Origin of the sequence: Streptomyces sp. NPDC018019 (assembly GCF_044327805.1) — a bacterium.
Lineage (GTDB): Bacteria > Actinomycetota > Actinomycetes > Streptomycetales > Streptomycetaceae > Streptomyces.
In genome coordinates this window covers 1-57,671 of record NZ_JBIRGD010000036.1, presented here as the reverse complement: position 1 = coordinate 57,671, position 57,671 = coordinate 1, and the positions used below count along the sequence as shown (strand labels likewise).

Below are 57,671 nucleotides of genomic sequence, written 5' to 3'. Positions count from 1 at the left end.
TGGTGGACATCCGCGTCGGCGTCGGCCGCACCGGCCGCGTCACGCCGTACGCCGTGGTCGAGCCGGTCACGGTCGCCGGCTCCGAGGTCGAGTTCGCCACGCTGCACAACCAGGACGTGGTCAAGGCCAAGGGCGTCTACATCGGCGACACGGTCGTGCTGCGCAAGGCGGGCGACGTGATCCCGGAGATCCTGGGCCCGGTGGTGGACCTGCGCGACGGCAGCGAACGGGAGTTCGTGATGCCCGCCGAGTGCCCCGAGTGCGGGACGAAGCTCCAGCCCGCCAAGGAGGGCGACGTCGATCTGCGCTGCCCCAACGCCCGCTCCTGCCCCGCCCAGATCCGCGAGCGGCTCTTCTACCTGGCCGGCCGCAAGTCCCTGGACATCGAGAACTTCGGCTACGTGGCCGCCACGGCCCTCAGCCAGCCGCTGGAGCCCGCCGAGCCGCCGCTGAAGGACGAGGGCGACCTCTTCGACCTGTCCATCGAGCAGCTGCTGCCTATCAAGTCCTACGTCCTGGACCCGGACAGCGGCCTGCCCAAGCGCGACCCGAAGACGGGCGAGGAGAAGGTCGTCACCTTCTTCGCCAACCAGAAGGGCGAGCCGAAGAAGAACGCCCTGGCGATGCTGGAGAACATCCAGGCGGCCAAGGAGCGTCCGCTGGCCCGCGTTCTGACCGGTCTGTCGATCCGTCATGTCGGCCCGGTGGCGGCCCAGGCGCTGGCCCGCGAGTTCCGTTCGCTGGACCGGATCAGGGACGCGAGCGAGGAGGAGCTGGCCGCCGTCGAGGGCGTCGGCGCGACCATCGCGGCCTCGCTCAAGCAGTGGTTCGCGGAGGACTGGCACCGCGAGATCGTGGAGAAGTGGCGGGCCGCCGGGGTCCGGATGGAAGAGCAATCTGCCGAAGATGAAGGCCCGCGTCCGCTGGAAGGCGTCACCGTCGTTGTAACGGGCACACTTCAGTCACACACCAGAGATGGCGCGAAAGAAGCCCTGCAGCGTCTCGGAGCGAAGGTGACCGGTTCCGTTTCGAAGAAGACCGGTTTCGTGGTGGTGGGAGACAATCCTGGTTCGAAGTACGACAAGGCCATGCAGTTGAAGGTGCCTGTGCTGGACGATGACGGCTTCGCGGTGCTGCTGGAGCAGGGTCCCGATGAAGCACGAGCGGTAGCTGTCACTCCGCCTGAAGGCGAGTGAGGAGTCACCTCATCGGCGCATAGCAGATGGTTCCGGATGGCCGGGTCGCATTCGGGCAACCGCTGCCGATCGCTGCCCGCGGCGGCCTTCTGCGGCCTACTGTTGAGGTGTGCGCCTGCCGTGGCGCGGGCACAGCCGGCTGTGAGAGGTATCGGAATGAAACCGACCGACAGCGCCGCTCCGGCGTCGCGGCTTGGCCGGCTCGTCGTGCCCGCGCTGCCCGCGGCCGTCGTGCTGGTGGCGGGCGGCGCGCTCGCGGCGGGAGTGATCCGGACGCTCGGCGCCGGCCGGGCGCTCTTCCCGGAAGGCGCCGTCGGCTGGGCCCTGGCGATCCTCACCGGCGTGATCGTGGGCCATCTGGTCGCGCTCGGCCGCGACCGCTGGTGGGGCGGCACCGGCTCGGGCGCGGCCCTGGCCCTCGCCGTCCTGCTGCTGTACGGCTGGGTGCCCGCCGTCCTGGTGAGCGTGGCCGTCGTGCTGCTGGTCGGCGCGGCCCGCCGGCACCGCTGGCGACAGGCCCTGCTGCACGGCGCGGTGGACGTCCTCGGGATCGGTGCCGCGGCCCTGGGCCTGGCCGCCTTCCACGTCGTCCCGACCATCGAGCACCCTTGGCAGCCCGCGGCCTGGGACCTGTCCGTGCTGCCCGACATCCTGGTCGCGGCCCTCGCGTACCTGTTCGTCACCCGCTCCCTGCTGTGGTTCACGATGGCGCCGCGCAGTGGCGGCCTGCCCTCCATCGCCCGGACGGCGCTGGCCCGGCAGGCGCTGGTCGGCGTGGCGCTGCTGGGCATCTCGCCGCTGATCGTGGTGGCCGCCGTGCACGCGCCGTTCCTGCTGCCGATGTTCGCCGTCCCGCTGATCGCGCTGGACTCCACCCTGTGGATCGCCCGGGCCCGCGCCGAGGAGCAGCTGCGCGACCCGCTGACCGGGCTGCCCAACCGGCAGTGGCTGCTGGAGCGCACCTGGACCGCGCTGGACGACGCCGAGCGCATCGGCGCCCGTTCCGCCCTGGTCCTGATCGACCTGGACCGTTTCCGCTCGGTGAACGACACCCTCGGCCACCTGGCCGGCGACCGGCTGCTGCTCCAGATAGCCGACCGGCTGCGGCACGCGCTGCCGCGCGGCGCGGAGGCCGCCCGCCTCGGCGGCGACGAGTTCGCGGTCCTGCTGCCCACCGCCGACTCCCTCACCAGCGCCCAGCGGGTGGCCCGCAACCTGGTCGCGGCGCTCGGCTCGCCGCTGGACCTGGACGGCCTCACCCTCGTGCTCGAAGCCAGCGCGGGGGTCGCCGTCTTCCCCGACCACGCGCTGGACGCGGAGGGCCTGCTGCGCCGGGCCGACGTCGCCATGTACCAGGCCAAGCGCGACCGCAGCGGCGTCGAGGTCTACGAGGCCAAGCGGGACGGCAACACCCCCGACCGGCTGGGCCTGTTGGGTGATCTGCGCCGCGCGCTGGACGCCGGCGACGTGGAGCTGCACTACCAGCCCAAGGTCGGTTTCGACGGCCACGTGGCCGGGCTGGAGGCACTGGTCCGGTGGGTCCATCCGGAGCGCGGCAGGGTCCCGCCGGACGAGTTCATCGCGATCGCCGAGTCGTCCGGGCTGATGCCGCGTCTGACCGAGTACGTCCTGGAGACCGCGCTCGCCCAGGTGGCCCGGTGGCGCGCGTCCGGCCTGGAGGTACCGGTCGCGGTCAACGTGTCGCCGCGCGACGTGCACACCCCCGGCTTCGCCGGCGCGGTGGCCGCCCGGCTGGCCCGCCACCAAGTGCCGCCCGGTTCGCTCCAGTTGGAGATAACCGAGCATGTGCTGCTGGAGGACCCGCAGCGGGCCGCCGACACCCTGGCCGGGCTGACCGGGCACGGCGTCAAGATGTCCCTCGACGACTTCGGCACCGGCTATTCGTCCCTCGTCCACCTGCGCCGCCTCCCGGTCAGCGAGCTGAAGATCGACCGCTCCTTCGTCGCCCGGCTGGCGGTGGACAACGAGGACGCCGAGATCGTCCGCTGCACCCTCGACCTGGCCCACTCGCTGGGCCTGCTGGTGGTCGCCGAGGGCGTCGAGGACGACGAGACCTGGGAGCGGCTGCGCGACCTGGGCTGCGACGCCGTACAGGGCTGGCTGGTCGCCGCCGCGATGCCGCCGGACGAGACCACCGCCTGGCTGCGGGCCCGCGGCGAGCGCGGCTGGCAGCGCGAGGCGGAGCGGACCGCCGCGGAGCCCCGGCACGAGCGCGCCGCGGCGGTCGAGGAAGCCGACCAGCGCGTCACCTGACCGGCCCGGCCCCGGCCCCCCGGCCAGGAAGCCCGGCCCCGGCCCTGCCACACCGCCCGCCGGGCCCCGGCGGGCTCCGGCGCCCCTCTGCCCCGGCACGGTCCGTAGCCCCCGCCCGCGCCCGCCGGGCACCCCCGGCTCCGCGCCCGTCCCTCCCCGGGAATCCGCTCCCCGGCGAGCCCCGCCGGGAATGCGTTTCGACCCTCTATTGCGTACGCCATAGGATTGGCCCGGACATCTGGAAGAACAGCCAAGACACTCACCCTGAGGATCGCTGCATGCCTGGCATCACGCGCGAGGAGGTCGCCCACCTCGCCCGGCTGGCGCGCTTGGAGCTGAAGGACGAAGAGCTCGATCACTTCGCCGGACAGCTCGACGACATCATTGGCGCGGTCGCCCGCGTCTCCGAGGTCGCCGACCAAGACGTACCGCCGACCTCCCACCCGCTGCCCCTGACCAACGTCATGCGCCCGGACGTGGTCCGGCCGTCGCTGACGCCCGAGCAGGCGCTGTCCGGCGCCCCGGCCCAGGAGCAGCAGCGTTTCAAGGTGCCGCAGATCCTGGGGGAGGAGTGACCGACATGGCAGATCTGATCAAGCTCACCGCCGCCGAGATCGCGGCGAAGATCGCCGCCGGCGAGGTCACGGCCGTCGAGGTCACCGAGGCGCACCTGGCCCGTATCGACGCCGTCGACGAGAAGGTGCACGCCTTCCTGCACGTGGACCGCGAGGGCGCGCTCGCCCAGGCCCGGGCCGTGGACGCCAAGCGGGAGCGCGGCGAGAAGCTCGGCCCGCTGGCCGGCGTGCCGCTCGCGCTGAAGGACATCTTCACCACCGAGGGCATCCCCACCACCGTCGGTTCCAAGATCCTCGAAGGCTGGCTCCCGCCGTACGACGCGACGCTGACCAAGCGGCTCAAGGCCGCCGACGTCGTCATCCTCGGCAAGACCAACATGGACGAGTTCGCCATGGGGTCCTCGACGGAGAACAGCGCCTACGGCCCGACCGGCAACCCCTGGGACCTCACCCGCATCCCCGGCGGCTCCGGCGGCGGCTCCTCCGCCGCCCTCGCCTCCTACGAGGCCCCGCTGGCCATCGGCACGGACACCGGCGGCTCCATCCGCCAGCCCGCCGCCGTCACCGGCACCGTCGGCGTCAAGCCCACCTACGGCGCGGTCTCCCGCTACGGCATGGTGGCCTTCTCCTCGTCCCTCGACCAGGGCGGGCCGTGCGCCCGTACGGTCCTGGACGCGGCCCTGCTGCACGAGGTCATCGCCGGCCACGACGAGCTGGACTCGACCTCCATCGACGCGCCGGTCCCGCCGGTCGTCGAGGCGGCCCGCAACGGCGACGTCAAGGGCATGCGGATCGGCGTCGTCAAGGAGTTCTCCGGCGAGGGCTACCAGGCCGGCGTCATGCAGCGCTTCGAGGAGTCGGTGGAGCTGCTGCGCGAGCTGGGCGCGGAGATCGTGGAGATCTCCTGCCCGTCCTTCGACATGGCCCTGGCCGCGTACTACCTCATCGCGCCCTCCGAGTGCTCCTCCAACCTGGCCCGCTTCGACGCCATGCGCTATGGCCTGCGGGTCGGCGACGACGGCACCCGGTCGGCCGAGGACGTCACCGCGCTGACCCGCGAGGCCGGCTTCGGGCCCGAGGTCAAGCGCCGTGTGATGCTCGGCACGTACGCCCTCAGCTCCGGCTACTACGACGCGTACTACGGCTCCGCCCAGAAGGTGCGCACCCTGATCACCCGGGACTTCGAGAAGGCGTTCGAGCAGGTCGACGTGCTGATCTCGCCGACCACGCCCACCACCGCCTTCCCGATCGGCGAGCGCGCCGACGACCCGATGGCGATGTACCTCGCCGACCTGTGCACGATCCCGACGAACCTGGCAGGCAACGCGGCGATGTCGCTGCCCTGCGGCCTGGCTCCCGAGGACGGGCTGCCGGTGGGGCTGCAGATCATCGCTCCTGCCATGGCCGACGACCGGCTCTACAAGGTCGGTGCCGCGGTCGAGGCCGCGTTCACCGCCCGTTGGGGGCACCCGCTGCTTGAGGAGGCACCGTCCCTGTGAGTGGAAAGCTCGCGAAGGCCAAGGGCTTCAAGAAGTCCAAGGCCGGTACGTATCTGTCCATCGGCACCACGCTGTTCGGTGCGGTGAGCGTCGTCAAGCAGGCGAAGCAGGCGAAGGGCGAGCAGGACAAGCTCCAGCTCGTCGACGCCGTCGTCTCCGCCGCCGCCATCGTCACCGGAGTCGCGCTGCTGGTCCGCGACCTTCGCCGTCTTCGCGACGACGATGTGCTCGCGGGCTGAGCGGGACTGAGAGGTTAGTTTTCCGTGACCGTCACTGAACTGGTGTCGTACGAGGACGCGCTGGCCACCTACGACCCCGTGATGGGTCTTGAGGTGCACGTCGAACTCGGCACCAAGACCAAGATGTTCTGCGGGTGCTCGACCACCCTGGGCGCCGAGCCCAACGCGCAGACCTGCCCCACCTGCCTCGGCATGCCCGGCTCGCTGCCGGTCGTCAACGCGGTCGGCGTCGAGTCCGCGATCAAGATCGGCCTGGCGCTGAACTGCTCCATCGCCGAATGGTGCCGTTTCGCCCGGAAGAACTACTTCTATCCGGACATGCCGAAGAACTTCCAGACGTCGCAGTACGACGAGCCCATCGCCTTCGACGGGTACCTGGACGTCCAGCTGGAGGACGGCGAGATCTTCCGCGTGGAGATCGAGCGCGCCCACATGGAGGAGGACACCGGCAAGTCGACGCACGTCGGCGGCGCCACCGGCCGTATCCACGGCGCGTCCCACTCCCTGCTCGACTACAACCGGGCCGGCATCCCGCTCATCGAGATCGTCACCAAGCCCATCCAGGGCGCGGGCGAGCGGGCCCCCGAGGTCGCCAAGGCGTACGTCGCCGAGCTGCGCGAGCTGATCAAGGCGCTGGGCGTCTCCGAGGCCCGCATGGAGATGGGCCAGATGCGCTGCGACGTCAACCTGTCGCTGCGCCCGAAGGGCACCGAGAAGTTCGGCACCCGCTCGGAGACGAAGAACGTCAACTCGCTGCGGTCGGTCGAGCGGGCCTGCCGCTTCGAGATCCAGCGGCACGCGGCCGTGCTGTCCGCGGGCGGCACGATCGTCCAGGAGACCCGCCACTTCCACGAGGACGACGGCTCCACCACCCCCGGCCGGGTCAAGGAGGAGGCGGAGGACTACCGCTACTTCCCCGAGCCCGACCTGGTCCCGGTGGCCCCGTCCCGCGAGTGGGTCGAGGAGCTGCGCAAGGGCCTGCCCGAGCTGCCGCGCGTACGCCGTAACCGGCTGCGCGAGGAGTGGGGCGTCTCCGAGCACGACATGCAGTCGATCCTGAACGCGGGCGCCGTGGACCTGATCGTCGCCACCATCGAGGCCGGCGCGGACTCCGCCGCCGCCCGCAAGTGGTGGATGGGCGAGCTGGCCCGCCGCGCCAACGAGGACGGCGTCGAACTGGCCGCCCTGCCCATCACCCCGCAGCAGGTCGCGCGGGTGGCGGAGCTGGTCGCCGAGGGCTCCCTCAACGACAAGCTGGCCCGCCAGACGATCGAGGGCGTCCTCGCGGGCGAGGGCGACCCGGACACCGTCGTGGAGAAGCGCGGCCTGAAGGTCGTCTCGGACGAGGGCGCGCTGGGCAAGGCCGTCGACGAGGCGATCGAGTCCAACGCCGCCATCGCCGACAAGATCCGCGGTGGCAAGGTCGCCGCGGCCGGTGCCCTGGTCGGCGCGGTCATGAAGGCCACCCGCGGCCAGGCCGACGCGGCCCGGGTCCGCGAGCTGATCCTGGAGAAGCTGGGCGTCGAGGGCTGACACCCGGTTCCGGTACGCGAGGGGCGGCACACCACCGGTGTGCCGCCCTTCTCCATGCCGAGCTACGGCAGGTTGTGCACGTGCGGGCCCACCGCGTTGGACCAGGCGTTGCCGGTCGCCGCGTCCCAGTTGGTGGACCAGGTCATGGCCCCGCGCAGGGACGGGTAGGTCCGGGCGGGCTTGAAGGAGCCGCAGCCGGTGCCCTTGGTGAGGCAGTCCAGCGCGCTGTTGACGACGCTGGGGGACACGTAGCCGCCGCCGGCGGCGCGCGTCGAAGCAGGCACACCGATGCCCACCTGGGACGGGTCGAGGCCGCCTTCGAGCTGGATGCAGGCGAGGGCGGTGAGGAAGTCCACCGTGCCCTGCGAGTAGACCTTGCCGTCACAGCCCAGCATCGAACCGCTGTTGTAGTACTGCATGTTGACGACGGTGAGGATGTCCTTGATGTTCAGCGCCGTCTTGAAGTAGCCGCCCTGGGTGGACTGCATGTCGATGGTCTGCGGGGCCATGGTGATGACCAGCTTGCTGCCCGCCTTCTGGGACAGCGAGCGCAGGGCCTGCGTCATGTAGGTCGGGTTGAGGCCGTTCTCCAGGTCGATGTCGACGCCGTTGAAGCCGTACTCCTGCATGAGGGCGTAGGCGCTGGTGGCGAAGTTGTTCGCGGAGGCGGAGTCGTTGACGGAGATGGTGCCCTTCTCGCCGCCGACGGACAGGATGACGTTCTTGCCGGCCGCCTGCTTCGCCTTGATGTCGGCCTTGAACTGGGCGACGGTGTAGCCGCCCAGGCCCGCCGAGTCGAGGTTGAAGGTGATGGCACCGGGCGTGGTGGTGGCGTCGGCGAAGGAGACCGCGATGATGTCGTACTGGTCCGGCACGTCGCTGATCTTCTGTACGGTCGCGCCGTTGTTGAAGTTCTGCCAGTAGCCGGTCACCGCGTGCTTGGGTACGGCGGGCCCGTCGCCGCCGCCCTGGGACGTGGTGGCGGTGACCGCGGCGGACTTGGCGGACTCGCCCGCCGCGTTGGTCGCGGTGATCTGGAACCGGTAGGCGGTGGCGGGGCTCAGGCCGGTCACGGTGGCCGAGGTGCCGGTGACCGCCTGGACCTTGGTGCCGTCGCGGTAGACGTGGTAGCCGGTGGCGTACGTGGCCGGGTTCCAGGACAGCGCCACGGAGGACGAGGTGACCGCGCCCGCGGTCAGCCCGGTGGGCGCGTCGGGGACCGGGTCGCCCGGGTCGCCGTTCCCGCCGTCCGGCCCGAAGACGCTGATGTCGTCGGCGAAGTAGGCGGACTGCCCGTACCAGCCGTGGGTGTAGACGGTGACGGAGGTGGTGGAGGGTCCGGTGGTGAAGGTGGTCTTCAGCTGCTGCCAGGTGGTGGCGCCGGGGGTCCAGGTGGACACGTCGGTGGTGCCGGTGCCGCTCGCGCCGAGGTAGACGTACGAGCCCTGGACGTACGCGCTGAGTGTGTACGTGGAGTTGGGCTTGACGGACACGGTCTGCGAGCACTTGGCCTGGTCCGTGCCGGAGGGCGTGGCCTTCAGGGCCGCGGTGCCGCCGTGCACGGGTGAGGACACGGTGGAGCCGGCGCCCGACGAACAGGTCCACCCGGCGAGTCCGGCCTCGAAGCCGGGGTTCTTCGCGTTGTTGACGTCGGCGGCGGCCCGGGAGGCGGCGTGGGGGGCCGCCGAGGCGCCGGTCTGGGTGCCGGTCACGGCCAGGACGGTGGCCGCCAGGCCGGTGAAGGCGGTGGTGAGCCACCGTCTGTGCCGGGAACGGGTGCGCGGCACGAGGGGGTGCGGCATGGCTGTCTCCAAGGGGTGAGAGCCCGGAAGGGCCGCCCGCCGGGCGCGGAGAGCGGGGCGGGCGTAGCGCACAAAATGGTCCAGACCAATGCGGTTGTCAAGAGTTCGTGAAGTGTTCACGGGGGAACGCCCGTTGCCGCGCGGGCCGCGAGAACCGTTCCTTCGGAGGATGCGGGCCTGCCGCGTGCCCTCCTGTGGGAGGGGCGGCGCCCGAGGCCGTACATCGGTTTACCTAGGGGTGAGGTGGTCACCATGGACGATGTTCCGGGCCCGGGCGGGACCGATGGTGGAGGTGTGACTCAGGAACAACCACCGTCTTCACCACCACAGTTACGGGAGCGGACCATGGCTGAAGTGACGCGCCGGACCCTGCTCGCGGGCGCGGCGGCGCTGGGAGGCACGGCTGCGGCGGTGTCGGTACCGGGCGTCGCGGCCGCGGTCCCGGCCGCCGCACCGGCCGCCTCCGCCACCCCCGCCGCCGGCCGCCCGCCGGGCCCGGGCCTGATCACGGTCGGCCCGGACGACCCCCGCTACTCCTCCCTGACCCGCCGCGGCAGCAACGGGCACTTCGTCGGCAAGCCCGACCGCGTCCACGTCGTGAGCAGTACCGAGCAGGTCGTCGGCGCCGTCCAGCAGGCCGTACGGGACGGCAAGCGCATCGCCGTGCGCAGCGGCGGCCACTGCTTCGAGAACTTCGTCGACGACCCGGCCGTCCGCGTACTGATCGACACCTCTCCCATGCGCGCGGTGCGGTACGACGCCGCCCGCCGTGCGTTCGCCGTCGAACCCGGTGCCCTGCTCGGCGAGGTCTACCGCGCCCTGTTCCTCGGCTGGGGCGTGTCCATCCCGGCCGGCGCCACCGCCGAGGTCGGGGTCGGCGGACACGTGCTGGGCGGTGGCTACGGCACCCTCTCGCGGCGGTACGGGCTGTCCGTGGACCACCTGTACGCCGTCGAGGTCGTCGTGGTCGACCGGTCGGGCCGGGCCCGCAGCGTGGTGGCCACCCGCGATCCGAAGGACCCGAACCACGACCTGTGGTGGGCGCACACCGGCGGCGGAGGCGGCAACTTCGGGATCGTCACGTGCTACTGGTTCCGCGACCCGGCGGCCGAGGGCGACGACCCCACGCGGCTGCTGCCCAAGGCCCCGGGGAGCCTCCTCAGCTTCGCCGCGACCTGGAACTGGAAGGACCTGGACGAGCGTGCCTTCGCCCGGCTGGTGCGCAACCACGGCACCTGGTACGAGCACAACAGCGGTCCGGAGTCCCCGTACGCCGACCTGTTCAGTGTGCTGATGCTCAACACCCGCAACACCGGCACCATCCTCCTGGTGGGCCAGATGGACGCCACCGCGCCCGGTGCCGAAGGGCGGATGCGTGCCTACGTGGACGCCGTCGGACGCGGGGTGGGCGCCCGGCCCGCCCTCCGGCACCAGGTCCGGCCCTGGCTGGAGGCGGTCTCCCTCGTGCAGGAGAGCGAGCCGGCCCCGTACAAGGTCAAATCCGGCTACCTGCGCAAGCGCTACACGGACCGGCAGATCGCCACCGCCTACCGGCACCTGGCGGGACCGGCGGGCGGCAAGGGCGGTGCGCCGGAGGGCGTCACCGGGTCGATGTGGCTGGTCTCGTACGGCGGGCAGGTCAACACCGTCGCCCCGGAGGCGACCGCGGTCGCCCAGCGGGACTCGATCCTCAAGTCGATCTGCATGACCGGCTGGGAAGGGACGGGGGACGGCGGAACGAAGCACCTCGCCTGGGTCCGCGACTTCTACCGCGATCTCTACGCGGACACCGGCGGCGTGCCGGTGCCGGGCCCGGTCAGCGACGGCTCGTTCATCAACTACCCGGACCGGGACCTCGCCGACCCGGAGCTGAACACCTCCGGCGTCCCGTGGCACACGCTCTACTACAAGGACCACTACCCGCGGTTGCAGCGCATCAAGGCCCACTGGGACCCGCGCGACGAGTTCCGGCACGCCCTGTCCATCCGCCCGCCCCGGTGAACAGGACCGCACCCGGGCCGTCCACCGGGCCCGGGCGCGGGAACCGGAGCCGTCTGTTCGCGAACTTGTCACTCCGACACCTGTCGCACGCCACCGTGGTCCACTACCGTCCCGCTCGCATCAGTCAAGGGCTGGGAGTGGACCATTGCCCGACCGCGGGCAGTCGACTGGGAGGTCGAGCGTGGCATCCGAGGTATCGCGCAGACAGGTCATGGGACTCGGCGCGGCGGCCGGCGCGGCCGCCGCCGCGTCGCTCCTGCCGCCCTCGCTCCAGCAGGCGCTGGCGGCGGAGCCGCCCGTACCCGCGGCCGGGCGCGCGGACGGGCCCGGCCGGGACGGCCTCGGCGCCATCCGGCACGTCGTCGTACTGATGCAGGAGAATCGTTCCTTCGACCACTACTTCGGCATGCTGCGCGGCGTGCGCGGCTACGCCGACCGCAACGCCGTCCGGCTCCCGGGCGGCCGGAGCGTCTACGAGCAGCCGGGCGCGCTCGGCGTCGGCACCGTGCTGCCCTTCTCCGTCCGCGAGGCCGCGGCGGCCCAGAAAAAAGACCTCCAGTACATCGGGGCGCTCAACCACGAGTGGTCCGGCGGGGCCAAGGCGTGGCACGACGGCTGGATGGACAACTGGGTCACCGCCAAGACGGCGGCCACCATGGCCCACTACGACCGCCAGGACGTACCGCTGCACTACGAACTCGCCGACACCTTCACCGTCTGCGACGCCTACCACTCCTCGATCCACTCCTCCACCAGCCCCAACCGCAACCACCTGGTCAGCGGCTGGACCGGCTTGGAGCCGGGCTCCGGCAAGCGCGCGGTGGGCAACGACGCCTACGCGGAGGACACCCACCCCGGCTACACCTGGCCCACCTACGCCGAGCGCCTGGAGAAGGCCGGGCACAGCTGGCGCGTCTACCAGGAGTGGGACAACTTCACCGACAACAACCTGGAGTTCTACGCCACCTTCAAGGCGGTCATGAAGAAGGCGCTGGCCAAGGTGGGCGGCGGCGTGCAGAACATGACCGCGTTCTACGGGAAGGTCGCGGCGGCCGGTGCGGCGGAGCGCGCGCGGCTCCAAGGACTGCTGGAGGAGGGCGTACGGGCGCTGAGCGCGGCCGACCGCAGCCTCTTCGAGCGCGCGCTGCGCCGCGGCGAGCCGGGCTCCACGGCCACCGCCTTCGCCGCCGACGTCGCCGCGGGAAAGCTGCCCGAGGTGTCCTACATCGTCCCCTCCGCGGCGGACTCCGAGCACCCCGGCTCGTCCTCGCCGGTCGCCAGCGCCACCATCGTCTACAAGGTCCTCGACGCGCTCGGCAGGAACCCGGACGTGTGGCGGCACACCGCGCTGTTCCTGACCTACGACGAGAACGACGGCTTCTTCGACCACGTGCCGCCGCCGGTGCCGCCGGCCGGTACGGAGGGCGAGTTCTGGGACGGCAGGCCGACCGGGCTCGGGATGCGTGTGCCGATGCTCGTGATCTCCCCCTGGACGGTGGGCGGCTACGCCTGCTCGCAGGTCTTCGACCACACCTCGATCATCCGCTTCCTGGAGCGCTGGACCGGGGTGCGCGAGCCCAATATCAGCGCCTGGCGGCGCACCGTCTGCGGCGATCTGACCACCGCCTTCGACTTCTCGCGCGGGCACCGGCCGCCCGCCGTGGAGCGGCCCGGCGCGATCCCGCCGTTCAGCGGGCGCTGGGCGCCGCGCCCGCCGCGCGAGCAGCAGCTGCCGCGCCAGGAGCCGGGCACCCGGCCCGCGCGCCCGCTGCCGTACCAGCCCGACGCGGACGGCGCGTTCGACGCGCGGGCGGGGTGCTTCCGGCTCGCGGTGCGCAACACCGGCCGGGCGAGCGCGCACTTCGCGCTGTATCCGTACGCGGGGGAGTACGGCACGCCGCAGCACCGCGACGTGCTGGGCCGGGCCGACTGGGAGGTACCGGTCAAGGGCGGTACGTACCGCTTCACCCTCACGGGCCCCAACGGTTTCCGGCGGGAGCACGCCGGCACGTCCGACGGCGCCGCCGCCGCGGTCCGGATCGGCACCCGCCTGGACACGCACCGGCGCGAGCTGCACCTCACCCTCGTCAACCAGGGGCGCGCGGACCTCACCTTCACGCTCAAGCCGCTGGCGTACGGCGACGCGGCGCCGCGCGAGATCACCGTACGGGCGGGCAGCACCCGCACCGTCGCGCACGCCGCGGCGGCGGCGCACGGCTGGTACGACCTCGACCTGTCCGTCGCGCAGGACGCGTCCTTCCGTCGCCGCTTCATGGGCCACATCGAGAACGGAAAGGAATCGGTCACCGGCTGACCGGAGCCGCGCGGACCCGGACGCCTTGCGGTCACCGGCCGGGTTCCGCTTCCGGCTCCCTTTGTGGGGAAGTCCACAAAAGGGTCAAAGGATCTTTTCCTGCTGTCACTCTGCAAGAGGTACGGGCCCGCCGCTCCTTCGTCGGCAGGCGGTGGTCCCGTGCTTCCCCCTCCATTACGCGTTCGGCACCACGGGTACATCCCGGGAGACATCGGCGCCTGACCCGGGAAGCAGACGAAGAGCTGTATGACCGCACTGACCCGGTGGTGCCTGCGGCGCCGCATCGTCGTGATCGTGCTCTGGCTCGCCGCCTTCGCGGGAGCCGCCGCCGCGGCCGGAGCCGCCGGCTCCGCCTACTCCGACCGGTACGAGGTCCCCGGGACCGAATCCGGGCAGGCCGGAGCCCTGCTGGCCCAGGCTTTCCCGGACCGGGCGGGGGACGGCGACACCATCGTCTGGCACACGGATTCCGGCACCGTCCGCGCGGGCGCCGTACAGAAAGACCTCCAGCAGACCCTCGACCGGATCGCCCGGCTGCCCGGGGGCGCGTCCGTACAGAGCCCGTACGGCCCCCAGGGCGCGGGGCAGATCAGCCCCGACGGGCACACCGCCTACGCCGGCCTGTCCTTCGAGGCGCCCACCGAGGACCTGGACAAGGCCCAGGTCCAGCGCGTCGTGGACACCGCGAAGGCCGCCGCGGGCGACGGACTCCAGGTGGCGCTGGGCGGCTCCGGCATCGCGGTCACCGAGGCGGCCGGAACGCGCCTGGCCGAACTGATCGGGCTCGGCGCCGCCGGCATCGTCCTCTTCCTCGCCTTCGGGTCGCTCGCCGCCACCGTCCTGCCGCTCGTCACGGCGGTGGTGAGCGTGGGGACCGCCTCGGCGGGCATCGCGCTGCTCGGCCACGCGATGACGGTGGCCGACTTCGCCCCGATGCTGGGCATGCTCGTCGGCCTCGGCGTCGGCATCGACTACGCGCTTTTCATCGTGACCCGGCACCGCAGAGGGCTGAAATCCGGCCTCAGTGTGCAGGAGGCGGCCGAGCGCGCGGTCAGCGTGTCCGGGCGCGCGGTGGTCTTCGCCGGAGCCACCGTCTGCATCGCCCTGCTCGGCATGCTCGTCCTGCGGCTGGGCTTCCTCAACGGCGTCGCCATCGCCGCCTCGCTCACCGTCGTCCTGACCGTCGCCGCCTCCGTCACCCTGCTCCCGGCCCTGCTGGGCGTCGTCGGGCAGCGGGCACTGAGCCGGCGCGAACGACGGCGGCTGGCCGCCGACGGGCCCCTGCCCGAGCCGCCGGCCGGCTTCGCCGCGCGCTGGTCCGGCTTCGTCGAACGCCACCCCAAGCTGCTGGGGGCAGCCGCCGCGGTTTTCATGCTGCTGCTGGCACTGCCCACACTCTCCCTGCACCTGGGCACCTCCGACCAGGGCAACAATCCCGGCACGAGCACCACCCGGCAGGCGTACGACCTGCTCGCCAAGGGCTTCGGACCGGGTTCCAACGGGCCGCTGACCCTGGTCGGCGATCTGGACGGGGCCAAGGACCGGCTGGCCTTCGACCGGCTGCCGGCCGAACTGCGCGGCACGCCGGGCGTGGCGCAGGTGCGCGGCCCGGAGTTCGACGGCAGCGGCGGCACCGGCGTGATCACGGTCGTACCGGAGGGCTCTCCGCAGTCCCGGCAGACCTCCGACCTGGTGGAACGGCTGCGCGACGAGGTGCTGCCGGCGGCCGGCGAGGGCACCACCATGCGGGTCCACGTGGGCGGCGTGACCGCGAGCTACGACGACTTCGCCACCGTGATCGTCGGCAAGCTGCCGCTGTTCGTCGGCACCGTCATCGGCCTGGGCTGCGTCCTGCTGCTCCTCGCCTTCCGGAGCATCGGCATACCGCTGAAGGCCGCCGCGATGAACGTGGTGGCCGTCGCGTCCTCCTTCGGGATCGTGGTGGCGATCTTCCAGTGGGGCTGGGGCAGCGAACTCCTCGGGCTCGGCAGCGCGGGACCGATCGAGCCGTTCCTGCCCGTGATCATGGTGTCCGTCCTGTTCGGGCTGTCCATGGACTACCAGGTCTTCCTGGTCAGCCGGATGTACGAGGAGTGGCGGCGCACCGGCGACAACCGCCGCGCGGTACGGGTCGGACTGGCCGAGACCGGCCGGGTGATCAACTCGGCGGCGGTCATCATGATCGCGGTCTTCGCGGCGTTCGTGCTCAGCGGCGACCGGATCATCGCGATGTTCGGCATCGGCCTGGCCGCCGCCGTCGCGCTGGACGCCTTCGTCCTGCGCACCCTGCTCGTGCCCGCCCTGATGCACCTGCTCGGCGGCGCGAACTGGTGGCTGCCCCCGTGGCTGGAGCGGCGGCTGCCGCGGATCAGCATCGAGCCGCCGGATCCGGAGCGTGCTCCGGTGCCGGCCGGCGGCCCGGCGGCCGGGCCCCGCGGGGACGAAGTCCTGGTTCCGGTTGCGGTTCCGCTTGCCGTCCCGGAGCCGCGGCGGGACGACGAGGGCCTGGTACGGCGGTGACGGGCGGGCCTGTTCGTCGGTGACGGGCGGGACCGTACGGCGCCGGCGGACGGGGAGGTCCGGGGCGGGACGGCGGAGGCGGTGACGGACGCGGTACGCCCCGTCCGTCCCGGACGGCCCAGACGTACGCGGACGTGGCCGGTTCCCCACCCGCCCCGGCCGTTCTCATACGTCTCTCAGACGCGGCGCCTACGGTCGCGCCCATGGACACCACCAAGACCGAAGCGCGCACCGACGACACGAAGGCCACCGAGGCCACCGGTACGACGGAGGCCACCGGTACGACGGAGGCCACCGGGACGTCCGAGGCCACCGAGGCCACGAAGACGGACGGGGAGCCGCCCGCCGGCGCCGCGGTCGACGAGGACGCCCCGCGCGGCGCGGACGCCGCGGACGAGGACCTGGACGCACCGGCGGACACGGACGCGGACGCACCGCCAGCCACCGCCACCGGCTCCGTGGCGTCCGGCGCCGGTGCCGTCGTGGCCGCGGGACTGGGCCTCGCCTCGCTCACCGGCACCTGGCTCGGCACGGTGCTGGCCGAGCGCCAGACCCTGCTCGGCCAGATCAAGCTCCAGACGGGCAAGGCCACCGACCAGATCGGCACCGTCTACGGCGCTCCCTGGCACACCCACGCCCTCGTCAACGGCCTCTTCGCGCTGCTCGCCGTGGTGGTCGCGGGCCTGGTCCTGACCCGTACCCGGCCGGCCTGGGTCCGGGCCGTGGCCTGGGGCGGACTGGCCCTCGGCGTGCTGGGGACCATCGTCTCCGCGGGCATGTACTTCGACCTGTTCGCGAGCCTGCCCACGCTGCCCAAGAGCGGTGGCGCCGGAACCCCCGGTTCCTGAGGCCCCGGCCCGGCCCCCGGCCCCGGAACCCGGCATTCCTAAGGCCGTACGCGGCCGTCTGAGGAACCGCCGGTCCGGGGCCCCGCGCCGCTAAGGCCCCCGTACCCCGCAAGATCGGGAATCTGCCCGATGCGGGGCGCTCACCTGGGCGAGCAGGCTGGAGCACGTCAACAGGACACCACCAGGTGTCAGCGTGCCGACGCCAGACCCAGGGAGCACACCATGTACTACGGGGAACTCGAACTCCGCGTCCGCTACGAGGAACTGCGGCGCCAGGCCGACCGCCAGCGGCTCGTCAACGAGGCGCGCAAGGCGCGCCGGGCGCGCCGGGGCAGCGGCTCCCGGGAAGACGGACCGGAAGGGCGGGTGAACGGCGCGCCGGACCGGTACACCCGGGCCGCCTGACCGGCGGCCGGACCGGTGCCGCCCGCCGCGACGGCTCCCGTGGCCCGCCCGTGGCCCCGGGAGCCGTCTCACGTGACGGTGACCACTGCCGCGTTGTCAGACCCCTGTGCGATGCTCGGCGACGTGGAAACCAGGTCCGTCAGTCCGGTGTTCGTCGGCCGCAGCAGCGAGCTGGGCACGCTACGCGGCGCCCTCGCCCGCATCCAGGAGTCGGGCGAGCCCCGGGCGCTGCTCATCGGCGGCGAGGCCGGGGTCGGCAAGACCCGGCTCATCGAGGAGTTCGCGCAGGCCGCGCGGACGGACGGCGTCCTGGTCGCCATCGGCGGCTGTATCGAGATCGGTTCCGAGGGGCTGCCGTTCGCCCCGTTCTCCGCGGTCCTGCACCTGCTCAACGCGCAGCTGCCGGACGAGCTGGCCGCCGCCGTCGCGGGCCAGGAGGGCGAACTGGCCCGCATCCTGCCCGAACTGGGCGAGACCGCCGGCGAAGGCCATGACGACGAGCAGGGCCGCGCCCGCCTCTTCGAGCTGACCGCCCGGCTCCTGGAGCGCCTCGCCGCCCACCGGCCGCTCGTCGTCGTCATCGAGGACCTGCACTGGGCCGACCGCTCCACCCGGGAGCTGTTCTCCTACCTGCTGCGCGCCCTGAACGACGCCGGCATCCTGCTCGTCGCCACCTACCGCTCCGACGACATCCACCGCCGTCACCCGCTGCGCCCCTTCCTGGCCGAGATCGACCGGACGCGCACGGTCCGCCGCGTCGAACTGGCCCGGTTCAACCGCGCCGAGGTCCGCACCCAGATCGCCGGCATCACCGGCCGCGACCCCGAAGAGGCGCTGGTCGACCGGGTCTTCAAGCGCTCCGAGGGCAACGCCTTCTTCGTGGAGGAACTGGCCCGCAGCATCCAGGACGGCTGCCTGACCGGACTCAGCGACCCGCTGCGCGACCTGCTGCTCGTCCGGGTCGAGTCGCTGCCCGAGAACGCCCAGCGGGTCGTGCGGGTGGCCGCCGAGGGCGGCTCCACGGTCGAACACGAACTGCTCGCCGCCGTCTGCGGCCTGCCCGACGACGACCTCATCGAGGCGCTGCGCGCCGCCGTCGGCTCCAACACCCTGGTCCCCGACCGGGACGGCGCGGGCTACCGCTTCCGGCACGCCCTGGTCCGCGAGGCCGTCGTCGACGACCTGCTGCCCGGCGAGCGCACCCGCCTCAACCGCCGGTACGGCGAAGCCCTGGAGGCCGACCCCTCGCTCGTCCGCGCCGACACCCGCGCCGCCCGCCTGGCCAGCTACTGGTACCACGCCCACGACCCGGCCAAGGCGCTGCCCGCCGTCCTCGCCGCCTCCGTCCAGGCCCGCCGCCGCCACGCCCACTCCGAACAACTGCGCCTGCTGGACCGGGCCCTGGAGCTGTGGGACGACGCGCCCAAGGAGGTCCGCCGCGCGGTGCGCCCGGCGGACTACGCCGAGGCGTACCCGGCCTGCGGCTGCGACGACGACGCGCTGCACTTCATGGACCTGCTCGCCGAGATCGCGGTGGCCGCGCGCCTGTCCGGGGACACCGAGCGCGCCTTCACGATCACCAAGCGCGCCCTGCGCTCCCTCGACGCGGAGAAGGACCCGCTGCGCACGGCGTGGTTCCTGCTCCAGCGCTCCCGCCTCGTGCAGAGCACCGGCCGCGGCGACGGCTGGACCGAACTGGGCCGCGCCCAGGAGCTGGTGCGTGGCCTGCCGCCGTCCTCGGTGCACGCCGCCGTGCTCGCCCAGTCCGCGGCCTGGGCCGTGCTGCACAACCCCGGCCCCGACAGCTTCGCCACCGCCGAGCGCGCCGTGGAGCTGGCCCGGCTCGTCGGCGACGAGGAGGAAGAGCTGAACTCGCTCGTCACGCTGGCCGGACTGCGGGTGGACGCGGGCGATGTGGACGGCGGGCTGGCCCAGCTGCGCGCGGCCCTGGAGCGGGCCGTGGCGTGCGGCTGCTCCTCGGTGGTCGCCCGCGGGCACATCAACCTCTCCTCGGCCCTGGAAGGCGTGGGCCGCTCCAGCGAGGCCGTCGAGGTGGCGGACCGGGGCCTCGCGCTCACCGAGCACTACGGCCTGAAGGAGAGCACCAGCTGGGTGAGCGGCAACCGCGCCGAGTCGCTCCAGTCGCTGGGGCACTGGGCCGAGGCGCGGGAAGCGGCGCTGGACGCCCGCCGCCGTTCGCTGAGCGCCCGCTCGCTGGCGCTCGCCACCAACCGCCTCACGGACCTCGCCCTGAAGGAGGGCGACGTGGAGCGCGCCGAGTGGGAACTGGCCGTCGCCCGCGAGCACTACGGAACCCACGACCCGCAGCCGCAGTACACCATCCCCCTCGCCCGGTACGCCCTGGAGACAGCGGCCGCCCGGGGCCGTGTTCCGGACGTGCGCGACATCCTCCGGCAGACCCTGGAAGCCGGCCTGCCACCCGGCACCCAGCGGTATGTCTGGCCGCTGCTGTGGGCGGCGGCTGCCGCCGAGTCGGAGCTGCGCGGCCTGCCCGCCGCCGAGCCGGAGCGGCCCGCCGCCCTCGCGCGCATCCGGGAGGCCGCGAAGGGCACGCCCGCCGTGTCGCCGGTCTGGGCGGCGTACGGCCGCGCCGTCGAAGCCGAACTGCTGCGCGCCGCCGACCGCACGGCGCCGGACGCCTGGGCCGCCACGGCCGCCGCCTTCGAGCAGGTGGAACGCCCGTACGAACTCGCCGTGGCCTGTTACCGCTGGGCCGAGGCGCTGCTGCACGCCGCCGCCGGGGCGACGGCCGGCCTGGCGGGCCGCACACCGCGCGAGGCCGCCGCGCTGCTGCTCGGCCGGGCCCGCGAGGCGGCCGGCCGGCTCGGCGCCCGGCCGCTCGCCGACGAGGTCGAACGGCTCGCCCAGCGGGCCCGGATATCCCTGGCCGGACCGGGCCCGGACGACCGGCCGTCCGCGGCGGAGCACCCGGCCCCCGAGCCGCCCGCCGCCGAACCGCCCGTCGAGACGTTCGGCCTGACCCCGCGGGAGCGGGACGTGCTGCGCCTGGTCGCGGCCGGGCGCAGCAACCGCCAGATAGCCGACGAGCTGTTCATCTCGCCCAAGACGGCCAGCGTCCACGTCTCCAACATCCTGGCCAAGCTGGGCGTCTCCGGCCGGGGCGAGGCGGGTGCGATGGCCCACCGGCTGCGGCTGTTCGCCCCTGCGGAGCAGCGGGCGGGGCAGCAGTCGGGGTAGCGGGCGAGGCGCGGCCGGGCCACGGGCCGCGGCGGCGGGCGGGCCCGCAAGCGTCAGGTGTGCCGCGGCGGCTCCTGGTCCGGCAGGCGGATGGTGACCTTGCCGGAGGACAGGTCGATCGGCCCCTGGCCCGGATCGCTGTCGCCGGTGTCGGTGACCACCAGGGTCAGCCGCCGCCGTTCCTCGTCGGTGTGTTTGCGCCCCGGCGCGAACAACTCCTCCACCAGGTTGAACATCCCGCCCCCTGACGACGTGGCCTGCCCCGTATGGCGAGTGTAGGTGCCAACGGAACGAAAAGGGCGGCCGGGACCGTGCCGGACACCGGGCGGTACGGGAAACCCGCGGCGGAACGTCCCGGTCCGGAAAGCGCAGCAGCACCCACCGCCGGAAACCGCTCGACGAAACCGCTCCACGCCCGTTGCGGGACAGCGCCGCGTGCCCGCCGCCAGGCGCGCCCGCCCTCAGCTCACCGTCAGGCGCAGAATCCGGTCGTCACCCTTCTTCGGCTCACCGCGCCCGTCGGTGTTGCTGGTGACCAGCCACAGCCCGCCGTCCCCGGCCGGCACGACCGTACGCAGCCGCCCGTACTCGCCCTGGAGGAACGCCTGCGGCGGCGCCGACACCTGCCGCCCGGCGAGCGGGATGCGCCACAGCCGCTCGCCGCGCAGCCCTGCCATCCAGACCGACCCCTCGGCGTACGCGATCCCGCTCGGCGAGGCGTCCGCCGTGCCCCACTGCGCCACCGGGTCCACGAACCGCGCGTCGCCCCGGCCCTTGCCCTCCACCTCGGGCCAGCCGTAGTTCCCGCCCGGCTCGATCAGGTTCAGCTCGTCCCAGGTGTTCTGCCCGAACTCGGCCGCCCACAGCCGGCCCTCGGCGTCCCAGGCCAGGCCCTGCACGTTGCGGTGCCCGTAGCTGTACACCACCGAGCCGGCGTCGGGGTTGCCGCGCACCGGCTCGCCGTCCGGCGTCATGCGCAGGATCTTGCCGCCCAGCGACTTCCTGTCCTGCGCGAGGCCGGTGTCGCCGGTCTCGCCGGTGCCCGCGTAGAGCATCTTGTCCGGGCCGAAGGCGATCCGGCCGCCGTTGTGGATCTGTCCCTTCGGGATGCCCTTGACCACCGTGTCGGGAGCGCCCAGCTGCCGCCCGGCCGGCTTCCCGGCGTCGTAGGTCATCCGGGCGATGCGGTTGTCGGACGCGGTGGTGAAGTACGCGTACACCTGGTGGTCCCGGCCGAACGACGGTGCCACCGCGAGCCCCAGCAGCCCGCCCTCGCCGCCCGGCGCCACCCCCGGCACCGTCCCCAGCTCGGTCTTCCGGCCGCCGTCCGCCGCCACCCGGAAGATCTTCCCGGTGTCCCGCGAGGACACCAGCAGGTCACCGTCCGGCAGCGCGGCCACTCCCCAGGGAGAGGTGAGATCCGTGGTGAGGGTGGCGGTCACCGTCACCGAGCCCTTGGCGGGCGGGGCCGGGACGGACGCGGAGGCCCGCGGGCCGCCCGGGGAGGAGGGGGCGGGGGAGCCGGCGGGGGCCGGCGCGCCCCCGGAGGAGCACCCCGCCGCCAGCAGCAGCGAGGCGGCGGCCAACACGGAGGTCACGGAGCGTCGTTGCACGGCGAAGTCCTCTCGTCGACGGAACCCGCCTTACGACACCACACCCCACCCGCCAAGTCAGGCCCCCACTCCGGCCCCGCCCCCGCCACCCGGCCACGACGGACACCACCCTGCCAGGTTGACGTCCCTGCTCGCTGAGGTAGGGCTCGGGACGCGTCTGACGGTGATTCCAGCTTGGTCGAAGAATCTGCGCCCGGGTTCAGAACGCGGCGGCGGTCTCCTTCCTCTCGTCGGCGAGAATCTCCCTGCATGCCCACGAGCGCACAGGGTCACCAGGCGACGACTCCCTCGTCGTCGAAGAAGCCTCCGCGGGGGCCGTCGTCGGGAAGGGTGGCGAGGCGAAGTGCGATCGCGGCGCCCTGCTCGGGAGTTCGCTCCCCGGCGAATCCGGTGAAGTCGGTTGCGACATAGCCAGGGCATGCCACGTTCACCATGATGTCCGTGTCAGCGAATCGGCGGGCGTACTGTGCTGTGATGCTGTTGAGCATCGACTTGGAGGGCGCGTAGGCGGCCGTGATCGGGCCGGTCCGCAGCGTCAGCGAGCCCATGTTGCTGGACATGTTGACGATGCGGGGCGACGCGGCACGGCTGAGCAGCGGGAGCATCGCGTTCGTCACCCGCACGACTCCGAACACGTTGGTTTCCAGGACCGTCCGCAGGACGTCGAGGTCGAGGGACGCAGGGTCCTGCGCCCCGTCCTCGAACTGGCCGGAAATTCCCGCGTTGTTGACGAGGACGTCGAGTCGGCCGGCTTCCTTCTCGATGCTCGCCACCGCGGCGGTGACACTGTCATCGGAGGTGACATCGAGGGCGACCCCGAACGCCTCCACTCCTGCGGCACGCAACCGCCCCACGGCCTCCTCGCGCCGGGCGTCGTCACGCGCCCCCACCGCGACGGTGAAGCCAAGAGCTCCCAGCCCCTGGGCTATGGCGAAGCCGATTCCCTTGTTCGCGCCGGTGACCAGCGCTGTCTTGGTGTCGTTCACGCCGCTCATGGTCAGCGCGCGACGTCCGTTTCGTCCGATATCGATCCAGTACGTTCTGATACCCAGTGGGTATCACGAGGTGGATAGGGTGCGGGCATGGACGACCTGGAGACCAGGGAGCTGCGGTACTTCGTCGCGGTCGCCGAGGAACTGCACTTCGGGCGCGTGGCCCAGCGGCTGGGGATCGCGCAGCCACCGCTGTCGCGCGCCATCCGGCAGCTGGAACACCGGCTCGGCGTCCGGCTTCTGGACCGGGACCGACGGGGAGTGGCCCTCACCGACGCCGGCGGTGTGTTGTTACGTGACGCCCGGGTGGCTCTCGACGCTGTCGCAGCCGCAGCGCGCCGGACCCGGCGGGCAGCGGATCTCCAACGGCCGCTGGTGCTGGTGACGAAAGCCGGCGCCTGGCAGTGGCCCGACCATGTGGCGGTGCCCGTCGCCGACGCCCCGGACATCACGACCGTGCTCGCATGGCCGGCCGGACACCGTTCGCCGGCCCTCGCCGCACTGACGCGGACCGCGGCCGGGCTTCGCAAGACCCCGCCGGCTGCGTCCACGCGCCGAGCGCCAACCCGCTCGCCCGACTGACGTGGCAGTTCGCCGATTGACCAGCACCCGGGCGCACCTCTGGCAGACAACGCAGCCCTATCGTCACCCGCCTCTGTGGACAGAACACCTAGTCCCAGGACCCTTGCGCCGGCGGCAGGGCCGCGATCTCCGCCAGGTCCCGGCGGTCCAGCACCAGGTCGGCCGCCGCCGCGTTCTCCGCGGCCCAACGTTCCTTCTTCGTCCCCGGTACGGGCACCACGTGCGGCCCCTGCGCCAGGACCCACGCCAGCGCCACCTGCCCCGGAGTGGCCCCGTGCCGCGCGCCCACCCGGCGCAGGCCGGCCACCACCGGCTGGTTGGCGGCCATCATCTCGGCCGTGAAGCGCGGGTGCCGGGCCCGTATGTCCTCCGGCTCGAAGCCCTGACCGGGGGTGAGCGTGCCGGTGAGGAAGCCGTTGCCCAGCGGCATCGCGGCGAGGAAACCCACGCCCCGGGTGACGCACCACGGCAGCAGCTCCTCCAGCGCCTCCTTCGACCACACCGACAGCTCCGCCTGCACGCTGCTGACCGGGAACACCTGCTGGACCCGTTCCAGCTGCCGCAGCGTCCCGTCGTACAGCCGCGAGCCCCGGCGGCGTCCGGCGCGCGCACCCACCGCGCACAGCCCCAGCGACCGCACCTTCCCGGCCGCCACCAGCTCCGCCATCGCGCCCCAGGTCTCCTCGATCGGCACCTCGGGGTCGGTCCGGTGCAGCTGGTACAGGTCGATCACATCGGTCTGCAAGCGGCGCAGCGAGGCGTCACAGGCCCGCTTCACGTACCCGGGCCGCCCGTTGGCGACGATGTGCTGCTCGCCCACCAGCAGCCCCACCTTGGTCGACACGAAGGCGTCCGCGCGGCGTTCCTTCAGGGCCCGGCCGACCAGCAGTTCGTTGGTGAACGGCCCGTACATGTCGGCGGTGTCCAGCAGGGTGCAGCCCCGGTCGAGCGCGGTGTGGACGGCGCGCAGCGAGCCCTCCCCGCTGCGCTGCGACTCGGTGTAACCCCAGCTCATCGGCATGCAGCCGAGTCCGATAGCACCCACTTCGAGCGCTGTAGCCCCGATTGTCCTGCGCTCCACGCGGTCGTGCCTCCATCCCCTCGCCCCCGATCAAGGGCCTGACCAAACTAACGTCTGGGCACGGAGGTCATCGCATAGCCTCTGGCCATGGCACCTGAAGACCCGCTCGGCCCGCCGGCCCCGCACACCGCCGCGAACGACGTATGGCTCCCGGTCCCTCCCGACGAGGTCGGCGGACTCCCGGACGGCTTCCGCTACGTCCATTGGGACGCCGGTCCGGAGTTCCCCGCCGACCCCGCCCGCTGCGCCTTCTACGTGGTCCCCTACATGAAGGACACGCAGACGTGCCTACGGCCGTTGGCGGAGATGACGGGGCTGCGGGCCGTGCAGACCCTGACGGCCGGCGTCGAGCACATGCTGCCCGCCCTGCACCGGCTGCCTCCCGGGACCCGGCTGTGCAACGCCCGCGGCCTGCACGACGCCAGCACCGCCGAGTTGGCGCTCACCCTGACGCTCGCCGCGCTGCGCGGCATCCCGGACTTCGTCCGCGGCCAGGACGCGGAGCGGTGGACGCCCGGCTTCCGGCCCGCGCTCGCCGACAAGTCGGTGCTCATAGTGGGTTACGGCTCGATCGGCAGTGCGATCGAGGACCGGCTCACACCTTTCGAGTGTGCGCGGGTGGCGCGCATTGCGCGCACCGCACGTGAGACCGTGCGCGGGCCCGTGCTTCCGCTCGCCGAACTGCCCGCCGAACTCCCCGCGGCGGACGTCGTGATCATCGCCACGCCGCTCACCGACGCCACCCGTGGCCTGGTCGGGAGCGATTTCCTGGCGCGCATGAAGGACGGGGCGCTGCTGGTGAACGTCGCGCGCGGCGCCGTCGTCGAGACCGGGGCGCTGCTCGCGGAGCTGGAGTCCGGGCGGCTGCGGGCGGCCCTGGACGTCACCGATCCGGAACCGCTGCCCGCCGGGCACCCGTTGTGGCACGCTCCCGGCGTGCTCATCACTCCCCACGTCGGCGGCCCCAGTTCCGCCTTCCTGCCCCGGGCGAAGCGCCTCATGAGGGATCAGCTGTCGCGCTTCGCCACCGGCGAGCCCTTGTGCAACGTCGTGGCTACGGCCGGGTGAAACCTGCCCGGACCCCTTGCGGGTAGCTCTACGGGGCCGTACGACTGCACTGGGTATCCGCATCCCACCGGCAGTCACGCTGCGTAGAGAAGCTATGTCCCTGAGTGACGAACCTGGTGTATCGTCCGAGCGGGGGCCGCGCCGGGAGTGATGCGGCGCAGCGCGAAAGACCGGAACCGAGGGGGGCGACGGGCGATGTACGGCCGATGGACGAATCGCGAAACAAGCATCCCGCGATCTCCCGGGGGAACACCTCCGGGTCCCTGGGCGCCGCCGGCGCCCCGCACGCACCGACCACGACGATGCCGCACGGTGCACGGGAGGAGAGAGCGGTGAGCGCCACGGGCGCGGTCCTCACCCGGCCGCCGGTGCAGACCGGCGGGGCCCCGGGCGTGGTGCCGCAGGTCGTGCTCGCGGTCGTCTGCGGCGGCTACGCCCTGGGCGCCGCGCTCGGCTGGGGCTCCTCCGAACTGGCCCTCTTCATGGGTGACTTCGGACTGAGCCTGGCCGCCTTCGCCGCCGCCGGATCCTGCTTCCTGTACGCCCGCAGGCACCACGGCCGGTTTCGACCCGCCTGGCTGCTGTTCGCCGCCTCCTCCGCGATGGCGGGGCTCGGCAACGGCATCTGGGGCTGGTACGAGTTCGTGCTGCGCGAGCCGGTGCCGAGCCCGTCGCTCGCCGACTTCTGCTTCCTGCTCTTCGCGCCACCTGCCATCGTGGGCCTGCTCGTGCTCGCCAAGAGGCCCGTGACCAAGGCCGGCTGGGTCTGCCTCGGGCTGGACGCCTGGCTGATCGGCGGCTCGCTGCTGACGCTCTCCTGGAGCCTGGCGCTCGCGCACACCGCGCACTTCCAGGGCCAGAGCGTGCCGCAGGGCGCGCTCGCGCTGGCGTATCCGCTGCTGGACATCGTGCTGGTGAGCATGGTGCTCGCGCTGCACTTCAAGCGCTCCTCGGCGCACCGCTCGGCGATCAACACCGCCATCGCGGCGCTGGCCCTGACGGTGCTGTGCGATGCGCTGTTCAGCTCGCCGCTGCTGCGCGAGCACTACCGCTCCGGCCAGATCCTGGACGCCGGCTGGTTCGCCGGCTCGATGCTGCTGACGTACGCCCCGTGGGTGGCCCGCCGGCTGCCCGGCGGCGACACCACGGCCGCCGCGCCCGAGCGCGCCGCGCCCCGTACGCCGCCCGCCACGGCCACGACCGCGGCGCCTCGGCCCATCGCCGGCTCGCTCGCCGCGCTCACCCCGTACCTGGCCGCCGCCGTCTGCACCCTGGGCATCCTGTACAACGTCCTGGACGGCCGCCGCATCGACCGGGTGGTGCTCTTCACCGGCTGCACGGTCGTCCTCGCCCTGGTCGTGCGGCAGGGCATCATGCTGCTCGACAACATCACCCTCACGCAGGAACTGGCGGAGAAGGAGAACCACTTCCGGTCACTGGTGCAGGGCTCCAGCGACGTCATCATGATCGCCGCGCCGACCGGGATACTGCGCTACGTCAGCCCCGCCGCCGCGGGGGTCTACGGCCGGGACGCGGAGGAACTGGTCGGCTCCGAGCTGGCCTCCCTCATCCATCCCGAGGACCTGGGGCGGGTGGTGCACGAGGTACGGAGATTCCTCGCGGCCCGGCCCGAGGAGGAGCCGACCACCCGTATCGAGTGCCGCTTCCGCGCGGGGGAGAACCGTCCTGGCGGGGAGAAGTGGCTGAACGTGGAGTCCACCGTCAACCGGCACCAGGGCGGTCTCATCTTCAACTCCCGTGACGTCACCGAACGCGTCCGCCTCCAGGCCCAGCTCCAGCACAACGCCTCGCACGACGCGCTCACCGACCTGCCCAACCGGGCCCTGTTCACCGAACGGGTCAGCCAGGCGCTGACCGGCCGCCGCGCCACCGATCCGGGCACCGCCGTGCTCTACATCGACCTGGACGGCTTCAAGCAGGTCAACGACACCATCGGGCATCAGGCGGGGGACGAGCTCCTGGTGCAGGCCGCCCGCAGACTGGCCGAGTCCGTACGGGCCGGGGACACCGCGGCCCGGCTGGGCGGCGACGAGTTCGCCGCGCTGATCATGGGGGACGGCTCCCGCGACCACACGGCCCGCGAACACCGCATCCTGGAGGTCGCCGACCGGCTGCGCGTCCGGCTCTCCGACCCGTACAAGATCGACGGCCGGGACGTCCGGGTCGCCGCCAGCATCGGGGTGGCCTTCGCCGAGCCGGGCATCACCCCCGGACCCCTGATGCGCAACGCCGACCTGGCGATGTACCGCGCGAAGCAAGCCGGAAAGGGCTGCGTCAAGCTCTACGCGCCACAGATGCAGGCCGACGTGGTGCGCCGCGCCGAGCTGGCCACCAAGCTGCGCACAGCGCTCCACGACGGCGAGTTCGCGCTGCTGCACCAGCCCGTGGTGGAGCTGGCCGACGGCCGGATCGCGGCGGTCGCCGCGCTGGCCCGCTGGCGCTCCGCCCAGGGCATACTCTTCACCCCCGCCGAGTTCCTGCGGGTCGGCGACCGCGGCCGGCTCAAGGAGGACGGCGACCGCACCGCCGAGCTGGGCCGCTGGCAGCTGGAGGAGGCGGTGCAGCAGGCCGCCGGCCGGCACCGGGCGGGCCACCCGGTCCCGGTGGCGGTACGGATCTCGGCCCACCGGCTGCTGGACCGCGCGCTGCCGCCCAAGAGCATCGAGGCCCTGCTGTCCCGGCACGGCCTGCCGTCCGGCTCACTGATGCTGGAGCTGTCCGACACCGATCCGCGGATACCTCTGGAGGAGCTGGAGCGGCGCCTGGTCGCCCTGCGCCGTCTGGGGGTGCGGATCGCCCTGGACGGCTTCGGCAGCGGCGCGGCCGCCATCGGCGCGCTGCGCCGGCTGCCCGTCGACGTGCTGCGGCTGGACCGCGACCTGGTCGACGGGGTGGTGGACTCCGCCCGGCTGCACAAGATCACATCGGGGCTGCTGCGGATCGCCTCCGACCTCGGCATGCAGTCCGTCGCGGACGGCGTCGACCTGCCCGAGCAGGTCGTCGCGCTGCGTTCGATGGGCTGCACGCACGGCCAGGGCATGGCGTTCTCCGGGCCGCTGGACGAGCACCGGCTGCGCCGCGCGCTGGCACAGGGCGGCTATCCGGTGCCGGGTCCGGGCAGCGAGGGCCGGGCGGTGGTGCTCAGCGGTACGGGCCTGCCCGTACGCCACGTCAAGAAGGGGCGCGAACCGGTGTCACCCGGACGGGTGCTGGGCGAACTGCCCAGGCGATTCGCGCCGGGTGACGGCCGGGACGGCGCGGAGGCGGCTCTGGCGCGGCCTCCGCTGCGCCCAAATAGTGAGACCTCCGTCCCACCCACTTGACACTCGGCTGGCCCCGGGGGGAGGGTCAGTTCCATGCGCACCCGAATTCTCGTACTTGGAAAGCGCGTCGGCTGAAGCTGGGTCCCCTGAGAAACCCAGCGCTCCGCACCGGCGCGCTCCCCTCGCTTGCCTCATGGCACGAGGGGTTTTTTGTTGCATAACCACCCCCATACCCCACCAAAACCCTCAGCTTCGAGAAGAGACGCAGATGACCGAGCAGGCCACCGGGGCCCACCATCCGCAGCCGCGGGCCCGACACTCCGGCGGGGCGCACGCACCCGCCACCGTGGAGCACGTCACGGGCGCGCAGTCCCTCATCCGTTCGCTCGAAGAGGTCGGGGCCGACACCGTGTTCGGCATTCCGGGGGGCGCCATCCTCCCCGCGTACGACCCGATGATGGACTCCTCGAAGGTCCGCCACGTCCTGGTCCGCCACGAGCAGGGCGCGGGCCACGCCGCCACCGGCTACGCACAGGCCACCGGCAAGGTCGGCGTCTGCATGGCCACCTCGGGACCCGGTGCCACCAACCTCGTCACCCCGATCGCCGACGCCCACATGGACTCCGTCCCGATGGTCGCGATCACCGGCCAGGTCGCCTCCAAGGCGATCGGCACGGACGCCTTCCAGGAGGCGGACATCTGCGGCATCACGATGCCGATCACCAAGCACAACTTCCTGGTCACCGACGCGGCCGAGATCCCCCGCACCATCGCCGAGGCGTTCCACATCGCCTCCACGGGCCGCCCGGGACCGGTCCTGGTGGACATCGCCAAGGACGCCCTCCAGGCGCAGACCACCTTCTCCTGGCCGCCGCACACCGACCTGCCCGGCTACCGCCCGGTCACCAAGCCGCACGCCAAGCAGATTCGGGAGGCCGCCCGGCTGATCGCCGAGGCCCGGCGCCCGGTCCTGTACGTCGGCGGCGGTGTGCTGAAGTCCGGCGCCACCGCCGAACTGAAGGTGCTGGCCGAGCTGACCGGCGCGCCCGTCACCACCACCCTGATGGCCCTGGGCGCCTTCCCCGACACCCACCCGCAGCACCTGGGCATGCCGGGCATGCACGGTACGGTCGCCGCCGTCACCGCGCTGCAGAAGTCCGACCTGATCGTCGCGCTCGGCGCCCGCTTCGACGACCGCGTCACCGGCAAGCTGGACTCCTTCGCCCCGTTCGCCAAGGTCGTGCACGCCGACATCGACCCGGCCGAGATCGGCAAGAACCGCGCGGCCGACGTGCCGATCGTCGGTGACGCCCGCGAGGTCATCGCCGACCTGGTCGTCGCCCTCCAGGCCGAGCACGCGGCCGGCCACACCGGCGACTACACCGCCTGGTGGAAGGACCTCAACCGCTGGCGCGAGACCTACCCGCTCGGTTACAGCCACCCGGACGACGGCAGCCTCGCCCCGCAGCAGGTCATCCAGCGCCTGGGCGAGCTGGCCCCCGAGGGCACCGTCTACGCCGCTGGCGTCGGCCAGCACCAGATGTGGGCCGCCCACTTCATCGACTACGACAAGCCGTGCACCTGGCTGAACTCCGGCGGCGCCGGGACGATGGGCTACGCCGTCCCGGCCGCCATGGGCGCCAAGGCCGGGCAGCCGGACCGCACGGTCTGGGCGATCGACGGCGACGGCTGCTTCCAGATGACCAACCAGGAGCTGGTCACCTGCGCGCTGAACAACATCCCGATCAAGGTCGCGATCATCAACAACGGTGCCCTGGGCATGGTCCGCCAGTGGCAGGCGCTCTTCTACAACCAGCGCTACTCGAACACCGTGCTGCACCGCGGCCCCGAGGACAGCCTGGCGACCGCGGACGTCTCCGGCGGCGGCACCCGGGTGCCGGACTTCGTCAAGCTGGCCGAGGCGATGGGCTGCGTCGCGATGCGCTGCGAGGACCCGGCCGAGCTGGACGCGGTGATCGCCAAGGCGAACGCGATCAACGACCGCCCGGTCGTGGTGGACTTCATCGTCCACGAGGACGCCCAGGTCTGGCCGATGGTCGCGGCCGGCACCTCCAACGACGAGGTCATGGCGGCCCGCGGGGTGCGCCCCGACTTCGGCGACACCGAAGACGACTGAGCAGCCGGGACGCGAGACACGCGGATAGAAGAGAGAAGACCGACCATGTCCAAGCACACGCTCTCCGTCCTGGTGGAGAACACCCCCGGCATCCTGGCCCGGATCGCCGCGCTGTTCTCCCGCCGCGGATTCAACATCGACTCGCTCGCCGTCGGCGTCACCGAGCACCCCGACATCTCCCGCATCACCATCGTGGTGAGCGTCGAATCGCTCCCGCTGGAGCAGGTCACCAAGCAGCTCAACAAGCTCGTCAACGTCCTGAAGATCGTCGAGCTGGAACCCGGCTCCGCGGTCCAGCGGGAACTGGTGCTGGCCAAGGTGCGCGCCGACAACGAGACCCGCTCGCAGATCGTGGAGATCGTCCAGCTCTTCCGCGCCAAGACCGTCGACGTCTCCCCGGACGCGGTGACCATCGAGGCGACCGGCAGCAGCGACAAGCTCGAAGCGATGCTCAAGATGCTGGAGCCGTTCGGCATCAAGGAGTTGGTGCAGTCCGGCACCATCGCCATAGGGCGCGGTGCCCGGTCCATTACGGACCGCTCGCTGCGCGCGCTCGACCGCTCCGCCTGAGCCGTCCGGGCCCGGCCGGACCGTATCGCGAGACCCCCGAACCTTTCTTTCCCCGCCCGACGTAATGTGTCGGCAACCAGCTAGATCCAAGGAGATACCCGAAGTGGCCGAGCTGTTCTACGACGAAAACGCCGACCTGTCCATCATCCAGGGCCGCAAGGTTGCGGTTCTCGGCTACGGCAGCCAGGGCCACGCCCATGCCCTCTCCCTGCGGGACTCGGGCGTCGACGTGCGCGTCGGCCTGCACGAGGGCTCCACGTCGAAGGTCAAGGCCGAGGAGCAGGGGCTGCGCGTGGTCAGCCCCGCCGAGGCGGCCGAAGAGGCCGACGTCATCATGATCCTGGTGCCGGACCCGATCCAGGCCAAGGTGTACGAGGAGTCCGTCAAGGACCACCTCAAGGACGGCGACGCGCTGTTCTTCGGTCACGGCCTGAACATCCGCTACGGCTTCATCAAGCCCCCGGAGAACGTCGACGTCTGCATGGTCGCCCCCAAGGGCCCGGGCCACCTGGTGCGCCGCCAGTACGAGGAGGGCCGCGGCGTGCCGTGCATCGCGGCCGTCGAGCAGGACGCCACCGGCAACGCCTTCGCGCTGGCCCTGTCGTACGCCAAGGCCATCGGCGGCACCCGCGCCGGCGTCATCAAGACCACCTTCACCGAGGAGACCGAGACCGACCTCTTCGGTGAGCAGGCGGTGCTCTGCGGCGGCGCCTCGGCGCTGGTCAAGGCGGGCTTCGAGACGCTGGTCGAGGCCGGCTACCAGCCGGAGATCGCGTACTTCGAGTGCCTGCACGAGCTGAAGCTGATCGTGGACCTCATGTACGAGGGCGGCTTGGAGAAGATGCGCTGGTCGGTCTCCGAGACCGCCGAGTGGGGCGACTACGTCACCGGCCCGCGGATCGTCAACGACGCCACCAAGGCCGAGATGAAGAAGGTGCTCGCCGAGATCCAGGACGGCACCTTCGCCAACAACTGGATGGCGGAGTACAACGCCGGCCTGCCGAAGTACAACGAGTACAAGAAGGCCGACGAGGACCACCTGCTGGAGACCACCGGCAAGAAGCTGCGCAAGCTCATGAGCTGGGTGGACGACGAGCAGTAAGCCGTACGGCACGGGGCCGTGGCAGGAGCCGCGGCCCCGTTCGCCATGACCGGCGCCCGCGGCCGGACCCCGGTGTTGTCCATCCCGTCCCACCACGACCGGGTGATCCTTCCGAAACGGCGGATGAACGGGCGGGGGCCGCCACTACACTGCACACCACAAGCGCGTCAGGCTCACAGCGTCGTGCGTCTTCCACGCGGCTGCCCCCTTCACCGCCTTCGGCCGTCGGGACGGCCGTCCTCCCCCGTTGCCGGAAGGGGCACGGGAGGGGCCCCCAGGACTAGTGAGGATGAAGACCACGTGAGCTCCAAACCTGTCGTACTGATCGCCGAGGAACTGTCGCCCGCCACCGTCGACGCCCTCGGCCCGGACTTCGAGATCCGGCACTGCAACGGCGCCGACCGCGCCGAGCTGCTCCCCGCCATCGCCGACGTCGACGCGATCCTCGTGCGCAGCGCGACCAAGGTCGACGCCGAGGCGATCGCCGCCGCCCGCAAGCTCAAGGTCGTCGCCCGTGCCGGCGTAGGCCTGGACAACGTCGACGTCTCCGCCGCCACCAAGGCCGGCGTGATGGTCGTCAACGCGCCGACCTCGAACATCGTCACCGCCGCCGAGCTGGCCTGCGGCCTGCTGCTCGCCACCGCCCGCAACATCCCGCAGGCCAACACCGCGCTGAAGAACGGCGAGTGGAAGCGGAGCAAGTACACCGGTGTCGAGCTGTCCGAGAAGGTCCTCGGCGTGGTCGGCCTCGGCCGCATCGGCGTGCTGGTCGCGCAGCGGATGTCGGCCTTCGGCATGAAGATCGTCGCGTACGACCCGTACGTGCAGCCCGCCCGCGCCGCGCAGATGGGCGTCAAGCTGGTCTCCCTGGAGGAGCTGCTGGAGGTCGCGGACTTCATCACCGTCCACCTCCCCAAGACGCCCGAGACCATCGGCCTGATCGGTGACGAGGCGCTGCACAAGGTCAAGCCGACGGTGCGCATCGTCAACGCCGCGCGCGGCGGCATCGTGGACGAGACCGCGCTGGCCAGCGCCCTCAAGGAGGGCCGGGTGGCCGGCGCCGGCCTGGACGTGTACGCCACCGAGCCCTGTACGGACTCCCCGCTGTTCGAGTTCGACCAGGTTGTCGCCACCCCGCACCTCGGCGCCTCGACCGGCGAGGCGCAGGAGAAGGCGGGCATCGCGGTCGCCAAGTCGGTGCGGCTGGCGCTGGCGGGCGAGCTGGTGCCGGACGCGGTCAACGTCCAGGGCGGTGTGATCGCCGAGGACGTCAAGCCGGGCCTGCCGCTGGCCGAGCGCCTGGGCCGGATCTTCACCGCGCTGGCGGGCGAGGTCGCGGTCCGCCTCGACGTGGAGGTGTACGGCGAGATCACCCAGCACGACGTCAAGGTGCTGGAACTGTCCGCGCTCAAGGGCGTCTTCGAGGACGTGGTCGCCGAGACCGTCTCGTACGTGAACGCCCCGCTGTTCGCGCAGGAGCGCGGCGTCGAGGTGCGGCTGACCACCAGCAGCGAGTCGCCCGAGCACCGCAACGTGGTCACGGTGCGCGGCACCCTCGCCGGCGGCGACGAGGTCTCCATCTCCGGCACGCTGGCCGGCAACAAGAACCAGCAGAAGATCGTCGCGGTCGGTGAGCACTCGATCGACCTCGCGCTCGCCGACCACATGGCCTTCCTGCGCTACGGCGACCGCCCCGGCGTGGTCGGCACGCTCGGCCGGATCCTCGGCGAGGCGGGCATCAACATCGCCGGCATGCAGGTCTCGCGGGCCGACGCGGGCGGCGAGGCGCTGGTCGCGCTGACCGTGGACGACACGATCCCGACGCCGGTGCTCGCGGAGATCGCCGAGGAGATCGGCGCCACCTCGGCGCGCGCGGTCAACCTCGCGGACTGAGTCCCGGCCGGACCGTGCGGCCACCGGGCCCGGACCCTGCTGCGGCGGGGCCGGGCCCGCTGCCGTGCGGCGCCGGTGCCCGGTGGATGACGCCGCAACCATTCACCCGTTCGGCGTAGTGCGGGGTGATGCCGGGCGCCCCGGAAACACGCCGCCGGACCGGTGGCCCGGGGGTTTTCCGACTCGCTGCGCGCTGCGGGGCGACGCGCAATGGGAACTGCGCGTGCCCCCTGCCGGCGCGTGCGGAAGGAGAGCGACGCCATGAATGCACCCCTGGGTGAGAACCCTCAGGATCTGACCGGCATGAACGTGGTCGACGCGGAGGGCACCAAGGTGGGCTCGGTCCAGCAGATCTACCGGGACGACGCCACCGACGCGCCCGAGTGGATCACCGTGCGCACCGGCCTGTTCGGCATGAAGGAGACCTTCGTACCGCTCGCCGGGGCCCGGCGCGTGGGCGACGAACTTCAGGTTCCGTACACCAAGGACCAGATCAAGGACGCGCCGCGGATCGACGCGGACGGCCACCTGGAGCCGGCCGAGGAGGAGCGGCTGTACCGGCACTACGGGATCGCGCGTCCGGGCACCACCCCGTCCGGCACGGTTCCCGGCCGCACCACGACCACCGGCGCCGGAATGGGCACCGCGGGAGCCGCCGGAGCCGCCGGCACGGTCGGCATGCGCCCGCCGGAGGAGCGTCGCCGGGAGCGCGAGTCCAGGCCGCTGGCCGGGGCGGGCGCCGGCGCGATGGCCATGTCCCGCGGCCAGGACACCGACGCGGCGCGCGGCAAGGAGCAGAATCCGGAGATGATCCTCTCCGAGGAGCACATCGAGGTGGGCACCGAGTCGCACGAGGCCGGGCACGCCCGGCTGCGCAAGCACGTGACGGCCGAGGAGGTGCACCGCTCCGTACCGGTCAGCCACGACGAGGCGCGCATCCGGCGCGAGAAGATCAGCGAAGCGGACCGCCGCAAGGGGCGGACCCAGCAGCCGAAGCTCGGTGACGGCGAGGTCGACGTCACGCTCTACGAGGAGCAGGTCGTCGTCCGCAAGGAGAACGTGCCCGTCGAGCGGGTCCGGCTGGAGACCGAGCGGGTCACCGAACAGCAGGAGATCAACACCGAAGTCCACCGGGAAGAGCTGGAGTTCGACGACGGCAAGGGCACCGGACGGCGCGGCCGCCGCGGCCGGAGCGGCCCGATGCCGGAGCGGGGCACCGGCGGTACGGAGCCCGAGCGGGGCCGCGGCGGCATGGGGCCCGAGCGGGACCGGTGACGCCGGCCACCGGGAAGGGCGCCGTCGCTTCCGGCCCTGCCGCCGCACCACGGGCCCGGCCCGCCGCACCGAGCGTGCGGCGGGCCGGTCTCTTCCCCGACGGGCGGACCGCCCGTGGGACAGCCGTATGAGACGCCCGTCCAGGACAGGTGTCCGACAGGCATAGGCTGGCCGCATGGGACACCGCGAAGACCTGCTGGAAGGCGCCAAGCGCTGCCTGCTCGAAAAGGGATACGCACGCACCACCGCCCGCGACATCGTGGCCGCCTCCGGTGCCAACCTGGCCTCCATCGGCTACCACTACGGCTCCAAGGACGTCCTGATGCGCCAGGCGCTGGTGGAGACCGTCGCGGAGTGGGGCGAGGGCTTCGCCGCCACGGAGGAGGCCGGCGGGACGGCCGCGGAGGGCGACCCCGTGGCGCGTTTCGCGGCCATGTGGGACCGCATCCTGCTGCGCTTCCAGGAGCAGCGGGAGTTCGTGACCTCACAGGTCGAGGTGCTCGGCCTGCTGCCCCGCGATCCCGAGCTGCGGGCGGCGCTGGCCTCCGTCCTGCCGGAGGGCGGCGAGGGGCTGGTCGCGGTCTTCGAAGGCGTACCGGACACCGCGGTCGACGCGGAGGCGGCGCGCGTCGTCGGCTCCTTCTACCAGGCGCTGCTCACCGGCCTGATGGTGCAGTCCCTGATCACCCCCGGGACGGTGCCCTCGGGCGGGGATCTCGTGGAGGCGATGCGGCGGGTGCTGTCCGGTTCGGTGCTCGGGCCGCGTGCGGAGCGTGCAGAAGGTGAAGGCGGCGCGGCGGGGGAGGGCGGCGCCGGGGGGGAGGCGGGTACGGACGGTGCCGGAACCGGGGCGGCCTCGGGCGGCGGCGGAACGGCGGATTCCTGACCGTACGCGGACCGCGGCGGACCGGCCGGTTCCTGACGCCGAGCGGACCCCGGCGGACCGGCCGGTTCCTGACGCCGAGCGGACCCCGGCCGTCCGGTCCGCCTCCGTCCGCGCCGGTCAACCGGCCGAGAGCTTCTGGTATTTGACCGTGCAGCACTTGTCCGGCGGCGCCGCCCGGTTCTAGGCTCCCCGTACGGGACCGGGCAGCAGCTGCCGCCGGGCCCGGATCTCCCAGACCCAGAGGTCGCCGAAGCAGTTCCCACCCATGATCGGCCGGAGATCCGCGCCAGGCAGCGAACAAGCGACTCCGGCACCGCCCTTCCCGGCCTGTCCAGCCAGAGGTCTTCCCGCGCGCCTCCGGCATTCAGGAAGGGCGGCAGCCGGGTGCGGGGAAGAGGAGCCCCGCCACCCGGCAGCCGGTCGCCGCCGGTTCCGGTTCTTCTCCCGGCGGCGGCCGCACCTCCGCGCTGCCCCGTTCACCCCACCGGATCCCGGTGCCCCGCGGACTCACATCGTGCGCCCGGGCCCGCAGTCTGTCCAGTACTCAACAACCCGTATGCACGGGCGGTCCGTCCTCCGTAGGAGCGGCGGAGCCCCGGGGCGGCGGACGGCGCGCCACCGCTCTCCCGCGTCACAGCCGCGCCGTTTTCAGCGCCATGTGCAGCAGCAGGCGGTCCCCGCCCTCGTCCAGGTCCAGTCCGGTCAGTTTCTCGACGCGGCCCAGCCGGTAGTACAGCGTCTGGCGGTGAATGCCGAGGGCCTGGGCAGCTCGGCCCGCCTGGCCGGCGCAGTCGAGGAACACCTCGGCGGTACGGGCGAGTTCGCTGTGCGCGGGCGTCAGCAGGGGGCGTACGGTCGCGTCCGGTTCGGCCGACGGAAGTCCTGTGAGCAGCCGGTACGAGCCGATGGCTGCCCATTCGGCCACCGGGCCCAGCCGCGGCTCGGCGCGCGCGGCCCGCGCCGCGGCCAGCGCCTCCTGCCAGGCGGCGGGCAGTCCGGCCAAGTCCCGTACAGGAGTGCCGAGTCCGGCGGCGCCCGGCAGCGTACGGGATGCCGCCCCGGACGGCGCCAGGCCGCCGCCCGCGCGCGGGGAACGCAGCAGGTGCTCGGCGACGGTGTGGGCCGCGGCCAGGGAGGACGGCGAGCGCAGCCGTACCAGAGCCGCCAGGGAGGGGGCGCCGGCGGTCGCGCGCGGTGGTGGGGCGGGTGCGGCGCGGCGCGGTGCCGGAGCGGAGGAGGCGGCGGACAGGGCCGGGTGCGGGGCCTCGGCGCCGTCCGCGAAGCCGTTTGCCGACCCGTTGGGGGATCCGCTGGCGGCTCCGTTCGTGGCCGGCAGCGCGCAGGCGGCGAGGAGCCCCGGCAGGTTCGGCAGCGGCGCCTGATCGGCTTCCGGGATGTCCCACGGTGCCACCGCGACCACCATCAGGGGCGCGTCCGCGGCGGACCGCAGCCCGTCGCGCAGCGCCGCCACCGCGGTGGTCCGCTCCGCCGGCCGGGACAGCAGCAGCGTCCGCAGCAGATCGCCCAGCTCGGCGCCCGCGCGGGCCTCCGCGGCCAGCAGGGCGCCGATGCCGGCGGCCGACTCCATCGCCTGCTCGATCCGGGGGTCCGGCGGCGTCCCCCCGCCGCCCAGCTCCAGGTCGGTCAGATGGCCGTCGTCCAGCAGCCAGACGTAGCCGTGGACGATGCCGCGGTGGCGCACCGGCAGGCAGATCCGGCCCTTGAAGACCCCGGCCGCCGGGTCGGGCGGAATGCGCAGCGCCGTCGTCGCGCGGGCGATGCCGAACGCCTCGAACCAGGCCCGGACCGCCGCCGTCGAGCGGCGCTGGAGGATCGACCGGGTCCGTACGGGGTCCATGACCAGGTCGTCGTCGCCTTCGTGGGCACCGAAGGCGATCAGCCCGAAATCCCGGTCCTCAAGGGTCGCCGGGGCGCCGAGGGCGGCCGAGATCTCGTCCACGAGCTGTTGGTAGTCGCCCCGCATGCGCCGCGCGGCTCCTTTCCGTCGTACCCCGGGGGCCGTACGCCGCCGGTGTCCGTGTGGTCACCGGTGGACGGGTGTCCATCGGTGCCGTTGTGGTCTCCCCCCATTCTCATACATCTGTCTGAGATCCCGGCCACGAAGGCCAGACAGCTGTCGATGGCCGGGAAGTAGCGAGATCCTTAAGTTTCAGGTGGCTCATCTTGCCGTCGCGCCCGCCTGCCAGGCGCCCGCCCGGCATTGTCATCTTGAATCGTGGAGGTGCCCCGTGCTGGGTCCCGTGCTTCTCGCAGCAGCGCGCAGTGACAGCATCCGCCGTATCGTTTCGGCCGCTCCGGTCACCCGTCCGGTCGTGGACCGCTTCGTCGCCGGCGAGCGGCTGGACGCGTCCATGGCCGCCGTCCGGTCCCTGGCGGACCGCGGTATGGAAGTCACCCTCGACCACCTCGGCGAGGACATCACCGACCCGGCCGAGGCGCTGCGCAACCGCGACGCCTACCTCCAGCTGACCGCCGCCCTCAAGGACCTGGGCCTGGGCGAGCGCGCCGAGATGTCGGTCAAGCTCTCCGCCTTCGGGCAGGCGCTGCCCGGCGGCCACGAGCTGGCGCTGAAGAACGTCACCCCGGTCGTCGAGGCCGCCGCCGAGGCCGGCACGACGGTTACCTTGGACATGGAGGACCACACCACGGTCGACTCCACCCTGGCGATCCTCGGCGAGCTGCGCGCGCGCTTCCCGCAGACCGGCGCGGTGCTCCAGTCCTACCTCTTCCGCACCGAGGACGACTGCCACGCGCTGGCCGGGGAAGGCTCCCGGGTGCGCCTGGTCAAGGGCGCCTACAAGGAGCCCGCGACGGTCGCGTTCCAGGACAAGCGGGAGGTCGACAAGGCGTATGTACGCTGCCTGAAGATCCTGATGGCGGGCAAGGGCTACCCGATGATCGGGTCGCACGACCCGCGCATGGTGGCGATAGGCCAGGAGCTGGCCCGCCGCTTCGGCCGCAAGCCCGCCGAGTACGAATTCCAGATGCTCTACGGCATCCGCGAGACCGAGCAGCAGCGCTTGGTCGCCGAGGGCCACCGGATGCGCGTCTACATCCCGTACGGCACGGACTGGTACGGCTACTTCATGCGGCGGCTCGCCGAGCGCCCCGCCAACCTCGCGTTCTTCCTGCGCTCGCTCGTCACCAAGGGCTGAGCCAGGGGCCCGGTCCCGGCCGGGCCGCACGCGCCGGGCCGCCGCCGCGGCCGGGCGCCCCACAACTTGACGTACCCGCACACCCCCGATCGAAGGAGACGGCCGACATGGACGCCGTGACCCACGTCCCCGCCCCGTACAACGAGCCGGTGCACGGCTATGCCCCGGGTTCCCCGGAGCGGGCGCGCCTGGAGGCCAAGCTCAAGGAGCTGGCCGAGAACCCCGTCGAGCTGCCGATGACCATCAACGGCGAGAAGCGGATGGGCGGCGGCGAGCGCTTCGACGTCGTGCAGCCGCACAACCACAAGGCGGTCATCGGCACGTACGCCAACGCCACCCGCCAGGACGCCCAGGACGCCATCGACGCCGCCCTGGCCGCCGCCCCGGCCTGGCGCGCCATGTCCTTCGACGACCGTGCCGCGATCCTGCTCAAGGCCGCCGACCTGCTGTCCGGCCCGTGGCGCGAGACCATCGCCGCCTCCACGATGCTCGGCCAGTCCAAGACCGCCCAGCAGGCCGAGATCGACGCGCCCTGCGAGCTGGTGGACTTCTGGCGCTTCAACGTCCACTTCGCGCGTGAGCTGCTCCAGGAGCAGCCGCCCATCCAGCCGAACGGCGTCTGGAACCGCCTGGACCACCGCCCGCTGGAGGGCTTCGTCTACGCGATCACGCCCTTCAACTTCACCGCCATCGCCGGCAACCTGCCGACCGCGCCCGCCCTGATGGGCAACGTCGTCGTCTGGAAGCCGTCCCCCACGCAGACCCACTCCGCGATCCTGCTCATGCAGCTCCTGGAGGAGGCCGGCCTGCCGAAGGGCGTCATCAACCTGGTGACCGGTGACGGCAAGGAGGTCTCCGAGGTCGCGCTGCCGCACCCGGAGCTGGCCGGTGTCCACTTCACCGGCTCCACCGCCACCTTCCAGTACCTGTGGAAGGCGGTCGGCGAGAACATCACGAACTACCGCTCCTACCCGCGTCTGGTCGGCGAGACCGGCGGCAAGGACTTCATCGTCGCCCACCCGACCGCCGACCCGGCGATCCTGAAGACCGCCATCACCCGCGGCGCCTTCGAGTACCAGGGCCAGAAGTGCTCCGCGGCCTCCCGCGCCTACATCGCCCGCTCCCTGTGGGAGAGCGGCTTCAAGGACGACCTGGTCGCCGAGGTCGAGGGCCTGACGATGGGCGACGTCACCGACCTGTCGAACTTCATCGGCGCCGTCATCGACGACCGCTCCTTCGCCAAGAACAAGGCCGCGATCGACCGTGCCAAGGAGGACCCGACCTGCGAGATCGTCGCGGGTGGCACCTACGACGACTCGGTGGGCTACTTCGTGCGCCCGACCGTGATCGTCTGCTCCGACCCCGAGAACGAGGTCTTCAAGACCGAGTACTTCGGCCCGATCATCGCCGTCCACGTCTACGAGGACGCCGACTTCGACGCGATGCTGGAGCAGATGGAGTCCGCCTCGGCGTACGCCCTGACCGGCGCCGTCCTCGCCCAGGACCGCCAGGTCCTGGCCGACGCGTCGGAGAAGCTGCGCTTCGCGGCCGGCAACTTCTACCTCAACGACCGCCCCACCGGCTCCATCGTCGGCCAGCAGCCCTTCGGCGGCGGCCGCGCCTCGGGCACCAACGACAAGGCGGGCTCCAAGTTCAACCTGCTCCGCTGGATGTCCCCCCGCGCCATCAAGGAAACGATGGTCGCCCCCACGGACTACCGCTACCCGCACATGGGCTGACCCGGTAGCCGCACCACGCCGACGGCCCGGCACCTCCGCTACGGGGGTGCCGGGCCGTCGGCGTGGTCGGTCACCCGGTCCGACGATCACCCGATCGAGCACCTCAGGCCATCGCCCGTCTCAAATAGTAGGAAGCCCAAGTAATTGTGCAGACAGCACGGCTTCGCTGGCTTAGCGTTGTAGAAGCCGAACGTTCCGCTCGATCGAGCGGGTGGCGGGTGCGGCCCGGCTGTGTGGCAGGTGATCCCTGCTGTGCCGAGGCCCCCGCGCTTTTCGGTCGTTTCCGGAAGGACGCTTCCGTTTCATTTCTCGGGGCTTTGGCACTGGAGGCGCATCATGACCAAGACCGCTGTCCGCAGGATCCGGCACTCCGCCCGCGCGACCAACGAGGCCGACCGCAAGAACGCCGCCGCCGCGCTCCAGCGGGCGCTCGACCGCCGGGACAACGGCGGCTCGACCGGGCACTGAGCACGGGACCGTGCCGGGGGCGGGCGGTGCCCGCCCCCGTCGGCCTCAGCCGCGCCGCGTGATCTCGAAGCGGTCGATGCTCTCGCCGGACTCGGCGAGTGCGGTGACCTTCATCCGCGGCCGGTGGCCCGGCAGCACCTCGACCGCGATGAAGGAGTAGCCGGTGTAGCGCACCCGCGACCACTGCACCGTCTCCTTGACCTTCACCTTGCCCTTGGCCCAGTGGTAGGTGTCCACGTGGTCGAGGTCCTTGACGTGGCCCTCGTAGCTGTCGGGCACGGGGAAGTCGTACAGCGACTTGCCCGCACCGCCCGCCGTCACGTACACGATGCCCTCGCGAGCGGAGTCCACCGTCTCGCCGATGGGCACCTTCTTGGCGACCCGGCCGCCCTTGATCGCGTCGGTCCGCTCGTAGACGTGGTTGTGGCCGTTGACCACCAGGTCCACCTGGTGCTTCTCGAAGAGCGGCAGCCAGGCGTCGCGCACCCCGCCTTCCGAGGCGTGCGAGTTGGTGGTGGAGAAGGCGCAGTGGTGGAAGAAGACGACGATGAAGTCGATGCCCCGGGTGGCGCGCAGTTCCCCCAGCTTCCGGTCCAGCCACGTCGTCTGCTTGTCGTCGGTCACGCCCAGATTGGCGGGAATCTCGTACGAGACGTCGTTGGCGTCGAGCGCGACGACGGCGACGTTGCCGTACGTGAACGAGTAGACGCCGGGCGCGTTCTCGGCGTCCGGGCCGTTCCCCGGCAGGCTCCAGCGGGCCTGCTGGCCGCCGTACCCGTTGGGGGAGTACCACGCCTCCATGTCGTGGTTGCCGGTCGTCACCATCCACGGCACGGTCTTGGCCACCGACTCGGTCTGCGCCAGGAACTGGTCCCACTGGCGCGCGTCGTAGGTGTCCTGATCGGTGCCGGTGCCGTCCGGGTCGGCGTAGCAGATGTCGCCCGCGTGCAGGTGGAAGGACGGGTTCTGGCCCAGGATGAGCTGGTCGTTGGCGAGCGCGTGGTAGCTGACGCCCTGGTCGCCGAAGGCGGTGAAGACGAACCGTTCGGCGCGGGCCGGGGCGGTGCGGAAGGTGCCGAGGGTGCCGAAGTGGCGCGGGTCGGCCGGGTCGTAGCCGTCGTGGCCGACGCCGTAGTAGTACGTGGTGCCCGGCCGCAGCCCGTCGAGCGCCGCGTGCAGGTAGTACTGGTCCACCGCGGGCAGCTTCCTGCTCAGCGCGGGCGTGTGCAGCTCCCGTACCTCGGCCTGGATCTTCCTGCTCAGGTCCCAGGGACGCAGCCCCACGCGCAGGAACGGCCGCCTGACCGCGAACGGCACCTGCCACGAGACGCGCATCTGGTGCCGGGGGTCCGCGCCGAAGGCCAGGTGCCGGCCGAACGGCGCGACCACCGAACCGTGCACCGCACCGGTGGCGGGGGCGGAGAGCAGGGTGGGGGAGGCGGCCTGGGCGGGGCCCGCCAGCAGCCCGCCGCCCGCGACCGCGCCGGCCGTGGCGGCGGAGGTGCGCAGCAGCCCGCGGCGGGTCAGCTTCGTCCGGAGGTACTCGTGCTGCTCGGGCATGCTCAGGCGGCTCGCCAGCGGCTCGGGAATGCCCACGCGTGGTGTGTCCATGCTGCGCAACGTCGCATCACTGTCCGACGCGTCGGGGCCCTGTGGGTGAACGCCAGGTGACCGGCTCGTCATCTGTCCGTATCCCGGACGGCACGTGTCAAGCAATGGGACGAAGAGTAGGGTCCAGACATGTCTCGCAGCATTCGCCTCGCAGTGATCCCCGGTGACGGTATCGGCCAGGAGGTCGTGGCCCAAGGACTGAAGGTCCTCGGCGCGGTCCTCCCGCAGGACGTCAAGCTGGAAACCAAGGAGTACGACCTCGGCGCCCGGCGGTGGCACGCCACCGGCGAGACGCTGTCCGACGCGGACCTGGAGTCCCTCAAGGAGCACGACGCCATCCTGCTCGGCGCGATCGGCGACCCGTCCGTGCCGTCCGGCGTCCTGGAGCGCGGCCTGCTCCTGAAGCTGCGCTTCGCCTTCGACCACTACGTCAACCTGCGTCCGTCGAAGCTCTTCCCGAACACCGCGACACCGCTCGCCGGCCGCCCCGACATCGACTTCGTCGTCGTCCGCGAGGGCACCGAGGGCCCGTACACGGGCAACGGCGGCAGCCTGCGCACCGGCACCCCGCACGAGGTCGCCACCGAGGTCAGCCTGAACACCGCGTACGGCGTGGAGCGGGTGGTCCGGGACGCCTACGCGCGGGCCGCCGCCCGGCCGCGCAAGAAGCTGACGCTGGTGCACAAGAACAACGTCCTGGTGCACGCCGGCCACCTGTGGAAGAAGATCTTCGACGCGGTGGGCGAGGAGTACCCCGAGGTCACCACCGACTACCTGCACGTGGACGCCGCGACGATCTTCTTCGTCACCCAGCCCGAGCGGTTCGACGTGATCGTCACCGACAACCTCTTCGGTGACATCCTCACCGACCTCGCCGCCGCCGTGACCGGCGGCATCGGCCTGGCCGCCTCCGGCAACATCAACCCCACCGGCGCCTTCCCGTCCATGTTCGAGCCGGTACACGGCTCGGCGCCGGACATCGCCGGCACCGGCAAGGCCGATCCGACGGCCACCGTGCTGTCCGTCGCGCTCCTCCTGCGCCACCTCGGTCACGACGCCGAGGCGGCCCGTATCGAGGACGCCGTCGCCGCCGACCTCGAAGCCCGCGGCACCGCGCCGCGCACCACCGACGAGATCGGCGACGCGCTCGCCGCCCGGGTGGCGGGCTGAGACCCGCCCTCCGACGGGAGGCCATCCGCCGGTGACAGCGCCGGGGCACCGTGCCCCGGCGCTGTCGCGCATGTCCGTGACTGTGCTACCGCCGGGTTGGGTGCGACCATCGTCCCCTGGCAGGCGCACACGGGTCCGGTTCCGGGCCGGGCGTCCCGTCCTCCGCACCACGGCATTTCCGTCCCCGGCAGCACGGGAGCGATAATCGAACGTGGAGCCGCCGTACGAGGGGAGTACCGGACGTCCTGTACCGACAAGGAGTTCGTGAGCGCGGCCCCACAACCTCACCGGTGAAGGACACGCACTCATGACGACGCCCACGATCGAGCTCAAGCCCAGCGCCCACCCGCTGCCCGCTGCGGAGCGGGAGAAGATCCTGGCCAGCCCCGGCTTCGGCCGGTACTTCACCGATCACATGGTGACGATCAAGTGGACGGAGGGCCGCGGCTGGCACGACGCGCAGCTGGTGCCGTACGCGCCGCTGTCCATGGACCCGGCCAACATGACGCTGCACTACGCGCAGACGATCTTCGAGGGGCTCAAGGCCTACCGCCAGCCCGACGGCACCGTCGCCACCTTCCGCCCGGACGCCAACGCCCGGCGCTTCCAGGCGTCCGCCCGCCGTCTGGGCATGCCCGAGCTGCCCGTCGAAACGTTCATCGAGGCCTGTGACGCCCTGGTCAGGCAGGACAAGAACTGGGTGCCGACCAACGGTGAGGAATCGCTCTACCTGCGCCCCTTCATGATCGCGAGCGAGGTCGGGCTGGGTGTCCGGCCGGCCAACGAGTACCTGTTCATCGTCATCGCCTCGCCCGCCGGCGCCTACTTCACCGGCGGCGTCCAGCCGGTCTCGGTCTGGCTCTCGCAGGAGTACGTGCGCGCCGTGCGCGGGGGCACCGGCGCCGCCAAGACCGGCGGCAACTACGCCGCCTCCCTCGTCGCCCAGGCCCAGGCCGCCCAGCACGGCTGCGACCAGGTCGTCTGGCTGGACGCGATCGAGCGCCGCTGGATCGAGGAGATGGGCGGCATGAACCTGTACTTCGTGTACGGGAACAAGATCGTCACCCCGGAGCTGTCCGGCTCGCTGCTGCCCGGCATCACCCGCGACTCGCTCCTGAAGATCGCCACCGACCTCGGGTACGAGGCCGCCGAGGGCCGTATCTCCGTCGAGGACTGGAAGGCCGCCACCGAGGACGGCTCCCTGACCGAGGTGTTCGCCTGCGGCACCGCCGCCGTCATCACCCCCGTCGGCTCGGTCAAGTCCGAGGCCGCCTCCTGGACCGTCGGCGACGGCAAGCCCGGCGAGGTCACCATGAAGCTCCGCAAGGCCCTCCTGGACCTCCAGACCGGCACCACCCCGGACACCCACGGCTGGATGCACCCCCTGGGCTGACCCCGCCCACGCCCGGCCGAACGGCCGCCCGGCACCTCGCCGGGCGGCCGTTCGGCACGACCGACCCATGATCCCTTCGCCGGTGGTTTCCGACGCGCCGAGGCGAGAGCGGGTACGAGGTGGTGCGTGAGATCGTCGGCACCGTTCTCGCTTGGCTTGCGCGCATCGCATCCCCGGGTTCTCCGCGCGTCTGAAGGAAATCGAAACCACCGGCACACTGCCCGGGGTGTAGCAGTGGTGGTCGCATGCCGTGCTTCGGGCAGCGCACTTTTTTGGGTGGCAGGCCGGTCAGCGCTCACCTGAAGAGCGGTCACCGGTGCCTGCTCTCCACACGGACGCGGGAAGCTCTCCGAGAATGGCGGTCATGGTCTCTGCCAGGCTGACGATCTTCTCGTACGGGCGCCGTCCGCTGATCCAGCCGATCATGTGGTGGCCGTGCAGACGCCATCCCGCCTTTGCGTCTGCCGTCATCCGGACGACCTCCTCGGTGATGGCCAGTTCGGCGAAGGCCGGGTCGACGGAACACTTGATCATGCGGGGCCTGCGGCCGGACGGCAGGCGAACCGGCTTTCCCGCGTGTGGCGGGAGGGGGTCCGAACGGAGCCGGTAGACGAGTGTTCCGGTGGACACGGAGGTGTCGGGGAGTGCTGTGGGAAGCGTCAGTACGGCTATCGAGTACATGTTGACGTCGGTGCCGTACCGTCCGCCTTTTCGTACTGCGGCCAGGTGGAAGAGCGTCGCGGGATACCCCCGCACCTGCCCTTCGAGCACATTCCGGGCGTGATTGCGGCAGGTGCCGAAGGGGTGGCCGGGGACGCCGAACTGATTCACCCATTCAGGAGGCGCAGTCTTGCGGTAGTGGTGCCATGCGGGATTGTCGCGGTAGGTACGGATGCTTCTTTTGACCCGCCACATGGTTACGCTCCGCCTTCAGCCGCCGTATGCGCCGTCCGGATCGGTCAATGCGGAGCGAAGGTGTCGACCTTCCCTTCCAGTCTGTTTTCCACCTGCTTGAAGTCATGGGACAAGCCGCGAAGTTTGTCCGGATGGACGGTGAAATGGTTGTGCGCCATGCAGCCCTCCCCGTCGCTGCGGCGTGTTCGTGACGGGTCGGAGCTACACACGGCAGGGCGAGCGAGGTCATCGCGGATTGGACGGGCCACGGAAGTGGGGGCGGAGCCCGCCGATGGGGCGGTGAGGAGGGGGCCGAAACTGGGCCGGGGGGCCGGCGGTCGGGCCAGTCCGCCGGCCTCGCTGTCACCGCCGCCCTCAAGGTGGCCGGGCGGGATAGCGGAGCGAGAGCAGTAGGCCGAGCACCCGGTCGATGAGTCGGCCGCACATAAGGGGTGGCGGCCACCGGTATCCGTGCCGGGACGGCCGGCCGGGGGCGAGGCCCGACGGTGGGGTGCGGTGAAGGGGATGGGGCGATGCCGCGCATTTGTGTGTTGGTCAAAGTGGTCTGTGGCGATCGCTGGAGAATGGTTGGCAGGCTGAGTGGCACTGGTTAGAGTGGCGCTCCAAAAGCGCCACCGGGCCGGTGCCGCGCACGATCCGCGGGGCGGCCCGGACGGGGGTCGCCCCGCCTTGCTCTTTCGTTCCGCTCCTGAGCCCGGAGGTCCCCATGACCACCCCCGCCGCCGACGGCTTCCGTATGCCTGCCGAGTGGGCGCCGCACGAGCGCACCTGGATGGCCTGGCCGGGGCCCAACGCCACCTTCGGTGCGGAGGGCGGCGAGGAGTTGGAGCAGGCCCGCCGTGCGTGGGCCGCCGTCGCGCGTACGGTGCGCCGCTTCGAGCCGGTCACCGTCGTGGCGGCTCCCGGGCAGGCGGCGGGAGCGCGGCTGCTGCTCGGTCCGGACATCGAGGTGGTCGAGCGGCCGCTCGACGACGCGTGGATGCGGGACATCGGGCCGACCTTCCTGGCCGACGGGGCGGGGCAACTGGCCGCCGTGGACTGGGTGTTCAACGGGTGGGGCGGCCAGGACTGGGCCCGCTGGGAGCGGGACGCGGAGGCCGGCGGGTACGTGGCCGGTCTGGCCGGAGCCCGTACGTACGCGTCGTCGCTGGTGAACGAGGGCGGCGGCCTGCATGTGGATGGGGAAGGGACGGTGCTGCTGACGGAGACCGTGCAGCTTGATCCCGGGCGTAATCCGGGCCGTACCCGGGAGGAGGTCGAGGCGGAGATCCACGCCTGCCTCGGCACCACCAAGGCGATCTGGCTGCCGCGCGGACTGACCGCCGACTACGGGCGGTTCGGCACCCGCGGGCACGTGGACATCGTCGCGGCCTTCGCCCGGCCCGGCGTCGTCGTCGCGCACACCCAGCCCGACCCGGCCCACCCCGACCACGCGGTGTGCGCCGAGATCGTCAACCTGCTGCGCGCCTCGAAGGACGCCCGCGGCAAGCGGCTGGAGGTGGTCGAGGTGCCCGCGCCGACCGTCGTGGAGGTGGACGGCGAGCCGGTGGACTACTCGTACATCAACCACTACCTGTGCAACGGCGGCGTGGTGCTGTGCGGCTTCGGTGACCCGCGCGACGAGCACGCAGCGGAAATCTTCCGGCGGCTGTTCCCCGAGCGCGCGGTGACGCTGACCGACGCCCGTACGATCTTCGCAGCGGGCGGTGGCATCCACTGCATCACCCAGCAGCAGCCCAAGGTGGGCACCGTGTGACGTTCTCGGAGGTTCCCGTGCCCGGACCGGCCCGCCGCCCCCGACGGCGGCTCACCCAGCCCCGCGAGCAGGTCCTGGCCGCGGCCATGGCCACCATCGCCGAAGCGGGCCTGGACCGGCTGACCATGGCCGGGCTGGGCCGCGAGGTCGGAATGAGCAGCGGGCACATCCTCTACTACTTCGGCACCAAGGACGAGCTACTCCTCCAGACGCTCCAGTGGAGCGAGGAACAGCTGGGTGCCCAGCGCCGGGCCGCGCTCGCCCGCCGCGTCCCGGCGCGCGAGCGGCTCGACGCACTGGTGGAGCTGTACCTCCCCCAAGGGCACCGGGACCCGCGCTGGACGCTGTGGCTGGAGGTGTGGAACCGCTCGCAGAACGCGGACGACGAGACCCGCGAGCGCCAGCTCGAACTGGAGCTGGCCTGGCACCGGGACCTGGTGGCGCTGATGGTCGAGGGCGCCTCGCAGGGCGAACTGCGGGCCGTGGACGCGGAGCGCTTCGCCACCCGTACGCGGGCCTTGCTGGACGGCTTCAGCACGCACCTCGTCGTCGGCCTGCCGGGGCTGGACCGGGCGCAGGTGCTGCGGCACGTGGGGGAGTTCCTGGACGAGGCGCTGATGCCCACGGCCGGGGGGTGAACACCAGGGGTGTACGGAGAACGCCCGCCGCCTCCGGACGCCCCAACTTCCGCACCGGTTGTACGGAAAAGAGCGCATTGACCCGGTCGCCGGAGACGCGGTTGCATCCCCTGGCGCTCCGGCGCAGGGCCGGGGCGGGTGTTTCCGGGGGAAGCATGGGCGAGGGCACGGGTACGGGCAGACGCGGATGGGCGGGTGCCGTGGTGGCCGCCGCGCTCGCAGGGACGGTGGCGGCCGGCGGTCCGCCCGCGGCGGCCGGTGGCCACGGGCCGCGCACCGAGCGGGTGAACACCGCGCCCGACGGCTCCGAGGCGGTCGGCGGCGGCTCGTTCAACGCCGCGATCAGCCCGGACGGCCGGCGCCTGCTGCTGCATTCCTGCGGCGTCGAGTACGGGCTGTACCTCAAGGACCTGGGGACGGACGAGGACACCCTGGTCAGCCCCGGCACCGACGGCAGGCCCCGGATGGGCACCGCCGGGCCGGACGCGATGACACCGGACGGCCGCGAAGTCGTCTTCGAGCCGTACCTGGACGACCTGGTCACCGGCGACACCAACCACGAGACCGACGTGTTCCTGCGGCACGTCCGCTGAACGTACGCCAGAAAGCGGATATCCGCAGGCGGTGCGCATGCTCCGCAGGTAACGAAGCGTGATCGTTGCCCGCCGCGCTCTTGCCGTGGCGGGCGCCCGTCGGCGACCGTGATCGGTCATGGGACGAGAGCAGTGGAAGAAGATCTGGGTCGGCTCGGCCGGCAACATGGTCGAGTGGTTCGACTGGTTCGTGTACGCCAGCTTCGCGGTGTACTTCGCCGACTCCTTCTTCCCGAAGGGGAACGACACCGCCAACCTCATGAACACCATGGGGATCTTCGCGGTCGGCTTCTTCCTGCGGCCGGTGGGCGGCTGGCTGCTCGGCCGGGTCGGTGACCGCAAGGGCCGCAAGGCCGCGCTGACCCTCACCGTCACCCTGATGTCCGCCTCGGCCGTCCTCATCGCCGTCGCGCCGACCTACGCGGTGGCCGGGTACGGTGGCGTCGCGGTGCTGCTCCTCGCCCGCATGCTGCAAGGGCTCTCGGTCGGCGGCGAGTACGCGGCCAGCGCGACCTACCTCACCGAGGCGTCCGCGCCCGGCCGGCGCGGCTTCGCGTCCAGCTTCCAGTACGTGTCCATGACCGCGGGCCAGCTCCTCGGCCTCGGCCTCCAGATCGTCCTCCAGCGCACCATGTCCGAGGACGCGCTGCACAGCTGGGCCTGGCGCATCCCGTTCATCATCGGCGCGCTCGGCGCGGCCATCGTCTTCTACCTGCGGCGCAACATGCTGGAGACGGAGGTGTACGCGCAGGACGACAGTGCGCACAGCGACCCGGCGCGCGGCACGATCAAGGCGCTGTGGGCGCACCGGCGCGAGGCGTTCCTCGTCATCGCGCTCACCATGGGCGGCACCGTCGCGTACTACACGTACACGACCTACCTCACCAAGTACCTCTCGGGCACCGCCGGGATGGCCAAGCCCACCGCCTCGCTGGTCAGCTTCTGCGCGCTGTTCGTCTTCATGTGCATCCAGCCGCTGGCGGGCCGGCTGTCCGACCGGATCGGCCGCCGGCCGCTGCTGATCACCTTCGCGGTCGGGTCCACCTTCCTGACCGTGCCGATCATGACGCTGCTCCGGCACGCCGGCAGCTTCTGGCCCGCGCTCGGCCTCTCGCTGCTGGCCCTGCTCGTGGTCACCGGCTACACCTCGATCAACGCCTGTGTGAAGGCCGAACTCTTCCCCACCGGCATCCGCGCCCTGGGCGTCGCCCTCCCGTACGCCATCGCCAACGCGCTCTTCGGCGGCACCGCCGAGTACGTCGCCCTCTGGTTCAAGAAGGGCGGCATCGAGTCGGGCTACTACTGGTACGTGGCGGGCTGCGCGGCGGTCTCCCTGATCGTCTACATCACCATGCGCGAAACACGGACGATCGACCTGCACCGGGTGCGGCGGGACGGGAACGCGGGCGCGGCCGTCCCCGCACAGCCGGGGCCGCAGCCGGCGAAGGCGAGCCCGTCCGGCGAGTGAGGACGCGGGAACGGCCCTCCGCGGCGGCCCGCACTGTGAGACACCCGCCCGCTCCTCGGAGGGATGTGGCAAACTGCCGCACGTGCTCTCGTTCGCCATGATTATTGGCAGCAGGCGCGCCGGTCCGCAGTGACCGCCTCGTACCCACCGAGTACGGCGCGGTCACCGTCGTCCCAGACCCGCGCGCAGACCTCTCGCATCCGCGAGGGGTCTTTTCGTTTCCGGCCCACCTTTCACCGGCGGCGAAGCGCGCGGGACCATGAGGGGGCGGTGGAACCGGTCATTCCGGTAAACCGAGACCCGACAGGAGCCATGACCAGCATGACGGACGCACCCGACCCCTCCTTGTCCGACGCCTTCCACGTCTTCGACACCACGCTGCGCGACGGCGCGCAGCGCGAGGGCATCAACCTGACCGTCGCCGACAAGCTGACCATCGCCCGGCACCTGGACGACTACGGCGTGGGCTTCATCGAGGGCGGCTGGCCCGGCGCCAACCCCCGCGACACCGAGTTCTTCCGGCGGGCCCGCGCGGAGATCGACTTCCGGCACGCCCAGCTGGTCGCCTTCGGCGCCACCCGCAAGGCGGGGGTGCGCGTCGAGGACGACCCGCAGGTCGCGGCGCTGCTGGAGTCGCAGGCGCCGGTCGTCACCCTGGTCGCCAAGTCGCACGTACGGCACGTGGAGCTGGCACTGCGCACCACTCCGGAGGAGAACCTCGCGATGGTGCGGGACACCGTCGCGTACCTGCGCGCCCAGGGCCGCCGGGTCTTCCTGGACTGCGAGCACTTCTTCGACGGGTACGCCCTGGACCCGGTGTACGCCAAGGAGGTCGTCCGCACCGCGAGCGAGGCCGGCGCCGACGTGGTGGTGCTCTGCGACACCAACGGCGGCATGCTCCCCGCGCAGGTCTCGGCCGTCGTACGGACGGTGCTGGCGGACACCGGGGCCCGGCTGGGCATCCACGCCCAGGACGACACCGGCTGCGCCGTGGCCAACACGCTGGCCGCCGTGGACGCGGGCGCCACGCACGTGCAGTGCACCGCCAACGGCTACGGCGAGCGGGTCGGCAACTCCAACCTCTTCCCGGTCGTGGCCGCCCTGGAGCTGAAGTACGGGCGCCGGGTGCTGCCCGCGGGCAAGCTCGCCGAGACCACCCGGATCTCGCACGCCATCGCCGAGGTCGTCAACCTCACCCCGTCCACCCACCAGCCGTACGTCGGCGTCTCGGCCTTCGCGCACAAGGCCGGGCTGCACGCCTCAGCGATCAAGGTCGATCCCGACCTGTACCAGCACATCGACCCGGCGCTGGTCGGCAACAGCATGCGGATGCTGGTCTCCGACATGGCGGGCCGCGCCTCCATCGAGCTCAAGGGCAAGGAGCTGGGCTTCGACCTGAGCGGCGACCGGGAGCTGGTCGGCCGGGTCGTGGAGCGGGTCAAGGAACGCGAGCTGGCCGGGTACACCTACGAGGCCGCGGACGCCTCGTTCGAGCTGCTGCTGCGCGAGGAGGCGGAGGGCCGGCCGCTGCGGTACTTCCGGGTGGAGTCCTGGCGGGCGATCGTCGAGGACCGGCCGGACGGCACGCACGCCAACGAGGCGACCGTGAAGCTGTGGGCCAAGGGCGAGCGGCTGGTGGCCACGGCCGAGGGCAACGGCCCGGTGCACGCGCTGGACCGGGCGCTGCGGGTGGCCCTGGAGCGGATCTATCCGCAGCTGGCCGGGCTGGAGCTGGTGGACTACAAGGTCCGCATCCTGGAGGGCCGGCTGGGCACCGGTTCGATCACCCGCGTCCTGGTGTCCACCAGCGACGGGCGCGGGGAGTGGTCCACGGTCGGCGTCGCGGAGAACGTCATCGCGGCGTCCTGGCAGGCGCTGGACGACGCCTACGCGTACGGGCTGATGCGGGCCGGGGTCGAGCCGCAGGAGTAGCCGCCGGGCGCGGTGGCGCACCGCGTGACCGCGGCCCCGTACCGGTCCTTGGGGGAGGAGCCGGTGCGGGGCCGCGGGGCTTTCCGAGGCGCGGTGGGCCGCCGGGGATTCAGGCGGCGGCCCTGACCGCGGAGATGTCGAAGGTGAGCTTGACCTTGTCGCTGACCATCACACCGCCGGCCTCCAGCGCCGCGTTCCAGGTCAGGCCCCAGTCGGAGCGCAGGATCTCGGCGCTGCCCTCGAAGCCGACGCGCTCGGCGCCGTAGACGTCGGTGGCGGCGCCCTGGAACTCCAGGCCGAGGGTGAGCGGCCGGGTGACGTTCTTGATCGTCAGGTCGCCGGTCAGCCGGTAGGTGTCGCCGCCGGCCCGTTCGGCCGCGGTGGACCGGAACGTCATGAGCGGGAAGGCGTCCGTGTCGAAGAAGTCGGCGCCGCGCAGATGGGCGTCGCGGTCGGCGATGCCGGTGTCCACGGAGGCGGTGCTGACCTCGACGGTGGCGGTGGACCGGGCCGGGTCGGTGCCGTCCAGGTGCAGGCTGCCCTCGTAGCCGCCGAAGGAGCCGCGGACGGTGGTGACCATGGCGTGCCGGACGGCGAAGCCGATCCGGCTGTGCGCCGGGTCGATGGTGTAGTCGCCGGTCAGCGCGGCGAGGGCCGGGCCGGCGTCGAGGACGGCGGTGCCGGCGGGGGAGCCGGCGCGGTCGGCGGCGTTGCGCTTGCGGTGGAACAGAGCCATGGGAGCCTCCTCGAGGAAAGGTTTGTTGAAGGTTCAACGAGATTCACCGTAGCCCAATCTAGTTCAAGTTTCAACATCTGGCTCGCGGGGGAGTGATGCGCAGGGTCGTGCGGTCGAGGTGCCGTACGCCCGGTGGTGGGCGTGTCATGGGCATTGTCGAAGTGTGAGCCCCGTGCTAAACCGTCGGACACCGCTCAACCACCCCCTTCCCGTACGCAGTTGACGCTCACGGAGAGGACGGACCGTGCCGCCTTCCCCCCGCTGGTCCCGTCGCGGCTTCCTCGGCTTCTCCGGAGCGGGCGCGCTCGGCCTGGCGCTGGCGCCCGCGCTCACCGGGGCCGGACCCGCCGCGCACGCCGCCGACGGTGATCCGTACGAGACCCTGCGCCGCCGCTGGCTCGGCATCCAGCTCGGCACCGGCTACGACCCCGCCGCCGAGCCGTACGCCGCCCGCCTGCGGGAGACCGGCGAGCTGGCCCGCGGCTTCCGCGCGGCCATGCGCCCGGCCGCCGGCTCGCTCTGGCCCGACAGCCCCTTCGACCCGCCGGCCGGCATCACCCGCAGCTACAGCCGCCTCGCCACCATGGCGCGGGCCCACGCCCAGCCCGGTACCGGCCTGACCGGCGACGCCGGGCTGGCCGCCGACGTCGTCCGGGGCCTGGACCACGTGCACGCCACCGTCTACCACGCCGGCACCACGAGGTACGGCAACTGGTGGGAGTGGCAGATCGGCAGCCCCCGGCTCCTCCTGGACACCGTCGCGATGCTGTACGAGCAGCTCGGCCGGGACCGGCGGGAGCGGTACCTGGCCGCCGTCGACCACTTCGTCCCGGATGCCATGCTCGGCGACTACACCGGCACCAGCACCGGCGCCAACCGCGTCGACCTGTGCCGGGTGGTGGCGCTGCGCGGCATCCTGGGCCGGGCCCCGGCGAAGATCGCGCTGGCCCGCGACGCGCTGTCCCCGGTCTTCCCGTACGTCACCAAGGGCGACGGCCTCTACGCCGACGGCTCCTTCATCCAGCACACCTGGGTCGCCTACTCCGGCACCTACGGCTTCGTCCTCCTCGACGGGCTCGGCCGCCTCTTCACCCTGCTCGGCGGGTCCGACTGGGCCGTCACCGATCCCGAGCGCCAGATCATCTTCGACAGCGTGGAGCACGCCTACGCCCCCCTGCTCTACAACGGCCTGATGATGGACAGCGTCAACGGACGCGCCATCAGCCGCGGCTACCTGCGCGCCGACGAGCGCAAGGTGATGCGCGGAGACCACTTCCACGGGCACGCGCTCGTCGCCGCCGTCGCCCTGCTCGCGGAGGCCGCCACGCCCCGGGAGCGGGAGCGCTGGCAGGCGATGGTCCGCGGCTGGATCCGGCGGGACACCAGCTACCCGGTGCTAGCCGACCGGCAGTACGAGATCGCCGACCTGGCCCGCCTCAAGGCGCTCGCGGACGACGGCGGCCCGGTCGCCCCGGAGCCCGTCGGCCACCAGCTCTTCCCGGCCATGGACCGGGCCGTGCACCGCCGCCCCGGCTGGGCCGCCGGCCTGGCCATGGCCTCCGACCGCATCACGTACTACGAGAACGGCAACGGGGAGAATCCGCGCGGCTGGCACACCGGCGCCGGAATGCTCTACTGGTGGGGCCACGACTTCGCGGGCGACCAGTACACGGACGCCTTCTGGCCCACCGTGGACCCGTACCGCCTGCCCGGCACGACCGTCTCCGCCAAGCGGCTGGCCGACAACGAGGGCGGCGGCTGGGGCGCGCCCAAGCCCGCCGCGCGGTGGGTCGGCGGGACCACGGACGGCGAGTTCGCCGCGGTCGGACAGGACGTGCGCGGCCTGTCCTCGACCCTGCGCGCCAAGAAGTCGTGGTTCTTCGCCGCGGACTGCGTCATCTGCCTCGGCGCCGGCATCGCCTCCCGCGACGGGGTGCCCGCCGAGACGATCGTGGACAACCGCAACCTGGGCGCGTCCGGGGCGCCCGCGCTGACCGTGGACGGCGTTCGGCAGCCCGCGGCGCCCGGCCGGCGGCTCTCCTTCCCACGCGCCCGCTGGATCCACCTGGCCGGGCACGGCGGGTACGTCTTCCCCCGCCTGCCCGGCGGGGGAGAGCCGGTGCCGCACGCGCTGCGCGACACCCGCACGGGCGCGTGGAGCGACATCAACACCGGCGGTTCGCCGGAGCCCTTCACCCGCCGCTATCTGACCCTCTGGTTCGACCACGGCACCGACCCGGCGGACGGCGCGTACGCGTACCTGCTGATGCCCGGGGCGGGCCCGCGCGCCCTGGCCGCGCGGGCCGCCGACCGCCGCTGGCTGACCGTCCTCGCCAACACCGGCGACCGGCAGGCGGTCGCGGTCCCGTCGCTCGGCCTGACCGCCGCCACCTTCTGGCGGGCCGGGTCGGCGGGCGGCCTGACCGTCTCGGCGCCCGCGAGCGTCCTGCTGCGCGAACGGCCGGCACGGGCCGCGTACGGGCGCCACGGCGGTCGCACGGCGTCACTGTGCGTGGCCGAGCCGCCGCGTACCGGCGCGCCCTTCGAGGTGGTCTGGGACCGCCCGGTCCGTGCCGTACTCGCCGCCGACCCCGCCGTCGAGGTGCTGGCGACCGCTCCGGCGCTGCGCCTCCGGGTCACTCCGGGCACCTCCTGCACCACCCACATCTGTACGGTCGCCCCGCGCTGACCGGCCGTTCCCCATGTTCAAGGCCGGTTCCGGGGTGCTGCCCGGCGGCCGGCGGCGCCCGGTCAAGCAGCGGACCGCCACAACGCCACGCGGGCGCGCTTTGTCGGGGCCTTACATACCGCTCGGGCCGTCCGGGGTGCCCGGCAGGCCGGACGCTGGCCGCGTACAGGCCGCTTCTGTTCTGCCTGCCCACCAAATCGCTTCGGACGTTGTACGAAACCGACATCGGTTCCGGAGGCCCCGGCCACGTACCGTCGATGCATGACCACTGTCGAAGAGGTGCCCGCCGAGTCGAACGACGCTCGCGGGCGGGTCGCCGAGCTGCATGCCATCCGTGAGCAGGCCCGGCGCGGGCCCGGTGAGCGGGCGACCGCGGCGCAGCACGCCAAGGGCAAGCTCACCGCGCGTGAGCGGATCGGGCTGCTGCTGGACGAGGGCTCCTTCAGGGAGGTCGAGCCGCTGCGCCGGCACCGGGCCAC

The 57,671-nt window shown here is 72.2% G+C and carries 42 protein-coding genes (1 of these 42 running past the window's edge); 33 read left to right on the top strand and 9 right to left on the bottom strand.

All coding sequences use genetic code 11. The features are described 5' to 3' along the window. The 6 genes from ligA to gatB all read left to right on the top strand — a co-directional run. Window positions 1-1,196, top strand: partial view of an NAD-dependent DNA ligase LigA gene (gene ligA, locus ACH4FX_RS37805; protein WP_398486022.1) — the 3' portion only. The gene continues 1,021 nt to the left of window position 1, outside the view; 1,196 of the gene's 2,217 nt are visible here — the last part of the coding sequence; its start codon lies beyond the left edge, outside the window; its stop codon occupies window positions 1,194-1,196. 156 nt (window positions 1,197-1,352) lie between these two features. After that, window positions 1,353-3,470, top strand: coding sequence for a putative bifunctional diguanylate cyclase/phosphodiesterase (locus ACH4FX_RS37800; protein WP_398486021.1), 2,118 nt, complete (start codon window positions 1,353-1,355; stop codon window positions 3,468-3,470). 278 nt (window positions 3,471-3,748) lie between these two features. Beyond that, a complete protein-coding gene (gatC, locus tag ACH4FX_RS37795) occupies window positions 3,749-4,045 on the top strand; it encodes an Asp-tRNA(Asn)/Glu-tRNA(Gln) amidotransferase subunit GatC (RefSeq protein WP_003984986.1) in 297 nt (98 codons plus the stop codon). A gap of 5 nt (window positions 4,046-4,050) precedes the next feature. Beyond that, a complete protein-coding gene (gene gatA, locus ACH4FX_RS37790; protein ID WP_398486020.1) occupies window positions 4,051-5,544 on the top strand; it encodes an Asp-tRNA(Asn)/Glu-tRNA(Gln) amidotransferase subunit GatA in 1,494 nt (497 codons plus the stop codon). Further along, a complete protein-coding gene (locus tag ACH4FX_RS37785) occupies window positions 5,541-5,783 on the top strand; it encodes a hypothetical protein (protein ID WP_398486019.1) in 243 nt (80 codons plus the stop codon). The genes gatA and ACH4FX_RS37785 overlap by 4 nt, the downstream gene beginning before the upstream one ends. Window positions 5,784-5,807: 24 nt before the next feature. Beyond that, window positions 5,808-7,316 (top strand): Asp-tRNA(Asn)/Glu-tRNA(Gln) amidotransferase subunit GatB, encoded by a 1,509-nt coding sequence (gene gatB, locus ACH4FX_RS37780; protein ID WP_398486018.1) that lies wholly within the window; start codon window positions 5,808-5,810, stop codon window positions 7,314-7,316. Window positions 7,317-7,378: 62 nt separating this feature from the next. Here gatB and ACH4FX_RS37775 read toward each other — a convergent pair whose 3' ends face one another. Then, entirely contained in the window at window positions 7,379-9,118 is a 1,740-nt protein-coding gene (locus ACH4FX_RS37775) for a chitinase (RefSeq protein ID WP_398486017.1), read from the bottom strand. 345 nt (window positions 9,119-9,463) lie between these two features. Between ACH4FX_RS37775 and ACH4FX_RS37770 the strand changes: the two genes are divergently transcribed. The 6 genes from ACH4FX_RS37770 to ACH4FX_RS37745 all read left to right on the top strand — a co-directional run bounded on the left by ACH4FX_RS37770 (window position 9,464) and on the right by ACH4FX_RS37745 (window position 20,425). Continuing rightward, complete coding sequence (locus ACH4FX_RS37770) at window positions 9,464-11,119, top strand: FAD-dependent oxidoreductase (RefSeq protein WP_398486016.1); 1,656 nt, start codon at window positions 9,464-9,466, stop codon at window positions 11,117-11,119. A gap of 181 nt (window positions 11,120-11,300) precedes the next feature. Further along, window positions 11,301-13,433, top strand: coding sequence for a phosphocholine-specific phospholipase C (locus ACH4FX_RS37765; RefSeq protein WP_398486015.1), 2,133 nt, complete (start codon window positions 11,301-11,303; stop codon window positions 13,431-13,433). Between the two features lie 246 nt (window positions 13,434-13,679). After that, the gene (locus tag ACH4FX_RS37760; RefSeq protein WP_398486014.1) at window positions 13,680-15,953 is read left to right on the top strand and encodes an MMPL family transporter; all 2,274 of its coding nucleotides are present in this window, start codon (window positions 13,680-13,682) and stop codon (window positions 15,951-15,953) included. A 203-nt stretch (window positions 15,954-16,156) separates the two neighbouring features. After that, window positions 16,157-16,801 carry a hypothetical protein gene (locus ACH4FX_RS37755; RefSeq protein WP_398486013.1) on the top strand — a complete coding sequence of 215 codons (645 nt, stop codon included), beginning with the start codon at window positions 16,157-16,159 and terminating at the stop codon, window positions 16,799-16,801. A 222-nt stretch (window positions 16,802-17,023) separates the two neighbouring features. After that, window positions 17,024-17,206 (top strand): hypothetical protein, encoded by a 183-nt coding sequence (locus ACH4FX_RS37750; RefSeq protein WP_398486012.1) that lies wholly within the window; start codon window positions 17,024-17,026, stop codon window positions 17,204-17,206. 111 nt (window positions 17,207-17,317) lie between these two features. Then, the gene (locus tag ACH4FX_RS37745) at window positions 17,318-20,425 is read left to right on the top strand and encodes an AAA family ATPase (RefSeq protein ID WP_398486042.1); all 3,108 of its coding nucleotides are present in this window, start codon (window positions 17,318-17,320) and stop codon (window positions 20,423-20,425) included. A gap of 53 nt (window positions 20,426-20,478) precedes the next feature. Here ACH4FX_RS37745 and ACH4FX_RS37740 read toward each other — a convergent pair whose 3' ends face one another. From ACH4FX_RS37740 to ACH4FX_RS37730, 3 genes are all read right to left on the bottom strand, one after another. Next, window positions 20,479-20,661 (bottom strand): DUF6191 domain-containing protein, encoded by a 183-nt coding sequence (locus tag ACH4FX_RS37740; protein WP_398486011.1) that lies wholly within the window; start codon window positions 20,659-20,661, stop codon window positions 20,479-20,481. A gap of 225 nt (window positions 20,662-20,886) precedes the next feature. Further along, a complete protein-coding gene (locus ACH4FX_RS37735) occupies window positions 20,887-22,023 on the bottom strand; it encodes a PQQ-dependent sugar dehydrogenase (protein ID WP_398486010.1) in 1,137 nt (378 codons plus the stop codon). Between the two features lie 284 nt (window positions 22,024-22,307). Further along, on the bottom strand, window positions 22,308-23,033 hold the full coding sequence (locus tag ACH4FX_RS37730; RefSeq protein ID WP_398486009.1) for an SDR family oxidoreductase: 726 nt from the start codon (window positions 23,031-23,033) through the stop codon (window positions 22,308-22,310). 87 nt (window positions 23,034-23,120) lie between these two features. Here ACH4FX_RS37730 and ACH4FX_RS37725 point away from each other — a divergent pair, with 87 nt between their 5' ends. Further along, the gene (locus ACH4FX_RS37725; RefSeq protein ID WP_398486008.1) at window positions 23,121-23,612 is read left to right on the top strand and encodes a LysR family transcriptional regulator; all 492 of its coding nucleotides are present in this window, start codon (window positions 23,121-23,123) and stop codon (window positions 23,610-23,612) included. Between the two features lie 88 nt (window positions 23,613-23,700). On the opposite strand, the gene ACH4FX_RS37720 is transcribed toward ACH4FX_RS37725, so the two are convergent. Continuing rightward, a complete protein-coding gene (locus tag ACH4FX_RS37720; RefSeq protein WP_398486007.1) occupies window positions 23,701-24,693 on the bottom strand; it encodes an aldo/keto reductase in 993 nt (330 codons plus the stop codon). An 87-nt stretch (window positions 24,694-24,780) separates the two neighbouring features. Here ACH4FX_RS37720 and ACH4FX_RS37715 point away from each other — a divergent pair, with 87 nt between their 5' ends. From ACH4FX_RS37715 to ACH4FX_RS37680, 8 genes are all read left to right on the top strand, one after another. Next, complete coding sequence (locus ACH4FX_RS37715; RefSeq protein ID WP_398486006.1) at window positions 24,781-25,761, top strand: 2-hydroxyacid dehydrogenase; 981 nt, start codon at window positions 24,781-24,783, stop codon at window positions 25,759-25,761. Between the two features lie 332 nt (window positions 25,762-26,093). Beyond that, window positions 26,094-29,105 (top strand): putative bifunctional diguanylate cyclase/phosphodiesterase, encoded by a 3,012-nt coding sequence (locus tag ACH4FX_RS37710; protein ID WP_398486005.1) that lies wholly within the window; start codon window positions 26,094-26,096, stop codon window positions 29,103-29,105. A 208-nt stretch (window positions 29,106-29,313) separates the two neighbouring features. Then, window positions 29,314-31,182, top strand: a complete 1,869-nt coding sequence (locus ACH4FX_RS37705) for an acetolactate synthase large subunit (RefSeq protein WP_398486004.1) — start codon at window positions 29,314-29,316, stop codon at window positions 31,180-31,182. Window positions 31,183-31,227: 45 nt separating this feature from the next. After that, a complete protein-coding gene (gene ilvN / locus ACH4FX_RS37700; protein WP_003986033.1) occupies window positions 31,228-31,752 on the top strand; it encodes an acetolactate synthase small subunit in 525 nt (174 codons plus the stop codon). 103 nt (window positions 31,753-31,855) lie between these two features. Next, a complete protein-coding gene (gene ilvC, locus ACH4FX_RS37695; protein WP_398486003.1) occupies window positions 31,856-32,854 on the top strand; it encodes a ketol-acid reductoisomerase in 999 nt (332 codons plus the stop codon). 300 nt (window positions 32,855-33,154) lie between these two features. Then, on the top strand, window positions 33,155-34,747 hold the full coding sequence (serA, locus tag ACH4FX_RS37690; protein WP_398486002.1) for a phosphoglycerate dehydrogenase: 1,593 nt from the start codon (window positions 33,155-33,157) through the stop codon (window positions 34,745-34,747). 261 nt (window positions 34,748-35,008) lie between these two features. Further along, the gene (locus ACH4FX_RS37685; protein ID WP_398486001.1) at window positions 35,009-36,022 is read left to right on the top strand and encodes a PRC and DUF2382 domain-containing protein; all 1,014 of its coding nucleotides are present in this window, start codon (window positions 35,009-35,011) and stop codon (window positions 36,020-36,022) included. 175 nt (window positions 36,023-36,197) lie between these two features. Further along, a complete protein-coding gene (locus ACH4FX_RS37680; RefSeq protein WP_398486000.1) occupies window positions 36,198-36,908 on the top strand; it encodes a TetR/AcrR family transcriptional regulator in 711 nt (236 codons plus the stop codon). Between the two features lie 631 nt (window positions 36,909-37,539). Here ACH4FX_RS37680 and ACH4FX_RS37675 read toward each other — a convergent pair. Further along, the gene (locus tag ACH4FX_RS37675; protein ID WP_398485999.1) at window positions 37,540-38,892 is read right to left on the bottom strand and encodes a PucR family transcriptional regulator; all 1,353 of its coding nucleotides are present in this window, start codon (window positions 38,890-38,892) and stop codon (window positions 37,540-37,542) included. 265 nt (window positions 38,893-39,157) lie between these two features. Between ACH4FX_RS37675 and ACH4FX_RS37670 the strand changes: the two genes are divergently transcribed. The 3 genes from ACH4FX_RS37670 (at window position 39,158) to ACH4FX_RS37660 (ending at window position 42,291) form a co-directional block, all read left to right on the top strand. Then, window positions 39,158-40,084 (top strand): proline dehydrogenase family protein, encoded by a 927-nt coding sequence (locus tag ACH4FX_RS37670; RefSeq protein WP_398485998.1) that lies wholly within the window; start codon window positions 39,158-39,160, stop codon window positions 40,082-40,084. A 107-nt stretch (window positions 40,085-40,191) separates the two neighbouring features. Next, window positions 40,192-41,823 carry an L-glutamate gamma-semialdehyde dehydrogenase gene (pruA, locus tag ACH4FX_RS37665; RefSeq protein ID WP_398485997.1) on the top strand — a complete coding sequence of 544 codons (1,632 nt, stop codon included), beginning with the start codon at window positions 40,192-40,194 and terminating at the stop codon, window positions 41,821-41,823. Between the two features lie 336 nt (window positions 41,824-42,159). Beyond that, entirely contained in the window at window positions 42,160-42,291 is a 132-nt protein-coding gene (locus tag ACH4FX_RS37660; protein WP_003985226.1) for a hypothetical protein, read from the top strand. A 45-nt stretch (window positions 42,292-42,336) separates the two neighbouring features. On the opposite strand, the gene ACH4FX_RS37655 is transcribed toward ACH4FX_RS37660, so the two are convergent. Then, a complete protein-coding gene (locus ACH4FX_RS37655) occupies window positions 42,337-43,902 on the bottom strand; it encodes a purple acid phosphatase family protein (protein ID WP_398485996.1) in 1,566 nt (521 codons plus the stop codon). A 129-nt stretch (window positions 43,903-44,031) separates the two neighbouring features. Between ACH4FX_RS37655 and ACH4FX_RS37650 the strand changes: the two genes are divergently transcribed. Then, complete coding sequence (locus ACH4FX_RS37650; protein WP_398485995.1) at window positions 44,032-45,072, top strand: 3-isopropylmalate dehydrogenase; 1,041 nt, start codon at window positions 44,032-44,034, stop codon at window positions 45,070-45,072. A 307-nt stretch (window positions 45,073-45,379) separates the two neighbouring features. After that, complete coding sequence (locus ACH4FX_RS37645; protein WP_398485994.1) at window positions 45,380-46,465, top strand: branched-chain amino acid aminotransferase; 1,086 nt, start codon at window positions 45,380-45,382, stop codon at window positions 46,463-46,465. A gap of 288 nt (window positions 46,466-46,753) precedes the next feature. Here the strand turns inward: ACH4FX_RS37645 and ACH4FX_RS37640 are convergent, their stop codons facing one another. After that, the gene (locus tag ACH4FX_RS37640; protein ID WP_398485993.1) at window positions 46,754-47,380 is read right to left on the bottom strand and encodes a hypothetical protein; all 627 of its coding nucleotides are present in this window, start codon (window positions 47,378-47,380) and stop codon (window positions 46,754-46,756) included. A gap of 706 nt (window positions 47,381-48,086) precedes the next feature. Between ACH4FX_RS37640 and ACH4FX_RS37635 the strand changes: the two genes are divergently transcribed. The 5 genes from ACH4FX_RS37635 to cimA all read left to right on the top strand — a co-directional run bounded on the left by ACH4FX_RS37635 (window position 48,087) and on the right by cimA (window position 53,767). Further along, window positions 48,087-49,136, top strand: coding sequence for an agmatine/peptidylarginine deiminase (locus ACH4FX_RS37635; RefSeq protein WP_398485992.1), 1,050 nt, complete (start codon window positions 48,087-48,089; stop codon window positions 49,134-49,136). A 17-nt stretch (window positions 49,137-49,153) separates the two neighbouring features. Next, a complete protein-coding gene (locus tag ACH4FX_RS37630) occupies window positions 49,154-49,774 on the top strand; it encodes a TetR/AcrR family transcriptional regulator (RefSeq protein ID WP_398486041.1) in 621 nt (206 codons plus the stop codon). Between the two features lie 155 nt (window positions 49,775-49,929). Then, window positions 49,930-50,367 (top strand): hypothetical protein, encoded by a 438-nt coding sequence (locus ACH4FX_RS37625; protein ID WP_398485991.1) that lies wholly within the window; start codon window positions 49,930-49,932, stop codon window positions 50,365-50,367. Window positions 50,368-50,485: 118 nt separating this feature from the next. Next, window positions 50,486-51,835 (top strand): MFS transporter, encoded by a 1,350-nt coding sequence (locus ACH4FX_RS37620; RefSeq protein WP_398485990.1) that lies wholly within the window; start codon window positions 50,486-50,488, stop codon window positions 51,833-51,835. 321 nt (window positions 51,836-52,156) lie between these two features. After that, window positions 52,157-53,767 (top strand): citramalate synthase, encoded by a 1,611-nt coding sequence (gene cimA, locus ACH4FX_RS37615; protein WP_398486040.1) that lies wholly within the window; start codon window positions 52,157-52,159, stop codon window positions 53,765-53,767. Between the two features lie 109 nt (window positions 53,768-53,876). Here cimA and ACH4FX_RS37610 read toward each other — a convergent pair whose 3' ends face one another. Further along, window positions 53,877-54,503, bottom strand: coding sequence for a YceI family protein (locus tag ACH4FX_RS37610; protein ID WP_398485989.1), 627 nt, complete (start codon window positions 54,501-54,503; stop codon window positions 53,877-53,879). A gap of 244 nt (window positions 54,504-54,747) precedes the next feature. On the opposite strand from ACH4FX_RS37610, the gene ACH4FX_RS37605 reads away from it, so the two are divergent. Together ACH4FX_RS37605 and ACH4FX_RS37600 are read left to right on the top strand one after the other, a co-directional pair. Continuing rightward, on the top strand, window positions 54,748-57,192 hold the full coding sequence (locus ACH4FX_RS37605; RefSeq protein WP_398485988.1) for a polysaccharide lyase 8 family protein: 2,445 nt from the start codon (window positions 54,748-54,750) through the stop codon (window positions 57,190-57,192). Window positions 57,193-57,453: 261 nt separating this feature from the next. After that, window positions 57,454-57,671: carboxyl transferase domain-containing protein (locus ACH4FX_RS37600; protein ID WP_398485987.1), on the top strand; the 218-nt coding region annotated here is incomplete at its 3' end.

Bases quoted from the DNA above. Each gene is read 5' to 3' on its own strand.
- ACH4FX_RS37800 (WP_398486021.1), top strand. From the start codon at position 1,353: ATGAAACCGACCGACAGCGCCGCTCCGGCGTCGCGGCTTGGCCGGCTC.
- gatC (WP_003984986.1), top strand. From the start codon at position 3,749: ATGCCTGGCATCACGCGCGAGGAGGTCGCCCACCTCGCCCGGCTGGCG.
- gatA (WP_398486020.1), top strand. From the start codon at position 4,051: ATGGCAGATCTGATCAAGCTCACCGCCGCCGAGATCGCGGCGAAGATC.
- ACH4FX_RS37775 (WP_398486017.1), bottom strand. From the start codon at position 9,118: ATGCCGCACCCCCTCGTGCCGCGCACCCGTTCCCGGCACAGACGGTGG.
- ACH4FX_RS37770 (WP_398486016.1), top strand. From the start codon at position 9,464: ATGGCTGAAGTGACGCGCCGGACCCTGCTCGCGGGCGCGGCGGCGCTG.
- ACH4FX_RS37760 (WP_398486014.1), top strand. From the start codon at position 13,680: ATGACCGCACTGACCCGGTGGTGCCTGCGGCGCCGCATCGTCGTGATC.
- ACH4FX_RS37755 (WP_398486013.1), top strand. From the start codon at position 16,157: ATGGACACCACCAAGACCGAAGCGCGCACCGACGACACGAAGGCCACC.
- ACH4FX_RS37750 (WP_398486012.1), top strand. From the start codon at position 17,024: ATGTACTACGGGGAACTCGAACTCCGCGTCCGCTACGAGGAACTGCGG.
- ACH4FX_RS37745 (WP_398486042.1), top strand. From the start codon at position 17,318: ATGCTCGGCGACGTGGAAACCAGGTCCGTCAGTCCGGTGTTCGTCGGC.
- ACH4FX_RS37740 (WP_398486011.1), bottom strand. From the start codon at position 20,661: ATGTTCAACCTGGTGGAGGAGTTGTTCGCGCCGGGGCGCAAACACACC.
- ACH4FX_RS37730 (WP_398486009.1), bottom strand. From the start codon at position 23,033: ATGAGCGGCGTGAACGACACCAAGACAGCGCTGGTCACCGGCGCGAAC.
- ACH4FX_RS37725 (WP_398486008.1), top strand. From the start codon at position 23,121: ATGGACGACCTGGAGACCAGGGAGCTGCGGTACTTCGTCGCGGTCGCC.
- ACH4FX_RS37715 (WP_398486006.1), top strand. From the start codon at position 24,781: ATGGCACCTGAAGACCCGCTCGGCCCGCCGGCCCCGCACACCGCCGCG.
- ACH4FX_RS37705 (WP_398486004.1), top strand. From the start codon at position 29,314: ATGACCGAGCAGGCCACCGGGGCCCACCATCCGCAGCCGCGGGCCCGA.
- ilvN (WP_003986033.1), top strand. From the start codon at position 31,228: ATGTCCAAGCACACGCTCTCCGTCCTGGTGGAGAACACCCCCGGCATC.
- ACH4FX_RS37685 (WP_398486001.1), top strand. From the start codon at position 35,009: ATGAATGCACCCCTGGGTGAGAACCCTCAGGATCTGACCGGCATGAAC.
- ACH4FX_RS37680 (WP_398486000.1), top strand. From the start codon at position 36,198: ATGGGACACCGCGAAGACCTGCTGGAAGGCGCCAAGCGCTGCCTGCTC.
- ACH4FX_RS37675 (WP_398485999.1), bottom strand. From the start codon at position 38,892: ATGCGGGGCGACTACCAACAGCTCGTGGACGAGATCTCGGCCGCCCTC.
- pruA (WP_398485997.1), top strand. From the start codon at position 40,192: ATGGACGCCGTGACCCACGTCCCCGCCCCGTACAACGAGCCGGTGCAC.
- ACH4FX_RS37660 (WP_003985226.1), top strand. From the start codon at position 42,160: ATGACCAAGACCGCTGTCCGCAGGATCCGGCACTCCGCCCGCGCGACC.
- ACH4FX_RS37655 (WP_398485996.1), bottom strand. From the start codon at position 43,902: ATGGACACACCACGCGTGGGCATTCCCGAGCCGCTGGCGAGCCGCCTG.
- ACH4FX_RS37650 (WP_398485995.1), top strand. From the start codon at position 44,032: ATGTCTCGCAGCATTCGCCTCGCAGTGATCCCCGGTGACGGTATCGGC.
- ACH4FX_RS37645 (WP_398485994.1), top strand. From the start codon at position 45,380: ATGACGACGCCCACGATCGAGCTCAAGCCCAGCGCCCACCCGCTGCCC.
- ACH4FX_RS37640 (WP_398485993.1), bottom strand. From the start codon at position 47,380: ATGTGGCGGGTCAAAAGAAGCATCCGTACCTACCGCGACAATCCCGCA.
- ACH4FX_RS37635 (WP_398485992.1), top strand. From the start codon at position 48,087: ATGACCACCCCCGCCGCCGACGGCTTCCGTATGCCTGCCGAGTGGGCG.
- ACH4FX_RS37625 (WP_398485991.1), top strand. From the start codon at position 49,930: ATGGGCGAGGGCACGGGTACGGGCAGACGCGGATGGGCGGGTGCCGTG.
- ACH4FX_RS37620 (WP_398485990.1), top strand. From the start codon at position 50,486: ATGGGACGAGAGCAGTGGAAGAAGATCTGGGTCGGCTCGGCCGGCAAC.
- cimA (WP_398486040.1), top strand. From the start codon at position 52,157: ATGACGGACGCACCCGACCCCTCCTTGTCCGACGCCTTCCACGTCTTC.
- ACH4FX_RS37610 (WP_398485989.1), bottom strand. From the start codon at position 54,503: ATGGCTCTGTTCCACCGCAAGCGCAACGCCGCCGACCGCGCCGGCTCC.